Source organism: Escherichia sp. WS547 (assembly GCF_046486065.1).
Taxonomy (GTDB): Bacteria; Pseudomonadota; Gammaproteobacteria; order Enterobacterales; family Enterobacteriaceae; genus Escherichia; species Escherichia coli.
In genome coordinates this window covers 1-57,671 of the sequence record NZ_JBJQMA010000026.1, presented here as the reverse complement: position 1 = coordinate 57,671, position 57,671 = coordinate 1, and the positions used below count along the sequence as shown (strand labels likewise).

The following is a 57,671-nucleotide window of genomic DNA, read 5'->3' as shown; positions in this document are numbered from 1 at the left end:
GGTACGGCAATCCCATGCGCGCGGGCGCGGCGTAAGAGAAAACCATTGATATAGTCGATTTCGGTGTGGCGCAGCGCACGGATATCCTGCAACATCGACGAGATATTTTCCCCTGTGGCATCAATCACCTGCATCACGTAATCACGCAAATCTTCTGCTGAAGTATGATGTCCTTCGCGTTCGATCACTGCCGCGACTTCTTCGCATATCTGCATAATTTCTTGCGGATGATGACGTAATTCACCATTCGGGCAATTCCAGATGGCGGTCAGTGGATTAATCACACAGTTGACTGCCAGCTTGCGCCACAGCTCGGCGCGAATATTGTTATGCCACGCGACGTCAGGTAACACGGTTTGCAAAATATCCGCCAGATAACTGTAATCGCCGTCCTGTTGCCGTGCCGGGCCAATATGCGTGATACCGTTTGCCACATGAATAATGACATTGCCGTCGCGGCGGGCGGCATGGGTGGTGGTGCCCATCAGTAATGGCTGCTGAATGTTTTGCAACTCTTCGATGGTGCCCATGCCGTTGTGAATTAACAGTATTGGCGTGGTTACAGGCAGTGTGGACGCGAGGCTTTTGACGGCATCGGAAACCTGCCATGCTTTCAGCGTCACCAGGAGCAGATCGCTGGTGGCGAGAAAATCGGGATCGTTGGCGGTCAGCGATTCGTTAAATATCGAACCATCTGTCTCAACCAGATTCACACTACAATAAGGTTGCGGTACGCGCAGCCAGCCCTGAACTTCGTGACCCTGTTTACAAAGTGCTGTAAGCCATAATTGCCCTAAGGCACCGCATCCCAATACGGTAATTTTCATTCTTCCTCCTCACCCGCAACCACTCCGGGTGTTCAATAAGGCTATCCCTTAATTGTGCATGCTGTTGCGACTATGCACAATTAAGGGATACGTCCTGGTGCAGGACTGTTGGTTATTTAACTTTGCAGGTATTATGCTTCGCATCAAAAATGAAGGGAGAGGAAAAGATGCCATCTTTCGATATTGTCTCTGAAGTTGATCTTCAGGAAGCACGTAACGCGGTCGATAACGCGAGCCGCGAAGTGGAGTCCCGTTTTGACTTCCGTAACGTTGAAGCCTCATTTGAGCTGAACGACGCCAGCAAAACCATCAAAGTGTTGAGCGAGTCCGATTTCCAGGTCAATCAGTTGCTGGATATTCTGCGTGCCAAGCTGCTGAAGCGCGGCATTGAAGGCAGTTCGCTGGATGTACCGGAAAATATCGTTCATAGCGGTAAAACCTGGTTTGTGGAAGCGAAACTGAAACAGGGCATTGAGAGCGCGACCCAGAAGAAAATCGTCAAGATGATCAAAGACAGCAAACTGAAAGTGCAGGCGCAAATTCAGGGTGATGAGATCCGCGTAACGGGTAAATCTCGTGATGATTTGCAGGCTGTCATGGCGATGGTACGTGGTGGCGATCTCGGTCAGCCGTTCCAGTTCAAAAACTTCCGCGATTAATCGCGACAATGTGCGTTTTGTTCATGCCGAATGCAGCATGAACAGCTAATTCGGCCTACAACGATTTGTAACTCAGGAACTTTGTAGGCCTGGTAAGCGTAGCGCAGCAGGCAATTCGCCTCGTTTTTTATGCCTGACGAATTGCCTGTTCAACCTCAAAGCGATTCGTCACTTTGCTGTCGATTTTCACATAAGCTGAATGTTCTTCTTCTGCAATCAACACTTCTTTGACCCCCGCGGTTTCCAGCAAACGCACTTTTAACGCCTCGTTTGCGGCAATGTCCGCCGGGATTTCAATGCGTAAGCTGCTGACATACGGCGGTTCTTTCATGGTACTGGCGACTGCCAGCCACACTGCGGCCAGCATTGCGCCAGCGAGAAATACGCCCTGACCGTCAAACATGCCGTCAATCCAGCCGCCCAGCGAACCGCCAATCGCCACGCCAAGAAACTGGCTGGTGGAGTAAACACCCATCGCCGTACCTTTGTAACCTGCTGGCGACTCTTTACTGATAAGTGAGGGCAGGAGGGCTTCCATCAAATTAAACGCCACAAAGAAAAGCTGCACGCCGACCACCAGTTGCCAGAACTGCGTTTGTGCGTTCCACAACACAATTTCCGCAACCACGATCAACCCAACGCAGAAGACAAAGACTTGCTTCATTTTGCGCTTAACTTCAGCGTAGATAATGAAAGGCACGACCGAGCCAAAGGCGATTAACATCGTTGCCAAGTAGACCTTCCAGTGTTCAGCCGCCGGGAACCCCGCATCAGCCAGTTGTCCGGGCAGGGCAACAAACGTCGACATCAGCAAAATATGCAGACACATAATGCCAAAGTTGAGTTTCAGCAGCCGCGGTTCCGCCAGCACTTTACTGAAACTGCCTTTCACCATTCCGGACTCACGATTAAGTACGTGAGTGCTACTGTTGGGCACAACCCAAATGGTCAACGCAATGCCGGTTGTTGCCAGAATAGCGATCATCCAAAACAGCGCGTGCAGCCCAAGTTTGTGAGTGATGATCGGGCCAAGCACCATCGCAATGGCAAAGGTAATGCCAAAGCTCACGCCGATAAACGCCATTGCTTTGGTGCGGTTTTGTTCGCGCGTGAGATCGGAAAGCAGCGCCATAACGGCAGCGGCAATCGCACCGGAGCCTTGTAGCGCCCGGCCCAGAATAATTCCCCAGATGGAGTCAGAGAGCGCAGCGATAACGCTACCGGCGGCAAACACTGCCAGCCCACCGACAATTAATGGTTTGCGACCAATGCGGTCGGAAAGCAGGCCAAACGGAATCTGAAAAACGGCCTGAGTCAGACCATAAATACCAATGGCAATACCGATTAATGCTTCGCTGGCACCTTGCAGAGCCATGCCGTACGTGGTCAGAACCGGCAGAACCATGAACATGCCCAGCATGCGCAACGAGAATACGGTCCCTAAACCCCAGGTCGCGCGCCTCTCACCTGGCGTCATTTTATAATCGTTCATTACCACCTCTGTTTTAAATTCGCGACTAGTGTAAAGCGGCAAACGAATGGGGTAAACATGCGGATTTTTTAGTAAATATTTCGAGAGGGATATGATTCTAATGCTAAGAAAAAAGGTGCCGTAGCACCTTTTTAACTGAGAGGTTGTGTTACCACACAGCAGCCAGCAGCGTATGCGAGTCCGGCACCATAAAATCAACGGACATCATCACCGAGAGGGCAGTGATGGCGATGATAGAGAAGCCGAACAGCTTGCGCGCCCAGATTCTGTCATCAGCAACTTTATAACCGCGCAGAGCCATGCCTAACCACCAGACGCTCACCGCCGCGGCGACTACCAGATATTTATACCCAGCGTAACCGCCAAGAGAGAGCATCAGCGTGGCAACGGCAAAGGCGATGATATACAGCGTGATGTGATTCTTCGCCACCGAAATGCCTTTTACCACTGGCAATACCGGAATGTTTGCCGCCTGGTAATCCTTAAAGCGGAAAATGGCGATGGCATAGGAGTGAGGCATCTGCCACAGACTGAAGATAGCAAGCAGGATCGCTGCGCCACTATCGAACTCGCCGGTTACTGCACAGTAGCCGATCACCGGCGGCGCAGCGCCGGAGAGCGAACCAATCAATGTGCCGTAGACTGAGTGGCGTTTCATGTACAGGCTATAAACGCCGACGTAAACCACAAAGCCCATCACCCCCAGCCAGCAGGCCAGCGGATTCGCGCCAAACCACAGCAGCATAAAGCCAGCAATACCCAGCAAGGTGGCGTACACCAGCGAGACAGCAGGAGAGATCAGGCCTTTAACCAGCACCCGATTCTTCGTCCTTTCCATCTTTCTGTCGATATCCCTGTCGATGTAGTTGTTAAACACACAACCCGACGCCACAACCAGTGACACCCCAACCAGCGTGTAGATAAACAGGGGATAATCAATGCGGCCCTTTGAGGCCAGCAGGAATCCCCCAATCACCGAGATCAGGTTGCCAAAGATGATGCCTGGTTTCGTTACTTGCAGGTATTGCTTAAACATCATAACCGCCGCTCTTAGTGCATCATCATGTTGTAGTTAAGGTTCCACATAATCCAGATGGAGCCTACAACCAGGATAGCGATGATTAGCACGGTGAAGACAAACGCCGTCATGTTCCAGCCTTCATCTGATTTGGTATTCATGTGCAGGAAGCACACCAGATGCACCAGAACCTGTACCACTGCCATTGCCAGGATTGTTCCCAGAATTACGGCCGGAGAGGCAGCCCCTGTCATCACCATCCAGAACGGAATCACCGTCAGAATGATCGACAGGATAAAGCCTGTCATGTAGGTTTTTACGCTGCCATGGGACGCGCCGCTGTGATCGGTAGAATGACTCATTACATCGCCCCCATCAGATAAACAACAGTGAACACACAGATCCAAACCACATCCAGGAAGTGCCAGAACAGGCTCAGGCACATGATGCGGGTACGGTTAGTGCTGGTCAGGCCGCGACGGGCGATTTGCACCATCAACACCGCCATCCAGATAAGACCGGAAGTGACGTGCAGACCATGCGTGCCGACCAGAGCAAAGAACGCTGACAGGAAGCCGCTGCGATCCGGACCCATGCCGTTAACAATCAGGTGATGGAATTCATAGATTTCCATCCCGATAAATCCAGCACCAAACAACCAGGTCAACGCCAGCCAGGAGATAACCTGGCTTTTGTTGTTTTTGTACATGGCGATAGCCGCCATGCCGTAGGTGATGGAGCTGAACAACAGCAAGAAAGTTTCAACCAGAACGAACGGCAGTTCGAAAATGTCCTTACCTGTCGGGCCGCCTGCGGTGCCGTTAACCAGAACGGCATAGGTAGCAAACAAGATAGAGAACAGAATGCAGTCGCTCATCAGGTAGATCCAAAATCCGAAGATTTTGGTTCCGCCTGCATCGTGGTGCCCGTGTTCGTGCGCGTGGGCAGTCGCGTGCGTCAAAGTATCAGTTGCCATTTTTCAGCCCTGCCTTAGTAATCTCATCGAAATGCTGGTTTTCCAGTTTTTCGATTTCTGCCACCGGCACGTAGTAATCCACGTCCTCGTCGAAGCTTTTCACGATCCAGGTGATGATCATGCCTGCGAAGCCAACAATCGCCAGCCACCAGATATGCCAGATCATGGCGAAACCGAAGATGGTGGAGAAAGCTGCAATGACGATACCTGCACCGCTGTTTTTCGGCATATGAATTTCTTCATAGTGGTCAGGCTTTTTGTACGCTTCGCCTTTCTCTTTCATTTCCCAGAATGCATCACGCTCGTGAACGTGCGGCACAACGGCAAAGTTATAGAACGGAGGCGGGGAAGAGGTTGCCCACTCCAGCGTACGGCCACCCCACGGGTCGCCAGTCAGGTCACGGTTCTGGTCGCGGTCGCGAATAGAAACGTACATCTGAATAACGAGGCAGAGAATACCCAACGCAATCAGTACTGCACCGCTGGCTGCAATCATCAGCATGGTGTGGAACTGCGGGTCAATCTGCTGGCTCAAACGACGGGTCATGCCCATGAAGCCCAGCGCATACAGCGGCATAAAGGCAACGAAGAAGCCGATGATCCAGAACCAGAACGCGCGTTTACCCCAGGTTTCGTTCAGTTTGAAACCGAACGCTTTAGGCCACCAGTAGGTCATCCCTGCGAAGCAGCCGAAGACCACGCCGCCGATGATCACGTTATGGAAGTGCGCAATCAGGAACAGGCTGTTATGCAGAACGAAGTCCGCGCCCGGTACTGCCAGCAGCACGCCAGTCATCCCGCCCACCGAGAAGGTGACGATAAAACCGATGGTCCACAGCATCGCAGAATGGAACACGATGCGGCCCTGATACATGGTGAACAGCCAGTTGAAGATCTTCACCCCGGTCGGGATGGCGATAATCATGGTGGTGATACCAAAGAAGGCGTTTACGTTCGCGCCCGCACCCATCGTAAAGAAGTGGTGCAGCCAGACGATGAACGACAGCACGGTGATACAGACGGTTGCCCATACCAGCGAGGTATAACCAAACAGACGTTTACGCGAGAAGGTTGCCGCAATTTCGGAGAACACACCGAATACAGGCAGGATCAGGATGTAAACTTCCGGGTGGCCCCAGGCCCAAATCAGGTTGATGTACATCATCATGTTGCCACCCATATCGTTGGTAAAGAAATGGGTGCCCAGATAGCGATCCAGGGTCAACAACGCGACGGTAACCGTCAGAATTGGGAAGGAAGCAATAATCAGAACGTTCGCGCACAGTGATGCCCAGGTAAATACTGGCATCTTGAACATGGTCATGCCCGGTGCGCGCATCTTCAGAATGGTAACGAAGAAGTTGATACCGGTTAGCGTCGTACCTATACCGGATAGCTGGAGACTCCATATCCAGTAATCGACACCGACTCCCGGACTGTACTCTATTCCCGATAGCGGTGGATAGGCCAGCCAGCCGGTCTGCGCAAATTCGCCCACGCCGAGAGAAACGTTAACCAGAATCACACCAACAACGGTAAACCAGAAGCTTAGGTTGTTGAGGAACGGGAACGCAACGTCACGCGCGCCGATCTGCAGCGGAACCACCAGGTTCATCAGACCGATAACGAAAGGCATCGCCACGAAGAAGATCATAATCACGCCGTGCGCGGTGAAGATCTGATCGTAGTGGTGAGGTGGCAGGAAGCCCGCTTCGCCCGCCGAGGCAAGGGCCTGCTGGCTACGCATCATAATGGCGTCAGCAAAACCACGTAGCAACATCACAATCGCCACGATGATATACATGATACCGAGGCGTTTATGGTCGACGGAGGTCAGCCACTCTTTCCACAGGTAGGTCCACTTACCGAAGTAAGTGATCAGGCCAACGAGCGCCAGACCTCCCAAAATAATGCCAGCGATCGTAACCATGACGATAGGTTCATGGAACGGGACTGCATCAAGTGATAATTTTCCGAACATCTTTATTCTTCCTCAACCCCTTTAATGGGCGGATTCCGCGTGGCTCATGTCCATGCCTTCCATACCTTCGTGTGCACTGTGCTCACCTTCTGGCTGGGTCATGTCCATGCTCTTACCGTGAGCCATAAACTTGTTAATCACATCAGCAAACAAGTCTGGTTTCACGTTGGAGAAATATTCCACCTGGTTGTATTCGCTAGGCGCGGCCAGTTTTTCGAACGCTGCCATGTCAGACATGGTGTTCGGCGACTGTTTCGCTTTTGCGACCCACTGGTCGAATGCGGCGCGATCCGGTGTTGCAATAGCTTTGAACTTCATGCCTGAGAAGCCCGGGCCGCTGTAGCTGGCGGAGATACCGTCATAAGTACCGGGTTCGTTGGCGATCAGATGCAGGCGAGTCTGCATACCGGCCATGGCATAAATCTGGCTACCCAGACGCGGAATGAAGAAGGAGTTCATCACGGAGTTGGAGGTCACTTTGAAGTACACCGGAGTGTTCGCCGGGAAAGCGATTTCATTCACGGTAGCAATGCCCTGTTCCGGGTAGATGAAGAACCATTTCCAGTCCATGGAAACCACTTCGATGGTAATGGGCTTCTCGTCGTGTGCCAGCGGCTTGCTAGGCTCAAGAGCGTGAGTGGTTTTCCAGGTCAGTACCGCAAGGAAGATGATGATTAAGATAGGTACCGTCCAGACCACAGCTTCCACTTTATTGGAGTGTGACCAGTTCGGGCTGTACTTAGCATCTTTATTGCTCGCACGGTACTTCCAGGCGAAACCAACAGCCATCAAGATTGCGGGAATAACGACAATCAACATCAGGCCAAATGCCGTCAGTATCAGTGAACGTTGCTCCAGACCAATCTGTCCTTTGGGATCTAACAGCGCAGAATTACAGCCACTGAGCAATACAGTGCCTGCAAATAATGACAACCATCCCAAACTTTTATTGTATTTCCTGAGTCTCATTTAACGACCTCAATTCCACGGGATCTGGTGGCGTTTAAAGTGTGTGGGCATTTTACGGGAAGGTTACATTACTGTAAACATGATTAAATTCCTGTTACTTGGATTTGGCTTCCAGGTCACATATGTTGCAAAACATATCAGGTTGATTTTAAGAAGCTGTTGCAAAAGGGCGTTATAACAAAAGGGGAGTGCAGAAGGAGTCTGGGCGGGCAATTGGTATAACCAATGCGAAATAAAACAATTATTTAACAAATAATTATCATTAAGGTGACAACTGGGTAGTGAGAAAATAAAGACTCATTAGCTGAATCGTGTAAGAAAAATAGAATTCATAAATGGCGTCTATAATTTCCAGACGCTAAGCCGCACAAAAGAACAAATATTAATAAGCGATGCTGATGTTTATTTAGCCGTAATAATTACGGCGAGTGATTACTACAGCTAAATAATATTTACAGATTACGTCAGATGCGTTTTTCGTAGCGCCAGATAATCCAGTAAACCACCAAGCACGACGCCAGAAAGGGCGACTAAAACCCCGACTTCCAGCAGAGCAGGCAGGAAAGAGAAGTGCGTCAAATCCAGCGCGTCCATCGTCAACAGCAGTAACCACACGGCCAACAGGCTGACGCCCGCCGCCAGTGTCCACATAGCAAAGGCATAACCTGCCGGATATTCGGTACGGGAGATAAAGTTGTCATTTACTCGTGTATATTCAAGCGTCTGGCGACAAATCAGCAGCAAAATAAGCCCTGGTACGGCAGCGGCGACGGAGAACAGATAGAATGTCGACCAGCCGTGTGCTTCAACAAACCAACCCGCCACGGGGCCGACATAAACTCGCCCTACAGCAGAAAGCGCTGAGAGCAGGGCAAATTGAGTAGCGGAAAATGACTTATTACACAGCGTCATTAACAGCGCGACAAAGGCTGATGTGCCCATCCCGCCACAGAGGTTTTCGAAAAAGACGGCAGCGCCCATGCTGTAGAGATGCTTATCAGTAATCGACAGCAGCCAGTAACCGGCGTTAGATGCACCTTGTAAAATGCCGAAAATCAGCAGCGCCCGGAACAGCGACAGGCGCTGCATCAAAATCCCACCGTACAATGCGCCAACAATGGTCGCCAGTAAGCCAAGCGTTTTGTTAACCACGCCTACTTCACCCGCATCAAACCCGACGCCGCGAATCAAAAACGTGGTTGTCAGGCTCATAGCGAATGCGTCGCCCAGCTTATACAGCACGATAAGAAGCAAAATAAGCCAGGCATTATTGCGACCAAAGAAATCTCGCAGAGGTGCAACAACCGCTTGTTCCAGCGTTTTGGGCACAGGAATGGTGTCGGTGGGTTCTGGTGCAAGTAACGTCGCGATAATACAGGGGATCAACAGCGCCGCCATCAACCAGTACATGCCCTGCCAGCCCAGCCATTTATCTGCCAGCCACAGGGCTAAGCCGCCGGAAACCAGCATCCCTAAACGGTAACCCAGCACGCTGATTGCCGCGCCCGCACCACGTTCTTCTGCCGGGAGCACATCGGTTTTCCACGCATCGAAGACAATATCCTGGGAGGCAGAGCAAAAAGCGATCACCACTGCCAGTGCCGCCATCCAGCGGAGTTGGGTGCCAGGTTCGAGAAAACCCATCGCCGCAATGGCGACTAATAACAGAATTTGCGTGGCGAGCAGCCAACCGCGCCGCCGCCCAAAAAATGGGGGCGTGTAGCGGTCCATCAGCGGTGACCAGAGGAATTTAAAAACGTAAGCCTGGCCTACCAGCGAGAAGAAACCAATGGTTTTAAGATCGATATTCTCGACCGTCATCCAGGCCTGTAAGGTGCCGGATGTCAGGGCGAGCGGTAGCCCGGAAGCAAAACCCAGAATCAGCAATATGGCTGAACGTGGCTGTTGAAAAATACGTAAATATTGACTGGACATGGGCGTCTACAGGCCCGGCTTGCACCGGGCCAGAGGGCAGAAATTAACGCGCGTTCTGCTTGATGAATTCGTGGATGCTGGTGTCCTGAGACATATCAGCGATGGTATCGGTCAGCACACTGTTAACCGCATCGGCGATATTTTTGTTGGAGGCCTGGAACGCACCTTCAACGTTGTAGCTGGCACGATAGTTCTTGGTCATTTTGTTGCCATTCTGCGCGGTAGCGATGATAGCGATATCCGCTTTGGTCGCGATGTTATAGCGCACGTTGCCCTGGGACACATCAGCATACAGTTGGCTAACGATGATTTGCAGATTAACCGGGCCATTCGGACCAACCATGTAACCACGCGCGGTCATCTGTTTTTCCAGCACTTCTTGCAGCAGGAAACGCAGATCGCGTGAGGCGGTCAGGGTAACGATTTGATTATCGCGGGTGACTTTTGCCAGCGCCTGATCGGTACGCTGATCGGCACCATTAATGCTTACGGTGACGCCCATCAGGCTTGGATCCTGCTGTGGCAGTGTCATCGTCGGGGAAACTTCAATAGTTGTTGGCGGTTTTGCGCATCCTGCAAGCATAAACAGAGCAACTAACGGGAAGAGGATTTTTTTGAACATGTTCGGGCTCTCAGAGACTCTTAAGCGTGTTTGGTAAAAATTCCCGCCATCATAACATTGCCAACGGCGAGGGGAAGTGGGTAAGGCATGTAAATTCATCATGTTGACGAAATAATCGCCCCTGGTAAAAGAAACGCTGATGCGAGGCCTGTGTTTCAATCTTTAAATCAGTAAACTTCATACGCTTGACAGAAAAACCAGGACGAAACCTAAATATTTGTTGTTAAGCTGCAATGGAAACGGTAAAAGCGGCTAGTATTTAAAGGGATGGATGACATCTCAGCGTTGTCGGAGGAGATATTTCATGATGATACGTGAGCGGATAGAAGAAAAATTAAGGGCGGCGTTCCAACCCGTATTCCTCGAAGTAGTGGATGAAAGCTATCGTCACAATGTCCCAGCCGGCTCTGAAAGCCATTTTAAAGTTGTGCTGGTCAGCGATCGTTTTACGGGTGAACGTTTTCTGAATCGTCATCGAATGATTTACAGTACTTTAGCGGAGGAACTCTCTACTACCGTTCATGCGCTGGCTCTGCATACTTACACTATTAAGGAGTGGGAAGGGTTGCAGGACACCGTCTTTGCCTCTCCTCCCTGTCGTGGAGCAGGAAGCATCGCGTAAAAACGCATTTGCAACTGTCGGCGCTTTTCCAGTATGTTGCTAAAGATTTTATGAAAAACGGCCTGCGGGCCGTTTTGTTTTGTCTGGATTTTGCGCTTTTTGCCCAGCATTCAGACGAAAATTGCCCGGGAATTGTGAAAAAATACGCGACAGCGCGCAATAACCGTTCTCGACTCATAAAAGTGATGCCGCTATAATGCCGCGTCCTATTTGAATGCTTTCGGGATGATTCTGGTAACAGGGAATGTGATTGATTATAAGAACATCCCGGTTCCGCGAAGCCAACAACCTGTGCTTGCGGGGTAAGAGTTGACCGAGCACTGTGATTTTTTGAGGTAACAAGATGCAAGTTTCAGTTGAAACCACTCAAGGCCTTGGCCGCCGTGTAACGATTACTATCGCTGCTGACAGCATCGAGACCGCTGTTAAAAGCGAGCTGGTCAACGTTGCGAAAAAAGTACGTATTGACGGCTTCCGCAAAGGCAAAGTGCCAATGAATATCGTTGCTCAGCGTTATGGCGCGTCTGTACGCCAGGACGTTCTGGGTGACCTGATGAGCCGTAACTTCATTGACGCCATCATTAAAGAAAAAATCAATCCGGCTGGCGCACCGACTTATGTTCCGGGCGAATACAAGCTGGGTGAAGACTTCACCTACTCTGTAGAGTTTGAAGTTTATCCGGAAGTTGAACTGCAGGGTCTGGAAGCGATCGAAGTTGAAAAACCGATCGTTGAAGTGACCGACGCTGACGTTGACGGCATGCTGGATACTCTGCGTAAACAGCAGGCGACCTGGAAAGAAAAAGACGGCGCTGTTGAAGCAGAAGACCGCGTAACCATCGACTTCACCGGTTCTGTAGACGGCGAAGAGTTCGAAGGCGGTAAAGCGTCTGATTTCGTACTGGCGATGGGCCAGGGTCGTATGATCCCGGGCTTTGAAGACGGTATCAAAGGCCACAAAGCTGGCGAAGAGTTCACCATCGACGTGACCTTCCCGGAAGAATACCACGCAGAAAACCTGAAAGGTAAAGCAGCGAAATTCGCTATCAACCTGAAGAAAGTTGAAGAGCGTGAACTGCCGGAACTGACTGCAGAATTCATCAAACGTTTCGGCGTTGAAGATGGTTCCGTAGAAGGTCTGCGCGCTGAAGTGCGTAAAAACATGGAGCGCGAGCTGAAGAGCGCCATCCGTAACCGCGTTAAGTCTCAGGCGATCGAAGGTCTGGTAAAAGCTAACGACATCGACGTACCGGCTGCGCTGATCGACAGCGAAATCGACGTTCTGCGTCGCCAGGCTGCACAGCGTTTCGGTGGCAACGAAAAACAAGCTCTGGAACTGCCGCGTGAACTGTTCGAAGAACAGGCTAAACGTCGCGTAGTTGTTGGCCTGCTGCTGGGCGAAGTTATCCGCACCAACGAGCTGAAAGCTGACGAAGAGCGCGTGAAAGGCCTGATCGAAGAGATGGCTTCTGCGTACGAAGATCCGAAAGAAGTTATCGAGTTCTACAGCAAAAACAAAGAACTGATGGACAACATGCGCAATGTTGCTCTGGAAGAACAGGCTGTTGAAGCTGTACTGGCGAAAGCGAAAGTGACTGAAAAAGAAACCACTTTCAACGAGCTGATGAACCAGCAGGCGTAATTTACGCAGCATAACGCGCTAAATTCGCACAAAGGCCCGTCACCGCCAGGTGGTGGGCTTTTTTTTGTCATGAATTTTGCATGGAATCGTGCGAAAAGCCTCTTTCGGTGTTAGCGTAACAACAAAAGATTGTTATGCTTGAAATATGGTGATGCCGTACCCATAACACAGGGACTAGCTGATAATCCGTCCATAAGGTTACAATCGGTACAGCAGGTTTTTTCAATTTTATCCAGGAGACGGAAATGTCATACAGCGGCGAACGAGATAACTTTGCACCCCATATGGCGCTGGTGCCGATGGTCATTGAACAGACCTCACGTGGTGAGCGCTCTTTTGATATCTATTCTCGTCTACTTAAGGAACGCGTCATTTTTCTGACTGGCCAGGTTGAAGACCACATGGCTAACCTGATTGTGGCGCAGATGCTGTTCCTGGAAGCAGAAAACCCAGAAAAAGATATCTATCTGTACATTAACTCCCCAGGCGGGGTGATCACTGCCGGGATGTCTATCTATGACACCATGCAGTTTATCAAGCCTGATGTCAGCACCATCTGTATGGGCCAGGCGGCTTCGATGGGCGCTTTCTTGCTGACTGCAGGGGCAAAAGGTAAACGTTTCTGCCTGCCGAATTCGCGCGTGATGATTCACCAGCCGTTGGGCGGCTACCAGGGCCAGGCGACCGATATCGAAATTCATGCCCGTGAAATTCTGAAAGTTAAAGGGCGCATGAATGAACTTATGGCGCTTCATACGGGTCAATCATTAGAACAGATTGAACGTGATACCGAGCGCGATCGCTTCCTTTCCGCCCCTGAAGCGGTGGAATACGGTCTGGTCGATTCGATTCTGACCCATCGTAATTGATGCCAGAGGCGCAACTGTGCCGCTATACTTATCCAGGGCGGCACAACGCTGTAAGCGGCTTGCGCCTGAGAATGGCATTTGCGTCGTCGTGTGCGGCACAAAGAACAAAGAAGAGGTTTTGACCCATGACAGATAAACGCAAAGATGGCTCAGGCAAATTGCTGTATTGCTCTTTTTGCGGCAAAAGCCAGCATGAAGTGCGCAAGCTGATTGCCGGTCCATCCGTGTATATCTGCGACGAATGTGTTGATTTATGTAACGACATCATTCGCGAAGAGATTAAAGAAGTTGCACCGCATCGTGAACGCAGTGCGCTACCGACGCCGCATGAAATTCGTAACCACCTGGACGATTACGTTATCGGCCAGGAACAGGCGAAAAAAGTGCTGGCGGTCGCGGTATACAACCATTACAAACGTCTGCGCAACGGCGATACCAGCAATGGTGTCGAGTTGGGCAAAAGTAACATTCTGCTGATCGGTCCGACCGGTTCCGGTAAAACGCTGCTGGCTGAAACGCTGGCGCGCCTGCTGGACGTCCCTTTCACCATGGCCGACGCAACCACGCTGACCGAAGCCGGTTATGTGGGCGAAGACGTTGAAAACATCATTCAGAAGCTGTTGCAAAAGTGCGATTACGACGTACAGAAAGCGCAGCGCGGGATTGTCTACATCGATGAAATCGACAAGATTTCTCGTAAGTCAGACAACCCGTCTATTACCCGTGACGTTTCCGGTGAAGGCGTACAGCAGGCACTGTTGAAACTGATCGAAGGTACGGTAGCTGCTGTTCCACCGCAAGGTGGGCGTAAACATCCGCAGCAGGAATTCTTGCAGGTAGATACCTCTAAGATCCTGTTTATTTGTGGTGGTGCGTTCGCTGGTCTGGATAAAGTCATTTCCCATCGTGTAGAAACCGGCTCCGGCATTGGTTTTGGCGCGACGGTAAAAGCGAAGTCCGACAAAGCAAGCGAAGGCGAGCTGCTGGCGCAGGTTGAACCGGAAGATCTGATCAAGTTTGGTCTGATCCCTGAGTTCATTGGTCGTCTGCCGGTTGTCGCAACGTTGAATGAACTGAGCGAAGAAGCTCTGATTCAGATCCTCAAAGAGCCGAAAAACGCCCTGACCAAGCAGTATCAGGCGCTGTTTAATTTGGAAGGCGTGGATCTGGAATTCCGTGACGAGGCGCTGGATGCTATCGCTAAGAAAGCGATGGCGCGTAAAACCGGTGCCCGTGGCCTGCGTTCCATCGTAGAAGCCGCACTGCTCGATACCATGTACGATCTGCCGTCCATGGAAGACGTCGAAAAAGTGGTTATCGACGAATCGGTAATTGATGGTCAAAGCAAGCCGTTGCTGATTTATGGCAAGCCGGAAGCGCAACAGGCATCTGGTGAATAATTAACCATTCCCATACAATTAGTTAACCAAAAAGGGGGGATTTTATCTCCCCTTTAATTTTTCCTCTATTCTCGGCGTTGAATGTGGGGGAAACATCCCCATATACTGACGTACATGTTAATAGATGGCGTGAAGCACAGTCGTGTCATCTGATTACCTGGCGGAAATTAAACTAAGAGAGAGCTCTATGAATCCTGAGCGTTCTGAACGCATTGAAATCCCCGTATTGCCGCTGCGCGATGTGGTGGTTTATCCGCACATGGTCATCCCCTTATTTGTCGGGCGGGAAAAATCTATCCGTTGTCTGGAAGCGGCGATGGACCATGATAAAAAAATTATGCTGGTCGCGCAGAAAGAAGCTTCAACGGATGAGCCGGGTGTAAACGATCTTTTCACCGTCGGGACCGTGGCCTCTATATTGCAGATGCTGAAACTGCCAGACGGCACCGTCAAAGTGCTGGTCGAGGGGTTACAGCGCGCGCGTATTTCTGCGCTCTCTGACAATGGCGAACACTTTTCTGCGAAGGCGGAGTATCTGGAGTCGCCGACCATTGATGAGCGGGAACAGGAAGTGCTGGTGCGTACTGCAATCAGCCAGTTCGAAGGCTACATCAAGCTGAACAAAAAAATCCCACCAGAAGTGCTGACGTCGCTGAATAGCATCGACGACCCGGCGCGTCTGGCGGATACCATTGCTGCACATATGCCGCTGAAACTGGCTGACAAACAGTCCGTTCTGGAGATGTCCGACGTTAACGAACGTCTGGAATATCTGATGGCAATGATGGAATCGGAAATCGATCTGCTGCAGGTTGAGAAACGCATTCGCAACCGCGTTAAAAAGCAGATGGAGAAATCCCAGCGTGAGTACTATCTGAACGAGCAAATGAAAGCTATTCAGAAAGAACTCGGTGAAATGGACGACGCGCCGGACGAAAACGAAGCCCTGAAGCGCAAAATTGACGCGGCGAAAATGCCGAAAGAGGCAAAAGAGAAAGCGGAAGCAGAGTTGCAGAAGCTGAAAATGATGTCTCCGATGTCGGCAGAAGCGACCGTAGTGCGTGGTTATATCGACTGGATGGTACAGGTGCCGTGGAATGCGCGCAGCAAGGTCAAAAAAGACCTGCGTCAGGCGCAGGAAATCCTTGATACCGACCATTATGGTCTGGAGCGCGTGAAAGATCGCATCCTTGAGTATCTTGCGGTTCAAAGCCGTGTCAACAAAATCAAGGGACCGATCCTCTGCCTGGTAGGGCCGCCGGGGGTAGGTAAAACCTCTCTTGGTCAGTCCATTGCCAAAGCCACCGGGCGTAAATATGTCCGTATGGCGCTGGGCGGCGTGCGTGATGAAGCGGAAATCCGTGGCCACCGCCGTACTTACATCGGTTCTATGCCGGGTAAACTGATCCAGAAAATGGCGAAAGTGGGCGTGAAAAACCCGCTGTTCCTGCTCGATGAGATCGACAAAATGTCTTCTGACATGCGTGGCGATCCGGCCTCCGCACTGCTTGAAGTGCTGGATCCAGAGCAGAACGTAGCGTTCAGCGACCACTACCTGGAAGTGGATTACGATCTCAGCGACGTGATGTTTGTCGCGACGTCGAACTCCATGAACATTCCGGCACCGCTGCTGGATCGTATGGAAGTGATTCGCCTCTCCGGTTATACCGAAGATGAAAAACTGAACATCGCCAAACGTCACCTGTTGCCGAAGCAGATTGAACGTAATGCACTGAAAAAAGGTGAGCTGACCGTCGACGATAGCGCCATTATCGGCATTATTCGTTATTACACCCGTGAGGCGGGCGTGCGTGGTCTGGAGCGTGAAATCTCCAAACTGTGTCGCAAAGCGGTTAAGCAGTTACTGCTCGATAAGTCATTAAAACATATCGAAATTAACGGTGATAACCTGCATGACTACCTCGGTGTTCAGCGTTTCGACTATGGACGCGCTGATAACGAAAACCGTGTCGGTCAGGTAACTGGTCTGGCGTGGACGGAAGTGGGCGGTGACTTGCTGACCATTGAAACCGCGTGCGTTCCGGGTAAAGGCAAACTGACCTATACCGGATCGCTTGGCGAAGTGATGCAGGAGTCCATTCAGGCGGCGTTAACGGTGGTTCGTGCGCGTGCGGAAAAACTGGGGATCAACCCTGATTTTTACGAAAAACGCGACATCCACGTCCACGTACCGGAAGGTGCGACGCCGAAAGATGGTCCGAGTGCCGGTATTGCTATGTGCACCGCGCTGGTTTCTTGCCTGACCGGTAACCCGGTTCGTGCCGATGTGGCAATGACCGGTGAGATCACTCTGCGTGGTCAGGTACTGCCGATCGGTGGTTTGAAAGAAAAACTACTGGCAGCGCATCGTGGCGGGATTAAAACAGTGCTAATTCCGTTCGAAAATAAACGCGATCTGGAAGAGATTCCTGACAACGTAATTGCCGATCTGGACATTCATCCTGTGAAGCGCATTGAGGAAGTTCTGACTCTGGCGCTGCAAAATGAACCGTCTGGCATGCAGGTTGTGACTGCAAAATAGTGACCTCGCGCAAAATGCACTAATAAAAACAGGGCTGGCAGGCTAATTCGGGCTTGCCAGCCTTTTTTTGTCTCGCTAAGTTAGATGGCGGATCGGGCTTGCCCTTATTAAGGGGTGTTGTAAGGGGATGGCTGGCCTGATATAACTGCTGCGCGTTCGTACCTTGAAGGATTCAAGTGCGATATAAATTATAAAGAGGAAGAGAAGAGTGAATAAATCTCAATTGATCGACAAGATTGCTGCAGGGGCTGATATCTCTAAAGCTGCGGCTGGCCGTGCGTTAGATGCTATTATTGCTTCCGTAACTGAATCTCTGAAAGAAGGGGATGATGTAGCACTGGTAGGTTTTGGTACTTTTGCCGTTAAAGAGCGTGCTGCCCGTACTGGCCGCAACCCGCAGACCGGTAAAGAGATCACCATCGCTGCTGCTAAAGTACCGAGCTTCCGTGCAGGTAAAGCACTGAAAGACGCGGTAAACTAAGCGTTGTCCCCAGTGGGGATGTGACGAAGTTCAAGGGCGCATCTACTGATGTGCCTTTTTTATTTGTATTCGGTGACTTTCTGCGTCTTGTGGGCTGACAATTGCCCCCGTTTCTTGTCACAATAGGCCTTTGCGCGCATCGATACGTTGCGTGAGGTACACAGTCATCTACAGCGGAGTGTTGTTACACCATGATGGACAGCTTACGCACGGCTGCAAACAGTCTCGTGCTCAAGATTATTTTCGGTATCATTATCGTGTCGTTCATATTGACCGGCGTGAGTGGTTACCTGATTGGCGGAGGCAATAACTACGCCGCAAAAGTGAATGACCAGGAAATCAGCCGTGGGCAATTCGAGAATGCCTTCAACAGCGAGCGTAATCGCATGCAGCAACAGCTGGGCGATCAATACTCTGAGCTTGCAGCGAACGAAGGCTATATGAAAACCCTGCGTCAACAGGTGCTGAATCGTCTGATCGACGAGGCGCTGCTGGATCAGTACGCTCGTGAACTGAAACTGGGTATCAGCGATGAGCAGGTTAAACAGGCGATTTTCGCGACCCCAGCCTTCCAGGTTGACGGCAAATTTGATAACAGCCGCTATAACGGTATCCTCAACCAGATGGGGATGACCGCCGATCAGTACGCCCAGGCGCTGCGTAACCAGCTCACTACCCAACAGCTGATTAACGGCGTTGCCGGTACCGATTTTATGCTGAAAGGTGAAACCGACGAGCTGGCGGCACTGGTAGCTCAACAACGCGTGGTGCGTGAAGCGACTATCGATGTTAACGCGCTGGCGGCGAAGCAGCCTGTGACCGAACAGGAAATTGCCAGCTACTACGAACAAAACAAAAACAATTTCATGACGCCGGAACAATTCCGCGTGAGTTACATCAAGCTGGATGCCGCAACGATGCAGCAACCGGTTAGCGATGCGGATATCCAGAGCTACTACGATCAGCATCAGGATCAATTCACCCAGCCGCAGCGTACCCGTTACAGCATCATCCAGACCAAAACTGAAGATGAAGCGAAAGCGGTACTTGATGAGCTGAATAAGGGCGGTGATTTTGCTGCATTAGCCAAAGAAAAATCTGCCGATATTATCTCTGCCCGTAACGGCGGTGATATGGGTTGGTTAGAAGATGCCACTATCCCGGACGAACTGAAAAATGCGGGTCTGAAAGAAAAAGGCCAACTGTCTGGTGTTATCAAATCTTCGGTCGGTTTCCTGATTGTACGTCTGGACGACATTCAGCCAGCGAAAGTGAAATCGTTAGACGAAGTACGTGACGACATTGCGGCGAAAGTGAAACACGAAAAAGCCCTCGATGCGTACTACGCGCTGCAGCAGAAAGTGAGCGATGCGGCAAGCAACGACACCGAGTCTCTGGCCGGTGCAGAGCAAGCTGCCGGCGTTAAAGCCACTCAGACGGGTTGGTTCAGCAAAGATAACCTGCCGGAAGAGTTGAACTTCAAGCCAGTTGCCGACGCTATCTTCAACGGCGGTCTGGTAGGTGAAAACGGCGCGCCGGGCATCAACTCTGACATCATCACCGTCGATGGCGACCGCGCATTCGTGCTGCGCATCAGCGAGCACAAACCGGAAGCGGTGAAACCGTTGGCAGATGTTCAGGAACAAGTTAAGGCACTGGTTCAGCACAACAAAGCTGAACAACAGGCGAAAGTGGATGCTGAGAAACTGCTGGTTGATTTGAAAGCCGGCAAAGGTGCGGAAGCTATGCAGGCTGCCGGTCTGAAATTTGGCGAGCCGAAAACCTTAAGCCGTTCCGGTCGTGACCCGATTAGCCAGGCGGCGTTTGCACTACCACTGCCAGCGAAAGACAAACCGAGCTACGGTATGGCGACCGATATGCAAGGTAATGTGGTTCTGCTGGCGCTGGATGAAGTGAAACAAGGTTCAATGCCGGAAGATCAGAAAAAAGCGATGGTGCAGGGTATCACCCAGAACAACGCACAAATCGTCTTTGAAGCTCTGATGAGTAACCTGCGTAAAGAGGCGAAAATCAAAATTGGCGATGCGCTGGAACAGCAATAATCCTGAAGCCGCCTCGCAAAAAAATGCTTTGCAGCTGTAACAAGAAAAGGTCGCTTTCGCGGCCTTTTCCATTTCTGAACATTGCCATTTGTTTACTGTTTTCACTGCCGTTAAGGTGATTCCACTGTTAACAAACAAGGAGAAAACAGTATGAAACACGGAATTAAAGCACTGCTCATTACCCTGTCTCTGGCTTGTGCCGGAATGTCTCATAGCGCGCTGGCGGCAGCTCCTGCGACGAAACCGACAACGGTAGAAACCAAAGCGGAAGCTCCTGCAGCACAAAGTAAAGCAGCAGTACCGGCGAAAGCCAGTGACGAAGAAGGCACCCGGGTCAGCATTAATAATGCCAGCGCGGAAGAGTTAGCCCGCGCGATGAATGGCGTTGGCCTGAAGAAAGCGCAGGCGATTGTCAGTTATCGCGAAGAGTACGGTCCGTTTAAAACGGTGGAGGATCTCAAGCAGGTGCCGGGGATGGGCAATTCGCTGGTGGAACGTAATCTGGCGGTATTAACCCTGTAATTAATTTGCATAGTGGCAATTTTTTGCCAGACTGAAGAGGTCATACCAGTTATGACCTCTGTACTTATAACAGTTTTTATAAAAACAACGTAAGGTTATTGCGCTATGCAAACACAAATCAAAGTTCGTGGATATCATCTCGATGTTTACCAGCACGTTAATAACGCCCGCTATCTGGAGTTTCTCGAAGAAGCCCGCTGGGATGGGTTGGAAAATAGCGACAGTTTTCAGTGGATGACGGCCCATAACATCGCCTTCGTCGTGGTCAATATCAATATTAACTATCGTCGCCCGGCGGTATTAAGCGACCTGTTAACCATTACCAGTCAGTTGCAGCAATTAAACGGTAAAAGCGGCATCTTAAGCCAGGTCATTACACTGGAGCCGGAAGGGCAAGTGGTAGCGGATGCGCTTATTACGTTTGTTTGTATTGATCTTAAAACGCAGAAAGCATTAGCTCTGGAAGGGGAATTGCGCGAAAAGCTGGAGCAGATGATTAAGTAAACGTTTTGTGGTGCCGGATGCTCAAGCCGCATCCGGCGACACCCGGAATAATTACTTCAACCCGGTTTTCTGCTTCATCGCTGCCATCACCGTCGGTTTATCGGCCAGATAATGATTCAAACCGTTGGCGCGTAAATTACATGCCGCACAATGACCGCAACCGTCGCCTTTAATGCCGTTATAGCAGGTCAACGTTTCGTTACGGACTAAATCCAGTTTGCCGTAATAATCTGCCAGCGCCCAGGTTTCCGCTTTATCAATCCACATCAGCGGCGTTTCAAAACGAATATCTTTCGCCATGCCCAAACTGACGGCATGGTTTAGTGCTTTCACAAACTCATCGCGGCAATCCGGGTAGCCGGAGAAATCCGTTTCACAGACGCCGGTAATCACCGCTTCTGCTTTTACCTGATACGCATATATTGCCGCCAGCGTCAGGAACAAAATATTACGCCCAGGGACAAACGTATTCGGGATGCCATCAGCTTCAGGTTCATAATCAGGCACCGGAATGCTGTCACGCGTCAGGCTACTGACCGCCAGCTCGTTGAGCAGCGTTACATCAAGAACCTTATGCGCGCGTGCCCCCAGTTTCAGCGCCAGTTCGCGTGCCACGTCGATTTCTGCGCGATGTCGCTGACCGTAATCGAACGTCACGCAATGGACTTCATCATATTGTTGTAATGCCTGCACCAGACAGGTGGTGGAATCCTGGCCTCCACTGAACACAACGACAGCACGTTTCATAGATAATCCTGCTTGAACAATAAAAGCGTTATGGTAACGCCTGCGATTAACCCGGACCAGCTATTCATTGCGACGGCGCGGGAAGCCAGGCTTCGGTAAATTCAAACCAGCCGCGCGGTGTCAGTCGCACACCGTTCACGCCGGGAGGGGCACTAATGCGATAGTGATAGTTGAACAGCGGCGTCAGCGTCGCATCTGTCATTAACTGGCTAAAAACCGCTTTCAGGGCATTAAATCGGTTTTCTTCATCAGGCATTATTTGCACGGCATCCAGTGTCGATTGTAGATGTGCGTATGCTGGAGCGTCGAAAACATGTGGCCACAGCGGATCGCAGCGCAGCCATTGCTCCAGAGTATATTCCGGTGCTTCGCCAATTAATCTGTCGCCCATCATGAGGTCTGCGTGTGCCAGTAGGGTCGTGTCGTCCCAGTTTTTTGCGTTATGAAAAATAATTGTGAGTTCACAGCCTTCCGCTGCCAGTGTCGCCTGTAGGCGTTCTGCCATGGTATGAAGTTCTATCGGTAGGTGATAAACCAGCGTCAAGGTTTTCGGTAGTTTGACTTCATCCGGTACTTGCCAATGCGGAATAGTCCAGCCTGGCAGTAATGCATGACTGGCGGTGATCAGGTTTTCTCCGACTTCTAACGTTTGTAATAAACCGGATTGATGAATAATGGAGATCACTTTTCGCGCCTGCCAGAGGGAGAGTCGGGGACTTTTGCGCAACGTTAAATAGCAAAAACCTAAACTGATGCCACTACTGACCTGGCTGACCCGTTGCAGCTCCTCCGGTTTGCCGATGGTGATTTGCACGGGATGCCGACAACTGGTTCCCAAATCTTTTTCGAAAAGCGGCGGAGTTATCCAGTACTCAACCGCTTTAAGCAGCGGATGACGTAAATGGTAATAATCATGACTCTCCAGGCGCACCAGCTCCGCTGTGAATTGTGTTAAGCGAAAAGGACCCGTGCCGATCAGTGGGAATTGCGGATGCGCCAGATGGCTGCAATAGCTCGCCAGCCGGTGCGCAAGCCAGTAATCAGGGCGATGTAAAAAGAAGGTCAGACACTGCGGATGGGTGACTTCAATACGCTTCACGCTAATAAATAATTGATCCAGTGCTGGCAGTTGTAACAGCATCAATAATCGCTGGTGTAAGTGTGAGGCTTTTACTGCATCGCCGTTATGCCAGTGTAGGGTTGAACGAAGATAAAAGTCCCAGCGTAACCCGTCAGCAGAGGTTTCCCAGTGATGCGCTAAATCGCCAATCGCGCGCTGGGTATTATTATCGAAGCGGGTCAGGCCGGAAAATATCTGTCCGGCGAGATGCTGCTCGGCACGGCCGGGCAAAAAGCCCGGTTGTAGCGGTTCGAGCGGGCGATAGTAGGGAATACGCAACGTGGGCGTATCGTTTTGCCATTGTCCGCCCATAAACGGCTGTAACAGAGTGCGCAGCTCACCTGGGGCCAGTTGCGCCAGCTCCAGCACATCTTGCTGCTTTCCGGTTTCCAGTGCCTTTTCCATCATCGCATTGCGTAGCGATTCTGGCGTGACCAGAAAGCGTAATTGTCCGCGCTTTCCGCGTCCTGACTGCGCCTGCCACTCCAGCCATCCCGCCTCCTGTGCCTGGCGTAACAGCGTACGAACATGGCGTTCGCTGCAAAAACAGCGTTCGGCCAGTTCGCTGACGGTGACGGTTTGCGGCTTTCCGGCGGAAGGTTGCCACAGACGTTGATACTGGTTAAGACGGTTGAGCAGTCGCATATAAACCCGGAACAATATTATTTAACTATTCACTATTACTTCCGTATATATCAGGTGATACTCAATCACCATTAACCGTGTCACAGAGTGGAGAAAGAAATGGCTCGTCTGGCAGCATTTGATATGGATGGCACTTTATTGATGCCTGACCATCATTTAGGTGAGAAAACCCTCTCTACTTTGGCGCGACTGCGTGAACGCGACATTACCCTCACTTTTGCCACGGGGCGTCATGCGCTGGAGATGCAGCATATTCTCGGGGCGCTATCGCTGGATGCATATTTGATTACCGGCAACGGAACGCGCGTGCATTCTCTGGAAGGTGAACTTTTACATCGTGATGATTTACCTGCGGATGTCGCGGAGCTGGTGCTGTATCAGCAATGGGATACCCGAGCCAGCATGCATATCTTCAATGACGATGGTTGGTTTACCGGGAAAGAGATCCCTGCGTTGTTGCAGGCATTTGTCTATAGCGGTTTTCGTTATCAGATAATCGATGTCAAAAAAATGCCACTCGGCAGCGTCACCAAGATCTGCTTCTGTGGCGATCACGACGATCTTACACGCTTGCAGATCCAGCTACACGAAGCATTAGGCGAGCGTGCACATTTATGTTTTTCCGCCACGGATTGCCTCGAAGTGCTGCCGGTGGGCTGCAATAAAGGCGCAGCATTGACGGTGCTGACCCAACATTTAGGTTTATCGTTGCGCGATTGCATGGCCTTTGGTGATGCGATGAACGATCGCGAAATGTTAGGCAGCGTCGGTAGCGGCTTTATTATGGGCAATGCGATGCCGCAACTGCGCGCGGAACTCCCGCATTTACCGGTGATTGGACATTGCCGAAATCAGGCTGTCTCTCACTATTTGACGCACTGGCTGGACTATCCACATCTACCTTATTCCCCCGAATAACGAGATCCCTTCCAGCACCGGGCAATTGCCCGGTTTTTTTTGCGTTGAATTTGTCATTTTGTGCCGTGGTGTTTAAACCGCACAGAATAAATTGTCGCGATTTCACCTTTAAAATAGAATTAAAAGAGAAAAAAATTCTCCGTGGAAGGGCTATGTTAGATAAAATTGACCGTAAGCTGCTGGCCTTACTACAGCAGGATTGCACCCTCTCTTTGCAGGCACTGGCTGAAGCCGTTAATCTGACAACCACCCCGTGCTGGAAGCGTCTGAAACGGCTGGAGGACGACGGTATCCTTATCGGCAAAGTCGCCCTGCTGGATCCGGAAAAAATAGGCCTCGGCCTGACCGCCTTTGTGCTGATAAAAACGCAACATCACAGCAGCGAATGGTATTGCCGCTTTGTCACGGTGGTTACCGAAATGCCAGAAGTGCTGGGGTTCTGGCGCATGGCCGGTGAATACGATTATCTGATGCGCGTCCAGGTTGCCGACATGAAACGCTACGACGAGTTTTATAAGCGTCTGGTAAACAGCGTGCCGGGGCTGTCGGACGTCACTTCCAGCTTCGCGATGGAACAGATTAAATACACCACTTCTTTACCCATCGAATAAATATCCAGAATCAGGTCAGGACACAACGCGTGCGATTATTTGCTCAATTAAGCTGGTATTTCCGTCGGGAATGGCGTCGCTATCTCGGGGCTGTCGCCTTGCTTGTCATTATCGCGATGCTGCAACTGGTTCCGCCAAAAGTGGTTGGTATTGTTGTCGATGGCGTGACAGAACAACACTTTACTACCGGGCAGATCCTGATGTGGATCGCCACCATGGTGCTGATTGCCGTTGTGGTTTATCTCCTGCGTTACGTCTGGCGCGTATTGCTGTTTGGTGCGTCTTATCAACTGGCTGTTGAACTGCGTGAAGATTATTACCGTCAGCTAAGCCGGCAGCATCCTGAGTTTTACCTGCGTCATCGCACGGGTGACCTCATGGCTCGTGCGACCAATGACGTCGATCGCGTCGTGTTTGCCGCCGGAGAAGGGGTGCTGACGCTGGTGGATTCACTGGTGATGGGCTGCGCTGTGTTGATTATGATGTCTACGCAAATTAGCTGGCAGTTGACCTTATTTGCCCTGTTGCCGATGCCAGTGATGGCGATCATGATTAAGCGCAACGGCGATGCCTTGCATGAACGCTTTAAGCTGGCACAGGCGGCGTTTTCCAGTCTTAATGACCGCACCCAGGAAAGCCTCACCAGTATCCGTATGATCAAAGCCTTTGGTCTGGAAGATCGCCAGTCGGCGTTATTTGCCGCGGATGCCGAAGATACCGGCAAAAAAAACATGCGGGTGGCGCGTATTGATGCTCGTTTCGACCCGACCATCTATATCGCGATTGGTATGGCGAACTTGCTGGCGATTGGCGGCGGTAGTTGGATGGTGGTGCAGGGTAGTTTAACGCTGGGCCAGCTCACCAGTTTTATGATGTATTTAGGTCTGATGATTTGGCCAATGCTGGCGCTGGCATGGATGTTTAACATAGTGGAACGTGGTAGTGCTGCGTACAGCCGCATTCGCGCGATGCTGGCGGAAGCGCCGGTGGTGAATGATGGTAGCGAACCCGTGCCGGAAGGTCGTGGCGAACTGGATGTAAATATTCGCCAGTTCACGTATCCGCAGACTGACCATCCTGCGCTGGAAAACGTCAATTTCGCCCTGAAACCCGGTCAGATGCTGGGTATTTGCGGGCCGACTGGTTCCGGCAAAAGTACCCTGTTGTCGCTCATTCAGCGTCATTTCGACGTCAGCGAGGGGGATATCCGCTTTCATGATATTCCTCTGACGAAGTTACAACTCGATAGCTGGCGTAGCCGCCTGGCGGTAGTTAGCCAGACACCGTTCCTTTTTTCCGACACCGTAGCGAACAACATCGCGTTGGGTTGCCCGAATGCCACCCAGCAAGAGATTGAGCATGTCGCGCGGTTAGCCAGCGTGCATGACGATATTTTGCGTTTACCGCAAGGTTACGATACAGAAGTGGGCGAGCGCGGCGTGATGCTTTCCGGTGGGCAAAAACAGCGTATCTCCATTGCTCGTGCGTTATTAGTCAACGCGGAAATCCTCATCCTTGATGATGCGCTTTCGGCGGTGGACGGACGCACAGAGCACCAGATCCTGCATAACCTGCGTCAGTGGGGGCAGGGAAGAACGGTAATCATCAGTGCCCATCGCCATTCGGCACTGACGGAAGCCAGTGAAATTATTGTGATGCAGCACGGACATATCGCTCAGCGTGGCAATCATGATGAGCTGGCGCAACAAAGCGGCTGGTATCGCGATATGTATCGCTATCAACAACTGGAGGCGGCGCTCGACGACGCTCCGGAAATTCGCGAGGAGGCCGTTGATGCGTAGTTTTAGCCAACTGTGGCCGACTCTCAAGCGTCTGTTAGCGTACGGTTCGCCGTGGCGTAAACCGCTGGGGATTGCGGTCCTGATGATGTGGGTTGCGGCAGCGGCAGAAGTCAGTGGGCCGCTGCTTATCAGCTATTTTATCGACAATATGGTAGCGAAAAATAACCTGCCGTTGAAAGTGGTTGCAGGGCTGGCTGCGGCGTATGTTGGGCTGCAACTGTTTGCCGCCGGGCTACATTACGCGCAGTCGCTGCTGTTTAATCGGGCGGCAGTAGGCGTAGTGCAACAGTTGCGTACCGACGTGATGGATGCTGCGTTACGCCAGCCATTAAGCGAGTTTGATACCCAACCCGTCGGGCAGGTGATTTCCCGCGTCACTAATGACACTGAAGTGATCCGCGACCTCTACGTTACCGTAGTGGCAACTGTCCTGCGTAGCGCCGCACTGGTGGGCGCGATGCTGGTGGCGATGTTCAGCCTCGACTGGCGAATGGCGCTGGTGGCGATAATGATTTTCCCGGTGGTGCTGGTGGTAATGGTGATATATCAGCGTTACAGCACGCCGATCGTCCGCCGTGTACGCGCTTATCTGGCAGATATCAACGACGGCTTTAACGAAATCATCAATGGCATGAGCGTTATCCAGCAGTTCCGTCAGCAGTCGCGATTTGGCGAACGTATGGGTGAGGCCAGTCGTTCACACTATATGGCGAGGATGCAAACCCTGCGCCTCGACGGTTTTCTGCTGCGTCCGCTGCTGAGTCTGTTTTCATCGCTCATTCTTTGTGGGTTGTTGATGCTGTTTGGCTTCTCCGCCAGCGGCACCATTGAAGTGGGCGTGTTGTATGCATTTATCAGCTATCTTGGGCGACTTAACGAACCATTAATCGAACTGACCACGCAGCAGGCGATGCTGCAACAGGCTGTAGTTGCTGGTGAGCGTGTGTTTGAACTGATGGACGGACCGCGCCAGCAATATGGCAATGATGATCGCCCGTTACAGAGCGGCACCATCGAAGTCGATAACGTGTCATTTGCTTATCGCGATGACAATCTGGTGCTAAAGAACATTAATCTCTCTGTGCCTTCGCGTAACTTTGTGGCACTGGTCGGGCATACCGGCAGTGGCAAAAGCACCCTCGCCAGTTTATTGATGGGCTATTACCCGCTAACGGAAGGTGAGATTCGCCTTGATGGTCGTCCATTAAGTTCGTTAAGTCACAGCGCGCTGCGTCAGGGCGTGGCGATGGTGCAGCAAGATCCGGTAGTGCTGGCGGATACCTTTCTCGCCAACGTGACGCTGGGACGTGATATCTCCGAAGAACGCGTCTGGCAGGCGCTGGAAACCGTGCAACTGGCGGAGCTGGCGCGCAGCATGAGTGATGGTATTTATACGCCGCTGGGAGAGCAGGGGAATAATCTCTCCGTCGGGCAAAAGCAACTACTGGCACTGGCACGCGTGCTGGTGGAGACGCCGCAAATCCTGATCCTTGATGAGGCAACCGCCAGCATTGACTCCGGTACTGAACAGGCGATTCAACATGCTCTGGCGGCGGTGCGTGAGCATACCACGCTGGTGGTGATTGCTCACCGCTTATCAACTATTGTTGATGCCGACACTATTCTGGTGCTTCATCGTGGGCAAGCCGTGGAGCAGGGCACTCACCAGCAACTGCTAGCGGCCCAGGGACGCTACTGGCAGATGTATCAACTGCAACTTGCGGGCGAAGAGCTGGCAGCCAGCGTGCGTGAAGAGGAATCATTGAGCGCCTGAATAGCGCAATATTTCATCGTTGGTGCAAAAATGTAACGCACTGTGCACTGTCATAGTGCGTTTTCATTTTCAATCTTCTTAACTTCCTGCTCTCTTTCTCGTTTTTCATTTCTGGCACACCGCTTGCAATACCTTCTTCGTGTAGCAGAACCATTACCGAATTCTGACCGGAGGGGATCTATGAAGCTGGTGACCGTGATAATCAAACCATTCAAGCTGGAAGACGTTCGTGAAGCGTTATCTTCCATTGGTATTCAGGGCCTGACCGTCACCGAAGTGAAAGGTTTCGGGCGTCAGAAAGGGCATGCCGAGCTGTACCGGGGAGCGGAATACAGCGTCAACTTCCTGCCAAAAGTAAAAATTGATGTGGCGATTGCTGATGACCAACTCGATGAAGTGATCGATATCGTCAGTAAGGCGGCTTACACCGGAAAAATTGGCGACGGCAAAATCTTCGTCGCTGAATTGCAACGCGTCATTCGTATTCGTACCGGCGAAGCCGACGAAGCGGCGCTGTAATCTCTGGCACACAGCAACAGGAACGAAAAATGAAGATAGCGACGATAAAAACTGGGCTTGCTTCACTGGCGATGCTGCCGGGACTGGTAATGGCTGCACCTGCGGTGGCCGATAAAGCCGACAATGCGTTTATGATGATCTGTACTGCGCTGGTGCTGTTTATGACTATTCCGGGGATTGCCCTGTTTTACGGTGGGTTGATTCGCGGCAAAAACGTGCTGTCGATGCTGACGCAGGTGACGGTGACGTTTGCACTGGTCTGTATTCTCTGGGTGGTTTACGGTTACTCGCTGGCGTTTGGTGAGGGCAACAACTTCTTCGGCAACATTAACTGGCTGATGCTGAAAAACATCGAACTGACGGCGGTGATGGGCAGCATTTATCAGTATATCCACGTAGCGTTTCAGGGATCGTTTGCCTGCATTACCGTAGGCTTGATAGTTGGAGCACTGGCGGAACGAATCCGCTTCTCAGCTGTGTTGATTTTCGTGGTGGTATGGCTGACGCTCTCCTACATTCCGATTGCGCATATGGTCTGGGGCGGCGGTTTGCTGGCTTCTCACGGTGCACTGGATTTCGCGGGTGGCACCGTGGTGCACATTAACGCCGCAATCGCCGGTCTGGTGGGCGCATATCTGATAGGCAAACGCGTGGGCTTCGGCAAAGAGGCGTTTAAACCGCACAACCTGCCGATGGTCTTCACCGGGACTGCCATTCTCTATATCGGTTGGTTTGGCTTTAACGCCGGGTCAGCGGGCACGGCGAATGAAATCGCAGCACTGGCATTTGTGAATACTGTGGTCGCAACGGCGGCGGCAATTCTTGGCTGGATCTTCGGTGAATGGGCGCTGCGTGGTAAGCCTTCACTGCTGGGAGCGTGTTCAGGCGCGATTGCCGGTCTGGTCGGCGTGACGCCAGCCTGTGGCTACATTGGGGTTGGCGGCGCGTTGATTATCGGCGTGGTAGCTGGTCTGGCGGGCTTGTGGGGCGTTACCATGCTCAAACGCTTGCTGCGGGTGGATGATCCCTGCGATGTCTTCGGTGTGCACGGCGTTTGTGGCATTGTCGGCTGTATCATGACCGGGATTTTTGCCGCCAGTTCGCTGGGTGGCGTGGGCTTCGCTGAAGGTGTGACGATGGGCCATCAGTTGCTGGTACAGCTGGAAAGCATCGCCATTACGATCGTCTGGTCCGGTGTGGTGGCATTTATTGGCTACAAACTGGCGGATCTGACGGTTGGCCTGCGTGTGCCGGAAGAACAAGAGCGAGAAGGGCTGGACGTCAACAGCCACGGCGAGAATGCCTATAACGCGTAACAAGCACTGCAAAAAAACAGCCGGACGGTTTTCACCTCCGGCTATTTTTTTAATTGTGATTACGCATCACCCCTTCCTGAACGGTCGAGGCAACCAGCACGCCATCCTGGGTATAAAACTCACCGCGCACAAAGCCGCGAGCGCTGGACGCCGAGGTGCTCTCCACGCTATACAGCAGCCATTCATTCAAATTAAACGGGCGATGGAACCACATGGAATGGTCAATGGTGGCAATCTGAATCCCCGGTTCGAGAAAACCGATGCCGTGCGGCTGTAAAGCTACCGGCAGGAAATTAAGATCAGAAGCGTAACCGAGCAGATACTGATGAACGCGCAGATCATCCGGCACGTTACCATTTGCGCGGATCCACACCTGACGATGCGGTTCTGCGACGTGCCCTTTCAGTGGGTTATGAAACTCCACCGGACGGACTTCAAGCGGACGATCGCAGATGAATTTATCTTTCAGCACTGGCGGCAGCAGGTGCGCCAGCGATTGGGCGATTTGCGTTTCCGAAGGCAGGCCATCAGGCGCTGGCGCGGACGGCATTGTTTTTTGATGTTCGAAACCCGCTTCTGGTGCCTGGAAAGAGGCAGTCATATAAAAAATCGGTTTGCCGTTTTGAATAGCAGCAACCCGGCGGGCGCTGAAGCTGTTACCGTCACGCAGCGTTTCGACATCATAAATAATCGGCTTCTTACTATCGCCTGGGCGAAGAAAGTAGCTGTGAAACGAATGTACCAGCCGCTCTTCAGGGACGGTCTCTTTTGCAGCATACAAGGCCTGACCCACGACCTGGCCGCCAAACACCTGGCGTAAACCTAAATCTTCACTCTGGCCGCGAAAGAGTCCTTCCTCAATTTTTTCCAGATTTAACAATGTCAGTAAATTTTTTAGCGCCTGACTCATATAACTCTCCAGTAACAAAGCTGCCGCAGCAAGCCAAAGTGAGTTGAGTATAACGCAAATTTGCCACTGGTCCGATGGGGGCAATGGTCTGAATTACGGGCTAATTACAGGCAGAAATGCGTGATGTGTGCCACACTTGTTGACGTTACTATTTTGTTAACCACTCTTCCGGCGAGGAAAGTTAGCCCGCTGGTGCATTGATAATAAGGAGAAGTGAATGAAACTCGTGCACATGGCCAGTGGTTTAGCGGTTGCGATTGCGTTGGCGGCTTGCGCAGATAAAAGCGCGGATATTCAGACGCCAGCACCGGCGGCAAATACGTCTATTTCAGCAACACAACAACCTGCTATCCAGCAACCGAATGTCTCCGGTACCGTCTGGATCCGTCAGAAAGTCGCACTGCCGCCTGATGCTGTGCTGACCGTGACACTTTCTGACGCGTCGTTAGCCGATGCACCGTCAAAAGTACTGGCGCAGAAAGCGGTGCGTACCGAAGGCAAACAGTCACCATTCAGCTTTGTTCTGCCATTTAATCCGGCAGATGTTCAGCCGAATGCGCGTATTCTGTTGAGTGCGGCGATTACCGTGAATGACAAACTGGTATTTATTACCGATACCGTTCAGCCGGTGATCAACCAGGGCGGAACTAAAGCCGACCTGACATTGGTGCCGGTGCAGCAAACCGCCGTGCCGGTTCAGGCCAGCGGTGGCGCAACGACTACTGTACCTTCGACTTCACCAACTCAGGTGAATCCGTCTTCGGCAGTTCCAGCTCCTACGCAATATTAAGCGCAGTTAACCCTCTCCGCCCGGAGAGGGTTAGTAGTTCCAGCGATAACGCTGCAAGTCGATTTGCCCGCTTCCCGATACCATCACACCTTCTGCCAGTAATGCCTGTCGTTGACGCTGTAAATCCGGTCCGGTTAGCGAAATTGTGCCGTGGCGATTAACCACCCGATGCCAGGGTAAGGTGCTGCCTTCAGGGAGACGCTTTAACACACCGCCCACCTGGCGCGCGGCGCGGGGCGATCCTGCCAGTTTCGCCACATCACCGTAAGTGGTGACATAGCCTTCGGGAATAGCGGCTACGATTTGCCAGACGCGTTGGGGAAATGAATCTTCTTTTTCCATCTTTTCTTCCTGAGGTAATTTTTCAGCATAATCTGGAAAAACGCCCGAGTGAAGTCGCATTGCGCAAGAAACCAGCATCCGGCACGCAATGGGTTGCAATTAGCCGGGGCAGCAGTGATAATGCGCCTGCGCGTTGGTTCTCAACGCTCTCAATGGGGGCTCTGTTGGTTCTCCCGCAACGCTACTCTGTTTACCAGGTCAGGTCCGGAAGGAAGCAGCCAAGGCAGATGACGCGTGTGCCGGGATGTAGCTGGCAGGGCCCCCACCCATTTCTGCCTCCCCCCGTTTCGTCAAAAAACCCCAACATGGCTAAACTTTAACCACAACTGACGTCGCAAGAATTGTCTGGCTGCGCAGTACGCTTCGGAGGTATGTCTGATGAAGTATGTTGATGGTTTTGTGGTTGCCGTTCCTGCCGATAAAAAGGATGCCTATCGGGAAATGGCTGCTAAGGCTGCGCCATTGTTTAAAGAGTTTGGCGCGCTTCGTATTGTCGAATGCTGGGCCAGCGATGTACCGGATGGCAAAGTGACCGATTTTCGTATGGCGGTAAAAGCTGAAGAGAATGAAGAGGTTGTCTTTAGCTGGATTGAATACCCCTCAAAAGAGGTCCGCGACGCTGCTAATCAAAAGATGATGTCGGACCCACGGATGAAAGAGTTCGGCGAGTCCATGCCGTTTGATGGTAAGCGAATGATTTATGGCGGATTCGAGTCAATCATCGACGAATAGGTAGCGTGACGGGCTGTGCGGCGTGCCGTCAGCCCTACAATTCACAAATGTTGCTCGGCCCAGCGTAAGAAATCTTCTTTCGGTAATGCCTTGCTGTAGAGCCAGCCCTGACCGTAGTGCACGCCATGCTGGCGTAACCACTCTTCTTGCTTACTGGTTTCGATTCCCTCCGCTACCATTTTCAGTTTCAGTGTTTTTGCCATTTCGATGATATGCGGCGTGACATTTTTATATTCCAGCGCATCAACGAAAGATTTATCGATCTTCAGAATGTCGACATCCAGATCCTGTAAATAACTTAAACTTGAATACCCCGTACCAAAATCATCAAGATAAATTTCATGGCCCGCCTCCCGGTAGCGAGAAATTATCGGGGCGCTGGTTTTCGGATCGGCAAACTCGCGTTCAGTGAGTTCAAGCGCGATCTGTCTGGGATTAACCTGATAGTGATTGATCATTTCACGCAGCAATTGCGGGATTTTTTCCGAGGTGAGCACGGTGGATTCAAGATTGATCGAAATATGCTGCTGCGGATGCTGACGCAGCCAGTCGCCCATATCTTCGAAGACGCTTCTTATAATCAGTAGCGTCAATGGCTCAGAAAGGCCCGTTTGCTGTGCCAGCGGAATAAAACTATCTGGTGACAACCAACTACCGTCTGTCTGCGGCCAGCGCGCCAGTGCCTCAGCACCGACAATTTTGCCATTGGCTAAGGAGACAATCGGCTGATAGTGCACGCAAATATCACGATTTTCGATAGCATCCTGCAGCCGATGATGTGGTGACTGGATACGGCGCAAAATACGCAGCACAAACATCGCTGCCAGCAGGCCAATCACCAACCCGAGCGGTAACCAAATAAAGACTTGCCGATGCCAGCCTTTCTGCAACATTTTCGTTGAAGCCCAGGTGATGATCGAAATATTCATTTCCGGGAAGGGCAGGATATCGTAAATGATTCCATTATTTTCGATATGCTCACCGGGTGTTTTTTGTAGTCTGGTAATAATTCCCTGAGCAATTTCATCGCTGCTGGTTATCACAACGTTATGGGCATTGCCAATAATGGCGGCATCAATTTGCCATGAGCTATAGGGAATGACATCAATAAAGGAAGCGGGGTCGATCATGACGACATAATGTGCCGTTCCCATGGCAACCATGTAACGGATAATGCCTAAATCGTTATGCGATGTTAACCAGACACGATAACCATCTTTCGAAATTTTACCTGGCTCGGGGAAGGTATCGGGCGGGCTTTCATGCTCCAGAGACGAACACTGGGGAACGTTGTTATCGATATAAACCACTTCCTGAATATAGCGATAACTGTAAGATACCCGACGCATTTCCATGAGATGGGCTTCGCTACAGGCAGCGCCTTGCCATCTTTCCAGCTCTTGCAGTGCATCTTTCCCTTGTATCGCCACCTTATTGGCCCGAATAGCGACGCGGGAGGAATAGGTATTCAGCTCTTCAATAAATGATGTTTCTACCTGCTGATGGGCCAGCCAGATGCTTAAGCCGACAGGCAGCAATACTGAAAGAATCAGTACTCCCGAAATAAGGCCGACCAGATGTCGTGTTCTCACCAGCATATCCTTATTAACACAGTGTAGAGAAAGTATATCCGATTGTGGAAAAAGGCTGGCAGGAGATAAGGAGGTAGAGCCGGTATTTCATCAAGTGATGGGTGGAAACGAACGTTGTCATTTGACCAGGCGCAGAGCTTTACGCCTGGTATGTAACTCTAACTTAAGATGTTGATTCGGCGCGAGCAAGGGTAAAAATATCGTAAAAAGACAATTCACCTTTACGGACGATCATTTTTTGCAGTTGTTCTTTTTGAACATCCGCGACACGCGGAGAGTTCAAGATGGCTTCAACCAGCGCGGCAGGTACAAAGCGCGTGTTGTACCATTCGCCGTTATAGCAAACGCGGAAATCCAGCACGTCGATATCTTCATAGCGGTAGCGTGGGTAGACATCGAAAAAGAAGAAACCATTAAGCAGGATAAATAATACAACCAGTAGCCAGACAGAGCCTGAAAGCGTTTCGGACTGCAACATCACCGCCAGGGTGGCAAAAAAAGCAACATACATACCGATAAACAGCCCCGGATGTTTACGGATAAAACTGATACTAAAGCGGGGTTTGTTGTCGCGTTTTTCGCGGGTATTTAGAGACTCAATTGTTTCGGTCAACAGGCGTTGTATTTCGGTCATCGTTTGCCTTCGTGGTATCTGCAACTTTCCAGGGAACACCCTATTTTAACGTGGGAATAGTAGAGGGAAAGTAACAGATTTACCACAATTTTGCATAACAGTTGCGAAAAGCTGGTTACAATTTTTTAATGATTCTGGCTGGATTACCGCCCACGACAACGTTGTCCGGGACATCTTTTGTGACAACTGCACCTGAGGCTACCACGACGTTATCACCAATGGTCACACCAGGGTTAATGACCGCGCGTCCGCCAATCCAGACGTTATTACCGATGGTGACGGGTTTCCCCAGTTCAGCACCGCTATTACGTGCTACAGGGTCGATGGGATGTGTTGCCGTGTAGATATGAACGCCTGGTGCCAACATACAGTTATCACCGATGCGAATAGGGCAGACATCAAGCATCACGCAATCGAAGTTGGCGAAAAAATTATTGCCGAGAAAAATGTTATAGCCATAATCACAGCGAAACGTTGACTCAATATAAGCCTCTGTCACCTGACCGAATAAATCAGCGAGAATTTGCTGGCGTAATGTGTGCTCTTCCGCCAGGGAATGATTGTATCGGTGAATAAGCTGACGAGCGCGCAGGCGATCGCGAGATAACGTCTCATCTGCCGAGCGATACAACTCACCAGCAATCATCTTTTCTTTTTCTGTGCTCATTACTGACCTCCGGTTGCTGAAAATGCGGCAACACAGTAAGACGAAAAGTCAGTGAAGAGAACGTTCCCATTACATCTGTGTGATAAAGATCACATAGGGTACGTCTTCATGGCGAAAAAGTATAAAATTCTTAATAAACAGCCGGTTATAGCTCCGAAAGCGAATTATTTATTAGCGAATAAATTTCCATACTGAGGAAGGGATCTTGTCGTACAGTTTATTCATGGTCAATTCGGCGAGGCGGTGATCTGCGGCTGAGTAAAATACCGCCAGTTCATTATCTGATAATTCGTATTTATTTTTCTCGATAACACGCTCCAGCGTGTCAATTGTCTGGCAACGACGTAAACGCATTAAATAATCGGTTTTTGTTAAAGGTTTTTCGGACATACTTCTACCCATGGTTGTAATAATTCTAACAAGATAAACTCGCAGGATTCTCTTTCGTCGCATTGACAAAACAACGGAATAGTCGATTACCTGACTTCCGCCATTTCTGAAGATCCTGCATATTAATACCATAACTGCTGAACAACATAAAGGTGTCATCCAGATATTCGTCGATCTGCTCAATGAGCTTATTGTCTTCATTATACTTAATTTTGTAATTAAGTGCGAAGGTCGCAATATGCTCAATCAGTTCATTCAACTGGAGGTTGATCGCCGAGGTTGGGTCGTTAACCCAGCCATGATTGCTTTCTTCAAGGTTTGCAAGACAGTCATGATACAGGGTTTCACAGAGAAACTTAAGCTGTGCGATATCATGTCTTTTGGGTGAGTATTCATCCATAACGCGTCCCCTTCTTAGTGGTTGAACTAACGGACACCTTTCGGGATGGAAAAAACTTACTGACCTGGACTTGCCCTCTCGTTTGTTAGCTTAACTATAAGCCACTCTTTGCAGGTTTTCATCGCATTATTACGAAAAATTACAATTAGGAAGGAATCGGGACAGGACTCATTTTTTCATACTAGCACTAACCCGCAGCAGGTAAAAGCAGTCTGCTCGAACTATTCATAACATTTCAGGATTATCGCCAGATGAAATTGGTGACACTAATACCAGGATTGCTCTGAATATGACGTAATAACCGAGGAATGAATAAAGAATTACCGCAAATAATTAAGAATAGCCTCTAAATGATTATGGATTATTAAATCTATTAGCGCTACTTAATATAAATTAACTAACAATCAGTATTTTTTATGAATTTTATGCGAGGTTAATACTGGTTTTCGTATGAGATCCTGAGTTGGTGGTTCAATGACTCCTTAATGTTCGTCGGTTATGCATAAAAAAGGCCGCTTGCGCGGCCTTAGTGATTACACGTTGTATCAATGATGATCGACAGTATGGCTGTGCTCGATATCTTCATTCTTGCGGCTAAAGCGGCGGCGAACCACCACAAAGAATACCGGAACGAAGAAGATTGCCAGTACCGTTGCGGTCACCATCCCGCCCATTACACCGGTACCTACTGCGTTCTGCGCGCCGGAACCAGCACCAGTACTGATAACCAGCGGCATAACGCCGAGGATAAACGCCAGCGAGGTCATCAGGATCGGACGTAAACGCATCCGCACCGCATCAAGCGTCGCTTCAATCAGACCTTTACCTTCTTTATCCATCAAGTCTTTGGCGAATTCGACGATAAGTATCGCGTTCTTCGCCGACAACCCAATGGTTGTGAGCAGGCCTACCTGGAAGTAAACGTCATTGGTCAGGCCACGGAAGGTGGCAGCCAGCAACGCACCGATAACCCCCAGCGGAACGACCAGCATAACGGAGAACGGAATCGACCAGCTTTCATACAGCGCCGCCAGACACAGGAACACGACAATCAACGAAATCGCGTACAGTGAAGGTGCCTGGTTGCCGGAGAGACGTTCCTGATAGGACATCCCCGTCCAGTCATAGCCAACACCGGTAGGCAGTTTGCTCGCCAGTTGTTCCATCAGCTCCATTGCTTCACCGGTACTTTTACCCGGTGCCGCCTGGCCTAAGATTTCCATGGATGGCAGGCCGTTGTAACGTTCCAGACGCGGCGAACCGTACTCCCAACGAGAAGAGGAGAACGCCGAGAACGGCACCATCTGACCATCAGCAGCACGAACATACCAGTCGCCGATATCATCCGGCAGCATACGGTATTTCGCTTCTGACATGACGTAAACTTTCTTCACACGACCGCGGTCGATAAAGTCGTTCACATAGCTACCGCCCCATGCAGCGCCCAGAGTGGTGTTAATGTCGTTGATAGAAACACCCAGCGCCTGCGCTTTTTCCTGGTCGATATCAATCTTAAACTGCGGGGTATCTTCCAGACCGTTTGGACGTACGCTGGTCAACATATCAGGGTGCTTCGCTGCTTCTGCAAGCAGCTGGTTACGCGCCTGAGTCAGTTTTTCGTGACCAAGGCCAGCCTGGTCAATCAGCTCAAAGTCAAAGCCGGTTGCAGTACCCAGTTCCACGATTGCGGGCAGGTTAAAGGCGAAAACCATCGCATCTTTGATTTGCGAGAAAGCGCGTGTTGCACGCATGGTAATCGCTTCAACTTTGTTTTCTTCACCCGGACGATCGGCCCAGTCCTTCAAGGAAACGAACGCAATACCGGTATTCTGACCACGTCCCGCAAAGCCGAAGCCGTTAACGGCGAACACCGACTCAACGTTGTTCTTTTCTTTGGTCAGATAGTAATTCGTTACCTCATTGAGCACTTTCTGCGTACGTTCCTGCGTTGCACCTGCTGGCAGCTGAACCATGGTCATAAATACGCCCTGGTCTTCATCTGGCAAGAAGGAGCTTGGCAGACGCACGAACAGATAGGCCATGCCGACCACGATGATCAGATACAGCACCAGGTAACGCCCTGTACTGCGCAGAATACCGCCTACGCTGTCGGTGTAGTGGTGCGTGCTCTTCTCGAACATGCGGTTAAACCAGCCGAAGAAGCCTTTTTTACCTTCCCCGTGATCGCCTTTGGCAATCGGTTTCAGCATGGTGGCACAAAGAGCCGGAGTCAGGATCAACGCCACCAGTACTGACAGCGCCATTGCTGAAACAATGGTAATAGAGAACTGACGATAGATAGCACCAGTAGAACCGCCAAAGAAGGCCATCGGTACGAATACCGCCGACAGTACCATCGCGATACCGACCAGAGCGCCCTGAATCTGCCCCATCGACTTACGGGTAGCTTCTTTTGGCGGCAAACCTTCTTCCGCCATAACACGCTCAACGTTTTCTACCACAACGATGGCGTCATCCACCAACAGGCCGATGGCGAGCACCATCCCGAACATTGTTAGCGTGTTTATCGAGAAGCCAAAGGCGGCAAGGACGGCAAAGGTCCCCAGCAATACCACCGGTACGGCAATGGTCGGAATCAACGTCGCGCGGAAGTTCTGCAAGAACAGATACATAACCAGGAACACGAGGATGATCGCTTCGACCAGCGTTTTAACCACTTCGTGAATAGAGATTTTCACGAACGGCGTGGTGTCGTACGGGTAAACAATTTTCAGACCTGACGGGAAGAACGGTTCCATCTTCGCCAGTTCAGCACGGATTGCCGCAGCGGTATCCAGCGCGTTTGCACCGGTCGCCAGCTTGATCCCCAGACCGGAAGCCGGTTGGCCGTTAAACTCTGCGATGATGTCGTAGTTCTCACCACCCAGCTCAATTTTCGCCACATCACGCAGCAGCACGCGGGAACCATCCTGATTCACTTTCAGCAGGATTTTGCCAAACTCTTCAGTAGAGGTCAGACGCGTCTGAGCAATAATAGAGGCGTTAAGCTGTTGGCCTTTCACCGGCGGCGTACCACCGAGCTGACCCGCCGCAACCTGGGCGTTCTGCGCTTTGATGGCGGTAATGACATCAACCGGTGTTAGTTGGAATTTGTTCAGTTCATTCGGGTTCATCCAGATACGCATCGCGTACTGTGAACCGAACAACTGAACGTCACCCACGCCCGACGTACGGCTGATGGCATCTTTCATATTCGCCGCCACGTAGTCGGAGATATCCTCCTGCGTCATGGTGCCATCGGTGTTGATAACGCCGACAACCATCAGGAAGCTGCTGGATGATTTCTCAACGCTCACCCCTTGCTGCTGTACTTCTTGCGGCAGCAACGGCATCGCCAGCTGCAGTTTGTTCTGCACCTGAACCTGCGCGATATCCGCATCAGTACCAGACTCAAAGGTCAGGGTGATCTGCACGGTACCCGTGGAGTCACTGTTAGAGGACATGTACATCAGGTTATCGATACCGTTCATATTCTGTTCGATAACCTGTGTCACCGTGTCCTGCACTGTTTTCGCATCAGCGCCGGGGTAGGAGGCGGAGATCGTTACTGCCGGCGGAGCAATCGTAGGATATTGCGCCACCGGCAGTTTGAGGATCGCCAGCCCCCCTGCCAACATGATGATAATGGCGATCACCCACGCAAAAATCGGGCGATCGATAAAGAAATTAGGCATGTCTTAACGGCTCCTGTTTAAGTTAAGACTTGGACTGTTCAGGCTGAGCACCGCTTGCGGCTTGCTGGTTATTATCAGCGGTAACTTCTTGTGCTTTTACCTGGACACCAGGACGCACTTTCTGCAGCCCACTTATTACTACGCGATCGCCTGCTTTCAGACCTTCTGTCACCAGCCACTTATCGCCAATAGCCTGGCTTGCAACGATCGGACGGGTTTCCACTTTGTCATCCGCGCCAACCACCAGTACGGTGGCATCGCCACGCGGCGTACGGGTTACGCCCTGTTGCGGGACTAAAATAGCGTTTGGATTAAGCCCTTCTTCCAGACGTGCGCGCACGAACATACCCGGCAGCAGAGTGTGATCCGGGTTCGGGAAGATAGCGCGTAGGGTGATAGACCCGGTGGTCTGATCAACGGTAACGTCAGAGAATTCCAGCGTACCGTCCTGCGGGAACTTAATGCCGTCACTGGTGATCAGCGACACTTTGGCTTTGCCGTTCTCTTGTTTCAGCGTGCCATTCGCCAGTTCCTGTTTCAGGCGCAGGAAGTCGTTGCTGGACTGGGTCACATCAACGTAGATCGGATCAAGTTGCTGCACGGTTGCCAGCGCAGTCGCCTGACCGTTCTGTACCAATGCGCCTTCCGTCACGTTCGACTTACCAATGCGACCGCTAATCGGAGAGGTAACTTTGGTGTAAGCCAGATTGATCCGCGCAGTTTCAACGGCAGCTTTCGCCGCAGTTACCGCAGCATTCGCCTGTTGCGCATCAGCCAGAGCCTGATCGTACTCTTGCTTACTGATGTACTGAGTACCGAGCAATTTCTGATAACGATTCACCGTCAATTGCGCGATATTGGCTGCAGCCTGGGCTTTCGCCAGATCGCCTTTCGCGCTGTCGTATGCCGCCTGATAGGTCGCAGGATCAATCTGATAGAGAGAGACACCTGCTTCGATGTCGCTACCTTCTTTGAAATTACGCTTCAGGATAATCCCGCTAACTTGAGGACGAACTTCTGCGATCCGGTAGGCACTGGTGCGACCCGGAAGCTCGGTTGTGATCTGCAGAGGTTCAGTTTTGACTGTTACTACGCCAACGGCGGGCATCTGCTGGCCACCTTGTTGGGCCTGTTTGTCGTCACATCCTGTTAGGGCTAAGCTGCCTGAGAGCATCAGAACGACCGCCAGAGGCGTAAACCCTCTGTTTTTGTTCATATGTAAACCTCGAGTGTCCGATTTCAAATTGGTCAATGGTCAAAAGTTAATAAACCCATTGCTGCGTTTATATTATCGTCGTGCTATGGTACATACATTCACAAATGTATGTAAATCTAACGCCTGTAAATTCACGAACATATGGCACGAAAAACCAAACAAGAAGCGCAAGAAACGCGCCAACACATCCTCGATGTGGCTCTACGTCTTTTCTCACAGCAGGGGGTATCATCCACCTCGCTGGGCGAGATTGCAAAAGCAGCTGGCGTTACGCGCGGTGCAATCTACTGGCATTTTAAAGACAAGTCGGATTTGTTCAGTGAGATCTGGGAACTGTCAGAATCCAATATTGGTGAACTAGAGCTTGAGTATCAGGCAAAATTCCCTGGCGATCCACTCTCAGTATTAAGAGAGATATTAATTCATGTTCTTGAATCCACGGTGACAGAAGAACGGCGTCGATTATTGATGGAGATTATATTCCACAAATGCGAATTTGTCGGAGAAATGGCTGTTGTGCAACAGGCACAACGTAATCTCTGTCTGGAAAGTTATGACCGTATAGAACAAACGTTAAAACATTGTATTGAAGCGAAAATGTTGCCTGCGGATTTAATGACGCGTCGGGCAGCAATTATTATGCGCGGCTATATTTCCGGCCTGATGGAAAACTGGCTCTTTGCCCCGCAATCTTTTGATCTTAAAAAAGAAGCCCGCGATTACGTCGCCATCTTACTGGAGATGTATCTCCTGTGTCCCACGCTTCGTAACCCTGCCATTACCGAATAACCCTGAATCTGACTCCAGGATTTTTCCTGGACATTTTCGTCGTTGCTATTCTGGTTCACTGCGTCGTGATATTCTTGCGGTTTGACTTTTTCAGGTCGTTCTTCAGGTTCAGAAACCTTCATTCATCATGACTATGTTCCAGTATTACAAACGATCACGGCATTTTGTTTTTTCAGCATTTATTGCTTTTGTTTTTGTCTTGTTATGCCAGAACACGGCGTTTGCGCGGGCGTCATCGAATGGTGATCTGCCGACAAAAGCGGACCTGCAGGCGCAACTTGACTCACTAAATAAACAAAAAGATCTTTCTGCTCAGGACAAACTGGTGCAGCAGGATCTGACAGATACATTAGCCACCCTCGATAAAATCGATCGCGTAAAAGAAGAGACAGTTCAGCTACGGCAAAAAGTCGCTGAAGCGCCGGAAAAAATGCGCCAGGCGACCGCGGCGTTAACAGCACTTAGCGATGTCGATAACGACGAAGAAACGCGCAAAATTCTGAGCACGCTTTCGTTGCGCCAGCTGGAAACTCGCGTTGCCCAGGCGCTGGACGATTTGCAAAACGCACAAAACGATCTGGCGTCTTATAACAGCCAGCTGGTTTCGTTACAGACGCAGCCCGAACGCGTGCAAAATGCGATGTATAACGCTTCGCAGCAGCTGCAACAAATTCGCAGTCGTCTGGATGGGACTGATGTCGGCGAGACTGCCTTACGTCCCAGCCAGAAAGTGTTAATGCAGGCTCAGCAGGCTTTGCTGAATGCCGAGATTGATCAACAGCGTAAAAGCCTGGAAGGGAACACAGTCTTACAGGATACCTTGCAAAAGCAACGGGATTACGTGACGGCGAACAGCGCCCGTCTGGAGCACCAGTTGCAGCTGTTGCAAGAAGCAGTAAACAGCAAGCGCCTGACTTTAACCGAAAAAACGGCGCAGGAAGCCGTCTCCCCGGATGAAGCCGCGCGTATTCAGGCTAATCCGCTGGTGAAGCAGGAACTGGAAATTAACCAGCAGTTAAGTCAGCGTCTGATTACCGCGACTGAAAACGGTAATCAGTTGATGCAGCAAAACATTAAAGTCAAAAACTGGCTGGAGCGGGCGCTGCAATCGGAACGCAATATTAAAGAGCAGATTGCCGTCCTGAAGGGCAGCCTGCTGTTGTCTCGTATCCTTTACCAGCAACAACAAACGCTGCCCTCGGCGGATGAACTGGAAAACATGACCAACCGCATCGCGGATTTGCGTCTCGAACAGTTTGAAGTCAACCAGCAGCGTGATGCACTCTTCCAGAGCGATGCGTTCGTCAACAAACTGGAAGAAGGTCACGCCAACGAAGTCAACAGCGAAGTTCACGATGCGTTATTGCAAGTGGTTGATATGCGTCGCGAATTGCTGGATCAACTCAACAAACAGTTGGGTAATCAGCTGATGATGGCCATTAACCTGCAAATTAACCAGCAGCAGTTAATGAGTGTGTCGAAAAACCTGAAATCCATCCTGACTCAGCAAATCTTTTGGGTGAACAGTAACCGTCCAATGGACTGGGACTGGATCAAAGCGTTCCCGCAAAGCCTGAAAGATGAATTTAAGTCGATGAAAATCACGGTGAACTGGGAAAAAGCCTGGCCTGCCGTTTTTATCGCTTTCCTCGCCGGTTTGCCGCTGCTGTTGATTGCCGGGCTGATCCACTGGCGTCTGGGCTGGCTGAAAGCGTATCAACAAAAACTGGCTTCCGCTGTGGGTTCCCTGCGTAACGACAGCCAGCTCAACACACCAAAAGCGATCCTTATCGACCTGATCCGCGCGCTGCCGGTGTGCCTGATTATTCTCGCGGTTGGTCTGATTCTGTTGACCATGCAACTCAACATCAGCGAACTGCTATGGTCGTTCAGCAAAAAACTGGCGATTTTCTGGCTGGTGTTTGGCCTGTGCTGGAAGGTACTGGAGAAAAATGGCGTTGCCGTGCGTCACTTCGGCATGCCGGAACAGCAGACCAGCCACTGGCGTCGGCAAATTGTCCGCATCAGTCTCGCGTTGCTGCCTATCCATTTCTGGTCTGTGGTGGCAGAACTTTCCCCGCTGCATCTGATGGATGATGTGCTGGGGCAGGCGATGATTTTCTTCAACCTGCTGCTGATTGCCTTCCTGGTATGGCCGATGTGCCGCGAAAGCTGGCGTGATAAAGAGTCGCACACCATGCGACTGGTCACCATTACCGTGCTGTCGATTATCCCGATTGCGTTGATGGTGCTGACCGCCACGGGTTATTTCTACACCACGCTGCGTCTCTCCGGGCGTTGGATTGAAACCGTTTATTTGGTGATCATCTGGAACCTGCTGTACCAGACAGTACTGCGTGGCTTAAGCGTAGCGGCGCGGCGTATCGCCTGGCGTCGTGCGCTGGCGCGTCGGCAGAATCTGGTGAAAGAGGGCGCAGAAGGTGCCGAACCGCCGGAAGAACCCACCATTGCACTGGAGCAAGTTAACCAGCAGACGCTGCGTATTACCATGTTGCTGATGTTTGCGCTGTTCGGTGTCATGTTCTGGGCAATTTGGTCCGATTTGATCACCGTGTTCAGCTATCTCGACAGCATCACGCTCTGGCATTACAACGGCACTGAAGCTGGCGCTGCGGTGGTGAAAAACGTCACCATGGGCAGTCTGTTGTTTGCGATTATCGCCTCAATGGTGGCCTGGGCGTTGATTCGCAACCTGCCTGGTTTGCTGGAAGTGCTGGTGCTCTCGCGACTGAATATGCGCCAGGGCGCGTCGTATGCCATTACTACCATCCTTAACTACATCATTATTGCCGTTGGTGCGATGACGGTGTTCGGATCGCTGGGCGTCTCTTGGGATAAACTCCAGTGGCTGGCGGCAGCATTATCCGTAGGTCTTGGTTTTGGTTTACAAGAAATTTTCGGTAACTTCGTCTCCGGTTTGATCATTCTGTTCGAACGTCCGGTACGCATTGGCGATACGGTAACCATTGGTAGCTTCTCGGGGACGGTAAGTAAGATTCGTATTCGTGCGACAACGATTACCGATTTCGATCGCAAAGAAGTGATCATCCCGAACAAAGCGTTTGTTACCGAGCGTCTGATCAACTGGTCGTTGACTGACACGACTACGCGTCTGGTGATCCGTCTCGGCGTGGCCTATGGCTCCGATCTGGAAAAAGTGCGTAAAGTGTTACTGAAGGCGGCGACTGAGCACCCAAGGGTGATGCACGAACCAATGCCGGAAGTTTTCTTTACGGCGTTTGGTGCCAGCACGTTGGATCATGAGCTGCGTCTGTATGTGCGTGAACTGCGTGACCGTAGCCGTACTGTCGATGAGCTGAACCGTACTATCGATCAGCTGTGCCGTGAAAACGATATCAACATTGCCTTTAACCAGCTTGAAGTGCATCTGCACAACGAGAAGGGCGATGAGGTGACGGAAGTCAAACGCGACTACAAAGGCGACGATCCGACACCAGCGGTAGGGTAAGGACAATAAAGGGCGACAGTGATGCCGCCCTTTATTTTTTACTCGCTTTGCGAAGCCTCATCGCTCTGTAACTTCTTTTCATAATCACGCTTCACAATATCCAGCGCGCGCAGCACGGTGCGGGCTGGGATCTGATTTTCTTCCAGCAGCACAATCAAATCGACAGCCAGTTTGACATCGTCAGGGGCATTTTCCAGTGACATACTCTCTCCATTGCTAGCGGGTTAAGCGCGCTAGCCTGTTTTCGATTTTTTCCAGCGCATGGCGGCAGCGTGCCAGGCGCGCTTCATAGGCTTCCACTTCACGATGCAGCGTTTGCTGTTCCACGAGATCGGTCACCCGCGCCAGGCGGGCTCGACGTTCGGCTACCATCTCACGTAGCCGCCGCTCAAAATCCTGATGCTGAATACGTTTACGCTGCCAGCGGGCAATTTTCGGTGGCGCACTGTCCCACTCGCGTAGCGACCAGGCTGTGGCTTCACGCGCTATAGCCTCCAGTTGCGCCGCCAGATGTTCTGCCAGCCAGGCCACTTGCGGCAGCTGTTGCTGCTCAACCGCATGACGAAGCGCAGCCATGTTATCGCCCGCCTCATCGAGACAAGCCTGCAGTGTTGTCGCACGGGTCTGAAAAAGGTGCCTGTCAAAGCGGGCACTTAGCGTGGCAAATTGCGCTACCGGGGCACAACGCTGGCGCAGCGTGGCGAGCTGTCCTTCCAGTTTTTCCAGCAGCAGGGCGGTTTTCATGATAAGACCTCAATGAAAATGATAATTGTTATGCTAAAGTAGCCACTCTGTAAGCTGACAACACTCAATATGCAACGAATCATTTTAATCATCATTGGCTGGCTGGCGGTAGTGCTGGGTACGCTGGGCGTGGTATTACCGGTATTACCGACGACGCCGTTTATCCTGCTGGCGGCCTGGTGCTTTGCCCGTTCTTCCCCGCGCTTTCACGCCTGGTTGCTGTACCGCTCATGGTTTGGCAGCTATCTACGTTTCTGGCAGAAACATCATGCGATGCCGCGCGGCGTCAAACCGCGGGCGATTTTGCTTATTTTGCTCACGTTTGCAATTTCTCTGTGGTTCGTCCAGATGCCATGGGTGCGCATCATGTTGCTGGTAATTCTCGCCTGTTTGCTTTTTTATATGTGGCGAATTCCGGTGATTGATGAAAAGCAAGAAAAGCACTGAAGCACAACAATCGCAGTTGCAATTATTGCGTACAGCCAGTACATTCTGGCGTTTTCGAGCACAGGCGCAGGCGGTCAAAGGTTAAACAACTGTTACTTTTGATACGTTTAAAACGCGCCGTGAGTACCACCGTAACAAGCAGGCATACACTTATGACCGCGACTGCACAGCAGCTTGAGTATCTCAAAAATAGCATCAAAAGCATTCAGGACTACCCAAAACCCGGCATTCTTTTCCGCGATGTCACCAGCTTACTGGAAGACCCGAAAGCTTACGCTCTCAGCATCGACTTGCTGGTTGAGCGTTACAAAAATGCGGGCATTACCAAAGTTGTCGGCACCGAAGCGCGTGGCTTCTTGTTTGGCGCTCCGGTAGCTCTGGGTCTGGGCGTTGGCTTTGTACCGGTCCGTAAACCGGGCAAACTGCCGCGTGAAACCATCAGTGAAACTTACGATCTGGAATACGGCACCGATCAGCTGGAGATCCACGTTGATGCCATCAAACCGGGCGACAAAGTTCTGGTGGTGGACGATCTGCTGGCAACCGGCGGCACTATCGAAGCGACCGTTAAACTGATCCGTCGTCTGGGTGGTGAAGTGGCTGACGCTGCGTTCATTATCAACCTGTTCGATCTCGGCGGCGAGCAGCGTCTCGAAAAACAGGGCATTACCAGCTACAGCCTTGTTCCGTTCCCGGGCCATTAATTATCGCCAGTCTTGTGCTGCCCACGCTACGGACAGCACAAGATGTGCATTCAGCCTCGCCGTTCTGACGGGGCTGTGTTAGCATTACCCCTTCGTGAATCCACCTTCCAGCGTTTCAGAGCCTGCCAATGAGTTATCAGGTCTTAGCCCGAAAATGGCGCCCACAAACCTTTGCTGACGTCGTCGGCCAGGAACATGTGCTGACCGCACTGGCGAACGGCTTGTCGTTAGGGCGTATTCATCATGCTTATCTTTTTTCCGGCACCCGTGGCGTCGGAAAAACCTCTATCGCCCGACTGCTGGCGAAGGGGCTAAACTGCGAAACCGGCATTACCGCGACGCCGTGCGGCGTGTGCGATAACTGTCGTGAAATCGAGCAGGGGCGCTTTGTCGATCTGATTGAAATCGACGCCGCCTCGCGCACTAAAGTTGAAGACACTCGCGACCTGCTGGATAACGTCCAGTACGCTCCGGCGCGTGGTCGTTTCAAAGTTTATCTGATCGACGAAGTGCATATGCTGTCGCGCCACAGCTTTAATGCACTGTTAAAAACCCTTGAAGAGCCGCCGGAGCACGTTAAGTTTCTGCTGGCGACGACCGATCCGCAGAAATTGCCGGTGACGATTTTGTCACGCTGTCTGCAATTTCATCTCAAGGCGCTGGATGTCGAGCAAATTCGCCATCAGCTTGAGCACATCCTCAACGAAGAACATATCGCTCACGAGCCGCGGGCGCTGCAATTGCTGGCGCGCGCCGCTGAAGGCAGCCTGCGAGATGCCTTAAGTCTGACCGACCAGGCGATTGCCAGCGGTGACGGCCAGGTTTCAACCCAGGCGGTCAGTGCGATGCTGGGTACGCTTGACGACGATCAGGCGCTGTCGCTGGTTGAAGCGATGGTCGAGGCCAACGGCGAGCGCGTAATGGCGCTGATTAATGAAGCCGCTGCCCGTGGTATCGAGTGGGAAGCGTTGCTGGTGGAAATGCTCGGCCTGTTGCATCGTATTGCGATGGTACAACTTTCGCCTGCTGCACTTGGCAACGATATGGCCGCCATCGAGCTGCGGATGCGTGAACTGGCGCGCACCATACCGCCGACGGATATTCAGCTTTACTATCAGACGCTGTTGATTGGTCGCAAAGAATTACCGTATGCGCCGGACCGCCGTATGGGCGTTGAGATGACGCTGCTTCGCGCGCTGGCGTTCCATCCGCGTATGCCACTGCCTGAGCCAGAAGTGCCACGCCAGTCCTTTGCGCCCGTCGCGCCAACGGCAGTAATGACGCCAACCCAGGTGCCGCCGCAACCGCAATCAGCGCCGCAGCAGGCACCGACTGTACCGCTCCCGGAAACCACCAGCCAGGTGCTGGCGGCGCGCCAGCAGTTGCAGCGCGTGCAGGGAGCAACCAAAGCAAAAAAGAGTGAACCGGCAGCCGCTACCCGCGCGCGGCCGGTGAATAACGCTGCGCTGGAAAGACTGGCTTCGGTCACCGATCGCGTTCAGGCGCGTCCGGTGCCATCGGCGCTGGAAAAAGCGCCAGCCAAAAAAGAAGCGTATCGCTGGAAGGCTACCACTCCAGTGATGCAGCAAAAAGAAGTGGTCGCCACGCCGAAGGCGCTAAAAAAAGCGCTGGAACATGAAAAAACGCCGGAACTGGCGGCGAAGCTGGCGGCAGAAGCCATTGAGCGCGACCCGTGGGCGGCTCAGGTGAGTCAACTTTCGCTACCAAAACTGGTCGAACAGGTGGCGTTAAATGCCTGGAAAGAGGAGAACGGCAACACGGTGTGTCTGCATTTGCGCTCCTCTCAGCGTCATCTGAATAACAGCGGCGCACAGCAAAAACTGGCTGAAGCGTTGAGCACGTTAAAAGGTTCAACGGTTGAACTGACTATCGTTGAAGATGATAATCCCGCGGTGCGTACGCCGCTGGAATGGCGTCAGGCGATATACGAAGAAAAACTTGCGCAGGCGCGCGAGTCCATTATTGCGGATAATAATATTCAGACCCTGCGTCGGTTCTTCGATGCGGAGCTGGATGAAGAAAGTATCCGCCCCATTTGATCGTAAGCACAGCTTACGTTCGTCATCCTTAACGTGATTGAGAGAGAAACCTATGTTTGGTAAAGGCGGTCTGGGTAACCTGATGAAGCAAGCCCAGCAGATGCAAGAAAAAATGCAGAAAATGCAGGAAGAGATCGCGCAGCTGGAAGTGACCGGCGAATCTGGCGCAGGTCTGGTAAAAGTGACCATCAACGGTGCACACAACTGCCGTCGCGTAGAGATCGACCCGAGCCTGCTGGAAGACGACAAAGAGATGCTGGAAGACCTGGTGGCTGCAGCATTCAACGACGCGGCACGTCGTATCGAAGAAACGCAGAAAGAAAAAATGGCCTCTGTATCCTCCGGAATGCAGTTGCCGCCTGGCTTTAAGATGCCGTTCTGATGCAAACCAGCCCGCTGTTAACACAGCTTATGGAAGCACTGCGCTGCCTGCCGGGCGTTGGCCCGAAGTCGGCGCAGCGTATGGCGTTCACGCTGCTTCAGCGCGATCGTAGCGGCGGGATGCGTCTGGCGCAGGCGCTCACCCGGGCGATGTCGGAAATCGGCCACTGCGCCGATTGCCGCACTTTCACCGAACAGGAAGTCTGTAACATCTGTTCGAATCCGCGTCGTCAGGAAAACGGTCAAATCTGCGTGGTGGAGAGTCCGGCGGACATCTACGCCATTGAGCAGACGGGGCAGTTTTCAGGCCGTTATTTTGTGTTGATGGGGCACCTGTCACCGCTGGACGGCATCGGTCCGGATGATATCGGGCTTGATCGTCTGGAACAGCGTCTGGCAGAGGAAAAAATCACTGAAGTGATCCTCGCCACCAACCCCACGGTTGAAGGTGAAGCTACCGCTAACTACATTGCCGAGCTTTGCGCGCAATATGACGTGGAAGCCAGCCGAATCGCTCATGGCGTACCGGTTGGCGGCGAACTGGAAATGGTCGATGGCACCACGCTGTCACACTCCCTTGCCGGGCGTCATAAGATTCGTTTTTAAGCAAACGAGAGCAGGATCACCTGCTCTCGCTTGAAATTATTCCCCCTTGTCCCCATCTCTCCCACATCCTGTTTTTAACCTTAAAATGGCATTATTGAGGTAGACCTACATGAAAGGACAAGAAACTCGTGGTTTTCAGTCAGAAGTGAAACAGCTTCTGCACCTGATGATCCATTCTCTCTATTCCAATAAAGAAATCTTCCTGCGTGAGCTTATCTCTAACGCCTCCGATGCGGCGGACAAGCTGCGTTTCCGCGCGCTCTCTAACCCGGACCTGTACGAAGGTGATGGCGAACTGCGCGTTCGTGTCTCTTTCGATAAAGACAAGCGCACGCTGACCATCTCCGATAACGGCGTGGGGATGACCCGCGACGAAGTGATTGACCATCTGGGGACTATCGCTAAATCCGGCACCAAATCATTCCTCGAATCCCTGGGTTCTGACCAGGCGAAAGACAGCCAGCTGATCGGTCAGTTTGGTGTTGGTTTCTACTCTGCTTTTATCGTGGCTGACAAAGTGACCGTGCGTACTCGCGCGGCAGGCGAAAAACCAGAAAACGGCGTCTTCTGGGAATCGGCTGGCGAAGGTGAATACACCGTTGCCGACATCACTAAAGAAGATCGTGGTACTGAAATCACCCTGCATCTGCGTGAAGGCGAAGACGAGTTCCTCGATGACTGGCGTGTGCGTTCCATCATCAGCAAATATTCCGACCATATCGCGCTGCCGGTAGAGATCGAAAAACGTGAAGAGAAAGACGGCGAAACCGTTATCTCCTGGGAGAAAATCAACAAAGCGCAGGCGCTGTGGACTCGTAACAAGTCGGAAATCACCGATGAAGAGTACAAAGAGTTCTACAAACACATCGCCCACGACTTTAACGATCCGCTGACCTGGAGCCACAACCGCGTTGAAGGTAAGCAGGAGTACACCAGCCTGCTGTACATCCCGTCCCAGGCTCCGTGGGATATGTGGAACCGTGATCATAAACACGGCCTGAAACTGTATGTTCAGCGTGTGTTCATCATGGACGACGCAGAACAGTTCATGCCGAACTATCTGCGCTTCGTGCGTGGTCTGATTGACTCCAGCGATCTGCCGCTGAACGTTTCCCGTGAAATCCTCCAGGACAGTACGGTAACGCGTAACCTGCGCAATGCGCTGACCAAGCGTGTGCTGCAAATGCTGGAAAAACTGGCGAAAGACGACGCGGAAAAATACCAGACCTTCTGGCAACAGTTTGGCCTGGTACTGAAAGAAGGTCCGGCGGAAGATTTCGCTAACCAGGAAGCGATCGCCAAACTGCTGCGTTTTGCGTCTACTCATACCGATTCTTCTGCGCAGACCGTGTCTCTGGAAGACTACGTTTCCCGCATGAAAGAAGGGCAGGAGAAAATCTACTACATCACCGCAGACAGCTATGCGGCAGCGAAGAGCAGCCCGCACCTGGAACTGCTGCGTAAGAAAGGCATCGAAGTTCTGCTGCTTTCCGACCGCATCGATGAGTGGATGATGAACTATCTGACTGAGTTCGACGGTAAACCGTTCCAGTCGGTGTCTAAAGTTGACGAGTCGCTGGAAAAACTGGCTGACGAAGTTGATGAGAGCGCGAAAGAAGCGGAGAAAGCACTGACTCCGTTCATCGACCGTGTGAAAGCCCTGCTCGGCGAGCGCGTGAAAGATGTCCGTCTGACTCACCGTCTGACCGATACGCCAGCGATTGTCTCTACCGATGCGGACGAAATGAGCACTCAGATGGCGAAACTGTTTGCCGCAGCGGGCCAGAAAGTGCCGGAAGTGAAATACATCTTCGAACTGAACCCGGATCACGTACTGGTGAAACGTGCGGCAGATACTGAAGATGAAGCGAAGTTCAGCGAGTGGGTAGAACTGCTGCTGGATCAGGCGCTGCTGGCAGAACGCGGCACGCTGGAAGATCCGAACCTGTTTATTCGTCGTATGAACCAGCTGCTGGTTTCCTGATGTAATGCCGGATGACCTTCGTGTCATCCGGCATTTTTCTTTTCATTATCTGCACTTTCCGCAAATTATCTCGCCATTAACCGTTTCAGCCCCTGGTGCCTTTCTTGAGGCAATCGCCTGTTGGTGGTATCGTTTATCGCTTTTTCAAAAAATTCGACACATTTTAAGGGGATTTTCGCAATGCGTATCATTCTGCTTGGCGCTCCGGGCGCGGGGAAAGGGACTCAGGCTCAGTTCATCATGGAGAAATATGGTATTCCGCAAATCTCCACTGGCGATATGCTGCGTGCTGCGGTCAAATCTGGCTCCGAGCTGGGTAAACAAGCAAAAGACATTATGGATGCTGGCAAACTGGTCACTGACGAACTGGTGATCGCGCTGGTTAAAGAGCGCATTGCTCAGGAAGACTGCCGTAATGGTTTCCTGTTGGACGGCTTCCCGCGTACCATTCCGCAGGCAGACGCGATGAAAGAAGCGGGCATCAATGTTGATTACGTTCTGGAATTCGACGTACCGGACGAACTGATCGTTGACCGTATCGTCGGTCGCCGCGTTCACGCGCCGTCTGGTCGTGTTTATCACGTTAAATTCAATCCGCCGAAAGTAGAAGGCAAAGACGACGTTACCGGTGAAGAACTGACTACCCGTAAAGACGATCAGGAAGAAACCGTACGTAAACGTCTGGTTGAATACCATCAGATGACTGCACCGCTGATCGGCTACTACTCCAAAGAAGCGGAAGCGGGTAACACCAAATACGCGAAAGTTGACGGCACCAAGCCGGTTGCTGAAGTTCGCGCTGATCTGGAAAAAATCCTCGGCTAATCAAGCCGCAGCAGATCTGCTTTCGGGCAGGTCTGCTCATCCTCCTCAGGCAATACCTCTCACAGCAATTAGTTCTTCTTCTTCACTTTTCCGCTACAATTATCAACAAGTTGAATCGATAAGAGGCGGTAATGCGTCAGACTAAAACCGGTATCCTGCTAGCAAACCTGGGTACGCCCGATGCCCCCACACCTGAAGCGGTAAAACGCTATCTGAAACAATTTTTAAGCGACAGACGCGTGGTTGATACCTCACGGTTGTTATGGTGGCCATTGCTGCGCGGCGTGATTTTGCCACTGCGCTCGCCGCGTGTGGCGAAGCTGTATGCCTCTGTCTGGATGGAGGGTGGCTCGCCGCTGATGGTTTACAGCCGCCAGCAACAGCAGGCGCTGGCACAACGTTTACCGGAGACGCCCGTAGCGCTGGGAATGAGCTACGGCTCGCCATCACTGGAAAGCGCCGTAGATGAACTCCTGGCAGAGCATGTAGATCATATTGTGGTACTGCCGCTTTATCCGCAATACTCCTGTTCAACGGTCGGTGCGGTATGGGATGAACTGGCACGCATTCTGGCGCGCAAACGTAGCATTCCGGGGATATCGTTTATTCGTGATTACGCCGATAACCACGATTACATTAATGCACTGGCGAACAGCGTACGTGCTTCTTTCGCTAAACATGGCGAACCGGATCTGCTGCTGCTCTCTTATCATGGCATTCCCCAGCGTTATGCAGATGAAGGCGATGATTATCCGCAACGTTGCCGCACAACGACTCGCGAACTGGCTTCCGCACTGGGGATGGCACCGGAAAAAGTGATGATGACCTTTCAGTCGCGCTTTGGGCGGGAACCCTGGCTGATGCCTTATACCGACGAAACGCTGAAAATGCTCGGAGAAAAAGGCGTAGGTCATATTCAGGTGATGTGCCCGGGCTTTGCTGCGGATTGTCTGGAGACGCTGGAAGAGATTGCCGAGCAAAACCGTGAGGTCTTCCTCGGTGCGGGCGGGAAAAAATATGAATATATTCCGGCGCTTAATGCCACGCCGGAACATATCGAGATGATGGCTAATCTTGTTGCCGCGTATCGCTAAAGCTGAGCGGTAAAGAACTGAGCGCCGTCACGAAGAGCCTCGTCGGCGGTTTTCATCATCCGTGAATAATGCAAAAAGGCGTGCAGCGTGCCTGGGTAGAGTTTGAACTCACAGGGCTGCTGATGCGCCGCTAACGTCTGGTAAAGCAGACGGCTGTCATCCAGCAGCGGATCGAACTCCGCCCCGGCAATAAAACAGGGCGGAACTTCGCGAGTGAGATCATTATTAAACAGGCAGTAATACGGCGACTCGCGGTCCGCGTCGTTGCTTAAATACGCCTCTTCATACATCTGTAAATCCTGTTGCGTTAAGCCATCCCAGACACCGCCCAACAGACGACGAGTCACGGAATCCCGTAATCCGTAAAGCCCATACCACAGCAAAACGCCCGCAACTTTACCGCAATCGATCTGTTTATCACGCAACCACAACGCACTGGCGAGCGCCAACATGGCACCTGCGGAATCACCGGCAAAGCCAATGCGGGACATATTGATTTGATAATCTTCCGCCTGCTGGTGGAAATAACAACAGGCAGCCACAATTTCCTCTATCGCTTGCGGAAAACACGCTTCAGGTGAAAGGGTGTAATCAATGCCAATCACCGTACATTGGCTGTAGCTTGCCAGCAGGCGCATGATGCGATCGTGGGTATCAAGATTGCCGAGAATAAAACCGCCGCCATGCAAATAAAATAGCGTCGCCGGGCTATCTGGCTGCGGACAAAAGAGACGTGTTTCCACCTGCCCATATTTTGTTGGAACCATGTAAGCTCTGGTTGCCATTTCTGGAGCGCCCGCATTCCAGAATCGGCGCTCAAGCGTGTAATACTGTCGTTGCTCAGCAATCGTTCCCGTTGCGGGCCAGGGCGGTAAATCCGGCTGAAGAGTATTCACAACGGTCTTCATTTCAGCAGAAATAAGGTCCAGAACGGGTAATTTGTTTTCCGGCTTCATGCAAAAACTCCTTTCAAATTACGTCATTGTAAGGAACCACTGCCATGAAAATGCGATCCCGCCTGCTGATATTGAAACTGGCTGCGTCTCGCGCGCTCCCGTCAGATTGTGTTAACATTCGCCGCTCAGTTAACCACCCGTAAAAACAACCATGAAATTTCCCGGTAAACGTAAATCCAAACATTACTTCCCTGTAAATGCACGCGATCCGCTGCTTCAGCAATTCCAGCCAGAAAACGAAACCAGCGCCGCCTGGGTAGTGGGTATCGATCAAACGCTGGTCGATATTGAAGCGAAAGTGGATGACGAATTCATTGAGCGTTATGGATTAAGCGCCGGGCATTCACTGGTGATTGAGGATGACGTAGCCGAAGCGCTTTATCAGGAACTAAAACAGAAAAACCTGATTACCCATCAATTTGCGGGTGGCACTATTGGTAACACCATGCACAACTACTCGGTGCTCGCGGATGACCGTTCGGTGCTGCTGGGTGTGATGTGCAGCAATATTGAAATTGGCAGCTATGCCTATCGTTACCTGTGTAACACCTCCAGCCGTACCGATCTTAACTATCTACAAGGCGTGGATGGCCCGATTGGTCGTTGCTTTACGCTGATTGGCGAGTCCGGGGAACGTACCTTTGCTATCAGTCCTGGCCACATGAACCAGCTGCGGGCTGAAAGCATTCCGGAAGATGTGATTGCCGGAGCCTCGGCACTGGTTCTCACCTCTTATCTGGTGCGTTGCAAGCCGGGTGAACCCATGCCGGAAGCAACCATGAAAGCCATTGAGTACGCGAAGAAATATAACGTACCGGTGGTGCTGACGCTGGGCACCAAGTTTGTCATTGCAGAGAATCCGCAGTGGTGGCAGCAATTCCTCAAAGACCACGTTTCTATCCTTGCGATGAACGAAGATGAAGCCGAAGCGTTGACCGGAGAAAGCGATCCGTTGTTAGCATCTGACAAGGCGCTGGACTGGGTTGATCTGGTGCTGTGCACCGCAGGGCCAATCGGCTTGTATATGGCGGGCTTTACCGAAGACGAAGCGAAACGTAAAACCCAGCATCCGCTGCTGCCGGGCGCTATAGCGGAATTTAACCAGTATGAGTTTAGCCGCGCCATGCGCCACAAGGATTGCCAGAATCCGCTGCGTGTCTATTCACACATTGCGCCGTACATGGGCGGGCCGGAAAAAATCATGAACACTAACGGAGCAGGGGATGGCGCATTGGCAGCGTTGCTGCATGACATTACCGCCAACAGCTACCACCGTAGCAACGTACCAAACTCCAGCAAACATAAATTCACCTGGTTAACTTATTCATCGTTAGCGCAGGTGTGTAAATATGCTAACCGTGTGAGCTATCAGGTACTGAACCAGCATTCACCTCGTTTAACGCGCGGCTTGCCGGAGCGTGAAGACAGCCTGGAAGAGTCTTACTGGGATCGTTAAGTTATCGTCGGTTCGTAGGCCAGATAAGGCGTTCACGCCGCATCTGGCATTTTGCTCTCAATGCCTGATGCGACGCTGGCTGAACTGAACCCCAAAACCTGGACAGTTTCAGTTAACCGGCTTTTTGATACTCAGTCCGGTATTCTACCGGGCTGAGTCCCCCAAGACTGAGTTTTATTCTTTTTTGATTC

The 57,671-nt window shown here is 51.5% G+C and carries 53 protein-coding genes, 1 other RNA gene and 1 other annotated feature (1 of these 55 running past the window's edge); of the genes, 30 read left to right on the top strand and 24 right to left on the bottom strand.

Annotated elements, in window-relative coordinates; genetic code table 11:
- Positions 1–827, bottom strand: the 5' portion of a protein-coding gene (gene panE, locus ACJHWK_RS19870; protein ID WP_001522015.1) for a 2-dehydropantoate 2-reductase. The gene continues 85 nt to the left of window position 1, outside the view; the window shows 827 of its 912 coding nt (coding positions 1–827); its start codon is at positions 825–827; its stop codon lies off the left edge, out of view.
- 167 nt (positions 828–994) lie between these two features.
- Between panE and yajQ the strand changes: the two genes are divergently transcribed.
- Positions 995–1,486, top strand: coding sequence for a nucleotide binding protein YajQ (yajQ, locus tag ACJHWK_RS19865; RefSeq protein WP_001138904.1), 492 nt, complete (start codon positions 995–997; stop codon positions 1,484–1,486).
- A 127-nt stretch (positions 1,487–1,613) separates the two neighbouring features.
- Here the strand turns inward: yajQ and ACJHWK_RS19860 are convergent, their stop codons facing one another.
- From ACJHWK_RS19860 to ACJHWK_RS19825, 8 genes are all read right to left on the bottom strand, one after another.
- The gene (locus ACJHWK_RS19860; protein ID WP_001000953.1) at positions 1,614–2,978 is read right to left on the bottom strand and encodes an MFS transporter; all 1,365 of its coding nucleotides are present in this window, start codon (positions 2,976–2,978) and stop codon (positions 1,614–1,616) included.
- A 148-nt stretch (positions 2,979–3,126) separates the two neighbouring features.
- Positions 3,127–4,017, bottom strand: a complete 891-nt coding sequence (gene cyoE / locus ACJHWK_RS19855) for a heme o synthase (protein WP_000971326.1) — start codon at positions 4,015–4,017, stop codon at positions 3,127–3,129.
- Between the two features lie 11 nt (positions 4,018–4,028).
- The gene (locus ACJHWK_RS19850) at positions 4,029–4,358 is read right to left on the bottom strand and encodes a cytochrome o ubiquinol oxidase subunit IV (RefSeq protein ID WP_000019869.1); all 330 of its coding nucleotides are present in this window, start codon (positions 4,356–4,358) and stop codon (positions 4,029–4,031) included.
- Positions 4,358–4,972 carry a cytochrome o ubiquinol oxidase subunit III gene (locus ACJHWK_RS19845; RefSeq protein ID WP_000179819.1) on the bottom strand — a complete coding sequence of 205 codons (615 nt, stop codon included), beginning with the start codon at positions 4,970–4,972 and terminating at the stop codon, positions 4,358–4,360. Before ACJHWK_RS19845 ends, ACJHWK_RS19850 begins: the two co-directional genes overlap by 1 nt.
- Positions 4,962–6,953: a cytochrome o ubiquinol oxidase subunit I gene (cyoB, locus tag ACJHWK_RS19840; protein ID WP_000467180.1), complete on the bottom strand. Its 1,992-nt coding sequence runs from the start codon at positions 6,951–6,953 to the stop codon at positions 4,962–4,964. The genes ACJHWK_RS19845 and cyoB overlap by 11 nt, the downstream gene beginning before the upstream one ends.
- Positions 6,954–6,974: 21 nt before the next feature.
- Positions 6,975–7,922 carry a cytochrome o ubiquinol oxidase subunit II gene (cyoA, locus tag ACJHWK_RS19835; RefSeq protein ID WP_001239436.1) on the bottom strand — a complete coding sequence of 316 codons (948 nt, stop codon included), beginning with the start codon at positions 7,920–7,922 and terminating at the stop codon, positions 6,975–6,977.
- Between the two features lie 459 nt (positions 7,923–8,381).
- Positions 8,382–9,857 (bottom strand): muropeptide MFS transporter AmpG, encoded by a 1,476-nt coding sequence (gene ampG, locus ACJHWK_RS19830; protein WP_000098423.1) that lies wholly within the window; start codon positions 9,855–9,857, stop codon positions 8,382–8,384.
- Positions 9,858–9,900: 43 nt separating this feature from the next.
- Complete coding sequence (locus ACJHWK_RS19825; protein ID WP_000473501.1) at positions 9,901–10,479, bottom strand: lipoprotein; 579 nt, start codon at positions 10,477–10,479, stop codon at positions 9,901–9,903.
- A 304-nt stretch (positions 10,480–10,783) separates the two neighbouring features.
- On the opposite strand from ACJHWK_RS19825, the gene bolA reads away from it, so the two are divergent.
- The 9 genes from bolA (at position 10,784) to fadM (ending at position 21,124) form a co-directional block, all read left to right on the top strand.
- Positions 10,784–11,101, top strand: coding sequence for a transcriptional regulator BolA (gene bolA, locus ACJHWK_RS19820; RefSeq protein ID WP_000973448.1), 318 nt, complete (start codon positions 10,784–10,786; stop codon positions 11,099–11,101).
- A 343-nt stretch (positions 11,102–11,444) separates the two neighbouring features.
- Complete coding sequence (gene tig, locus ACJHWK_RS19815; RefSeq protein ID WP_001198386.1) at positions 11,445–12,743, top strand: trigger factor; 1,299 nt, start codon at positions 11,445–11,447, stop codon at positions 12,741–12,743.
- A 245-nt stretch (positions 12,744–12,988) separates the two neighbouring features.
- Entirely contained in the window at positions 12,989–13,612 is a 624-nt protein-coding gene (clpP, locus tag ACJHWK_RS19810; protein WP_000122253.1) for an ATP-dependent Clp endopeptidase proteolytic subunit ClpP, read from the top strand.
- Positions 13,613–13,737: 125 nt separating this feature from the next.
- A complete protein-coding gene (gene clpX / locus ACJHWK_RS19805; RefSeq protein WP_000130305.1) occupies positions 13,738–15,012 on the top strand; it encodes an ATP-dependent protease ATP-binding subunit ClpX in 1,275 nt (424 codons plus the stop codon).
- Between the two features lie 187 nt (positions 15,013–15,199).
- On the top strand, positions 15,200–17,554 hold the full coding sequence (lon, locus tag ACJHWK_RS19800; RefSeq protein WP_001295325.1) for an endopeptidase La: 2,355 nt from the start codon (positions 15,200–15,202) through the stop codon (positions 17,552–17,554).
- Between the two features lie 190 nt (positions 17,555–17,744).
- A complete protein-coding gene (gene hupB / locus ACJHWK_RS19795) occupies positions 17,745–18,035 on the top strand; it encodes a nucleoid-associated protein HU-beta (RefSeq protein ID WP_254892905.1) in 291 nt (96 codons plus the stop codon).
- Between the two features lie 191 nt (positions 18,036–18,226).
- Positions 18,227–20,098 carry a peptidylprolyl isomerase gene (gene ppiD, locus ACJHWK_RS19790; protein WP_000969372.1) on the top strand — a complete coding sequence of 624 codons (1,872 nt, stop codon included), beginning with the start codon at positions 18,227–18,229 and terminating at the stop codon, positions 20,096–20,098.
- A 150-nt stretch (positions 20,099–20,248) separates the two neighbouring features.
- On the top strand, positions 20,249–20,620 hold the full coding sequence (locus tag ACJHWK_RS19785; protein ID WP_170886196.1) for a helix-hairpin-helix domain-containing protein: 372 nt from the start codon (positions 20,249–20,251) through the stop codon (positions 20,618–20,620).
- A 105-nt stretch (positions 20,621–20,725) separates the two neighbouring features.
- Positions 20,726–21,124: a long-chain acyl-CoA thioesterase FadM gene (gene fadM / locus ACJHWK_RS19780; RefSeq protein ID WP_001522020.1), complete on the top strand. Its 399-nt coding sequence runs from the start codon at positions 20,726–20,728 to the stop codon at positions 21,122–21,124.
- Between the two features lie 51 nt (positions 21,125–21,175).
- Here fadM and queC read toward each other — a convergent pair whose 3' ends face one another.
- Both queC and ACJHWK_RS19770 read right to left on the bottom strand, forming a co-directional pair.
- The gene (gene queC, locus ACJHWK_RS19775; RefSeq protein ID WP_000817227.1) at positions 21,176–21,871 is read right to left on the bottom strand and encodes a 7-cyano-7-deazaguanine synthase QueC; all 696 of its coding nucleotides are present in this window, start codon (positions 21,869–21,871) and stop codon (positions 21,176–21,178) included.
- A 64-nt stretch (positions 21,872–21,935) separates the two neighbouring features.
- Positions 21,936–23,636 carry an SgrR family transcriptional regulator gene (locus ACJHWK_RS19770; protein ID WP_001522022.1) on the bottom strand — a complete coding sequence of 567 codons (1,701 nt, stop codon included), beginning with the start codon at positions 23,634–23,636 and terminating at the stop codon, positions 21,936–21,938.
- A 99-nt stretch (positions 23,637–23,735) separates the two neighbouring features.
- Between ACJHWK_RS19770 and cof the strand changes: the two genes are divergently transcribed.
- The 6 genes from cof (at position 23,736) to amtB (ending at position 30,576) form a co-directional block, all read left to right on the top strand.
- On the top strand, positions 23,736–24,554 hold the full coding sequence (cof, locus tag ACJHWK_RS19765) for an HMP-PP phosphatase (RefSeq protein WP_001305489.1): 819 nt from the start codon (positions 23,736–23,738) through the stop codon (positions 24,552–24,554).
- A 152-nt stretch (positions 24,555–24,706) separates the two neighbouring features.
- Complete coding sequence (decR, locus tag ACJHWK_RS19760; protein ID WP_000884589.1) at positions 24,707–25,165, top strand: DNA-binding transcriptional regulator DecR; 459 nt, start codon at positions 24,707–24,709, stop codon at positions 25,163–25,165.
- A gap of 29 nt (positions 25,166–25,194) precedes the next feature.
- Positions 25,195–26,967 carry a SmdA family multidrug ABC transporter permease/ATP-binding protein gene (locus tag ACJHWK_RS19755; protein WP_021516960.1) on the top strand — a complete coding sequence of 591 codons (1,773 nt, stop codon included), beginning with the start codon at positions 25,195–25,197 and terminating at the stop codon, positions 26,965–26,967.
- A complete protein-coding gene (locus tag ACJHWK_RS19750; protein WP_001256221.1) occupies positions 26,960–28,741 on the top strand; it encodes a SmdB family multidrug efflux ABC transporter permease/ATP-binding protein in 1,782 nt (593 codons plus the stop codon). The genes ACJHWK_RS19755 and ACJHWK_RS19750 overlap by 8 nt, the downstream gene beginning before the upstream one ends.
- Positions 28,742–28,921: 180 nt before the next feature.
- Positions 28,922–29,260 (top strand): P-II family nitrogen regulator, encoded by a 339-nt coding sequence (gene glnK, locus ACJHWK_RS19745; protein WP_000780338.1) that lies wholly within the window; start codon positions 28,922–28,924, stop codon positions 29,258–29,260.
- 29 nt (positions 29,261–29,289) lie between these two features.
- A complete protein-coding gene (gene amtB / locus ACJHWK_RS19740) occupies positions 29,290–30,576 on the top strand; it encodes an ammonium transporter AmtB (RefSeq protein WP_000685029.1) in 1,287 nt (428 codons plus the stop codon).
- A gap of 49 nt (positions 30,577–30,625) precedes the next feature.
- Here amtB and tesB read toward each other — a convergent pair whose 3' ends face one another.
- Positions 30,626–31,486, bottom strand: coding sequence for an acyl-CoA thioesterase II (gene tesB / locus ACJHWK_RS19735; protein ID WP_001522030.1), 861 nt, complete (start codon positions 31,484–31,486; stop codon positions 30,626–30,628).
- 217 nt (positions 31,487–31,703) lie between these two features.
- Between tesB and ACJHWK_RS19730 the strand changes: the two genes are divergently transcribed.
- The gene (locus ACJHWK_RS19730; RefSeq protein WP_000779831.1) at positions 31,704–32,276 is read left to right on the top strand and encodes a YbaY family lipoprotein; all 573 of its coding nucleotides are present in this window, start codon (positions 31,704–31,706) and stop codon (positions 32,274–32,276) included.
- Between the two features lie 30 nt (positions 32,277–32,306).
- On the opposite strand, the gene ACJHWK_RS19725 is transcribed toward ACJHWK_RS19730, so the two are convergent.
- The gene (locus ACJHWK_RS19725; protein WP_000409911.1) at positions 32,307–32,618 is read right to left on the bottom strand and encodes an MGMT family protein; all 312 of its coding nucleotides are present in this window, start codon (positions 32,616–32,618) and stop codon (positions 32,307–32,309) included.
- Between the two features lie 162 nt (positions 32,619–32,780).
- On the opposite strand from ACJHWK_RS19725, the gene ffs reads away from it, so the two are divergent.
- An RNA gene (ffs, locus tag ACJHWK_RS19720) (signal recognition particle sRNA small type) lies at positions 32,781–32,877 on the top strand.
- A gap of 119 nt (positions 32,878–32,996) precedes the next feature.
- Positions 32,997–33,350, top strand: a complete 354-nt coding sequence (locus ACJHWK_RS19715) for a DUF1428 domain-containing protein (RefSeq protein WP_000878140.1) — start codon at positions 32,997–32,999, stop codon at positions 33,348–33,350.
- A gap of 41 nt (positions 33,351–33,391) precedes the next feature.
- On the opposite strand, the gene pdeB is transcribed toward ACJHWK_RS19715, so the two are convergent.
- The 7 genes from pdeB to acrA form a co-directional block, all read right to left on the bottom strand.
- Positions 33,392–34,942 (bottom strand): cyclic-guanylate-specific phosphodiesterase PdeB, encoded by a 1,551-nt coding sequence (pdeB, locus tag ACJHWK_RS19710; protein WP_001577872.1) that lies wholly within the window; start codon positions 34,940–34,942, stop codon positions 33,392–33,394.
- Between the two features lie 163 nt (positions 34,943–35,105).
- Positions 35,106–35,576, bottom strand: coding sequence for a YlaC family protein (locus tag ACJHWK_RS19705; protein WP_001490888.1), 471 nt, complete (start codon positions 35,574–35,576; stop codon positions 35,106–35,108).
- A gap of 115 nt (positions 35,577–35,691) precedes the next feature.
- Entirely contained in the window at positions 35,692–36,243 is a 552-nt protein-coding gene (gene maa / locus ACJHWK_RS19700) for a maltose O-acetyltransferase (protein ID WP_001522034.1), read from the bottom strand.
- A gap of 171 nt (positions 36,244–36,414) precedes the next feature.
- Complete coding sequence (locus ACJHWK_RS19695; protein ID WP_001291435.1) at positions 36,415–36,633, bottom strand: HHA domain-containing protein; 219 nt, start codon at positions 36,631–36,633, stop codon at positions 36,415–36,417.
- A gap of 25 nt (positions 36,634–36,658) precedes the next feature.
- Entirely contained in the window at positions 36,659–37,033 is a 375-nt protein-coding gene (gene tomB / locus ACJHWK_RS19690; RefSeq protein WP_000344800.1) for an Hha toxicity modulator TomB, read from the bottom strand.
- 545 nt (positions 37,034–37,578) lie between these two features.
- Positions 37,579–40,728 (bottom strand): efflux RND transporter permease AcrB, encoded by a 3,150-nt coding sequence (gene acrB, locus ACJHWK_RS19685; protein ID WP_001132480.1) that lies wholly within the window; start codon positions 40,726–40,728, stop codon positions 37,579–37,581.
- A gap of 22 nt (positions 40,729–40,750) precedes the next feature.
- Positions 40,751–41,944 (bottom strand): multidrug efflux RND transporter periplasmic adaptor subunit AcrA, encoded by a 1,194-nt coding sequence (acrA, locus tag ACJHWK_RS19680; RefSeq protein WP_001295833.1) that lies wholly within the window; start codon positions 41,942–41,944, stop codon positions 40,751–40,753.
- Positions 41,945–42,085: 141 nt separating this feature from the next.
- On the opposite strand from acrA, the gene acrR reads away from it, so the two are divergent.
- Positions 42,086–42,733, top strand: coding sequence for a multidrug efflux transporter transcriptional repressor AcrR (acrR, locus tag ACJHWK_RS19675; protein ID WP_000101736.1), 648 nt, complete (start codon positions 42,086–42,088; stop codon positions 42,731–42,733).
- A gap of 127 nt (positions 42,734–42,860) precedes the next feature.
- Positions 42,861–46,223, top strand: coding sequence for a mechanosensitive channel MscK (mscK, locus tag ACJHWK_RS19670; RefSeq protein WP_000177742.1), 3,363 nt, complete (start codon positions 42,861–42,863; stop codon positions 46,221–46,223).
- Between the two features lie 38 nt (positions 46,224–46,261).
- On the opposite strand, the gene rsmS is transcribed toward mscK, so the two are convergent.
- Together rsmS and priC are read right to left on the bottom strand one after the other, a co-directional pair.
- Positions 46,262–46,426, bottom strand: coding sequence for a pleiotropic regulatory protein RsmS (rsmS, locus tag ACJHWK_RS19665; protein WP_000051143.1), 165 nt, complete (start codon positions 46,424–46,426; stop codon positions 46,262–46,264).
- A gap of 13 nt (positions 46,427–46,439) precedes the next feature.
- On the bottom strand, positions 46,440–46,967 hold the full coding sequence (gene priC / locus ACJHWK_RS19660) for a primosomal replication protein N'' (protein WP_001522038.1): 528 nt from the start codon (positions 46,965–46,967) through the stop codon (positions 46,440–46,442).
- A gap of 69 nt (positions 46,968–47,036) precedes the next feature.
- On the opposite strand from priC, the gene ACJHWK_RS19655 reads away from it, so the two are divergent.
- The 8 genes from ACJHWK_RS19655 to hemH all read left to right on the top strand — a co-directional run bounded on the left by ACJHWK_RS19655 (position 47,037) and on the right by hemH (position 55,068).
- Positions 47,037–47,414: a DUF454 family protein gene (locus ACJHWK_RS19655; RefSeq protein ID WP_001188905.1), complete on the top strand. Its 378-nt coding sequence runs from the start codon at positions 47,037–47,039 to the stop codon at positions 47,412–47,414.
- 152 nt (positions 47,415–47,566) lie between these two features.
- Positions 47,567–48,118 carry an adenine phosphoribosyltransferase gene (apt, locus tag ACJHWK_RS19650; protein WP_000127356.1) on the top strand — a complete coding sequence of 184 codons (552 nt, stop codon included), beginning with the start codon at positions 47,567–47,569 and terminating at the stop codon, positions 48,116–48,118.
- A gap of 128 nt (positions 48,119–48,246) precedes the next feature.
- Positions 48,247–50,178 carry a DNA polymerase III subunit gamma/tau gene (dnaX, locus tag ACJHWK_RS19645; RefSeq protein WP_000122011.1) on the top strand — a complete coding sequence of 644 codons (1,932 nt, stop codon included), beginning with the start codon at positions 48,247–48,249 and terminating at the stop codon, positions 50,176–50,178.
- Positions 49,511–49,575, top strand: a sequence feature (DnaX frameshifting element). It overlaps the preceding gene by 65 nt.
- A 52-nt stretch (positions 50,179–50,230) precedes the next feature.
- Positions 50,231–50,560 carry a YbaB/EbfC family nucleoid-associated protein gene (locus tag ACJHWK_RS19640; protein ID WP_000467098.1) on the top strand — a complete coding sequence of 110 codons (330 nt, stop codon included), beginning with the start codon at positions 50,231–50,233 and terminating at the stop codon, positions 50,558–50,560.
- A complete protein-coding gene (gene recR, locus ACJHWK_RS19635) occupies positions 50,560–51,165 on the top strand; it encodes a recombination mediator RecR (RefSeq protein ID WP_001195025.1) in 606 nt (201 codons plus the stop codon). Before ACJHWK_RS19640 ends, recR begins: the two co-directional genes overlap by 1 nt.
- Positions 51,166–51,274: 109 nt before the next feature.
- Positions 51,275–53,149 carry a molecular chaperone HtpG gene (gene htpG / locus ACJHWK_RS19630; RefSeq protein WP_000678201.1) on the top strand — a complete coding sequence of 625 codons (1,875 nt, stop codon included), beginning with the start codon at positions 51,275–51,277 and terminating at the stop codon, positions 53,147–53,149.
- Positions 53,150–53,329: 180 nt separating this feature from the next.
- Positions 53,330–53,974 carry an adenylate kinase gene (gene adk / locus ACJHWK_RS19625; protein WP_001220233.1) on the top strand — a complete coding sequence of 215 codons (645 nt, stop codon included), beginning with the start codon at positions 53,330–53,332 and terminating at the stop codon, positions 53,972–53,974.
- A gap of 131 nt (positions 53,975–54,105) precedes the next feature.
- On the top strand, positions 54,106–55,068 hold the full coding sequence (gene hemH / locus ACJHWK_RS19620; protein WP_001250117.1) for a ferrochelatase: 963 nt from the start codon (positions 54,106–54,108) through the stop codon (positions 55,066–55,068).
- Here the strand turns inward: hemH and aes are convergent.
- A complete protein-coding gene (aes, locus tag ACJHWK_RS19615; protein ID WP_000801805.1) occupies positions 55,065–56,024 on the bottom strand; it encodes an acetyl esterase in 960 nt (319 codons plus the stop codon). The two genes, hemH and aes, sit on opposite strands and share 4 nt — an antisense overlap.
- A gap of 151 nt (positions 56,025–56,175) precedes the next feature.
- Between aes and gsk the strand changes: the two genes are divergently transcribed.
- Positions 56,176–57,480 (top strand): inosine/guanosine kinase, encoded by a 1,305-nt coding sequence (gene gsk / locus ACJHWK_RS19610; RefSeq protein ID WP_000671574.1) that lies wholly within the window; start codon positions 56,176–56,178, stop codon positions 57,478–57,480.
- 112 nt (positions 57,481–57,592) lie between these two features.
- On the opposite strand, the gene ACJHWK_RS19605 is transcribed toward gsk, so the two are convergent.
- Positions 57,593–57,671 (bottom strand): IS3 family transposase (locus ACJHWK_RS19605; RefSeq protein ID WP_322967685.1); only part of this gene is annotated, 79 nt, incomplete at its 5' end.

Coding starts and splice junctions, on each gene's coding strand:
- yajQ (WP_001138904.1), top strand. CDS start 995: ATGCCATCTTTCGATATTGTCTCTGAAGTTGATCTTCAGGAAGCACGT.
- ACJHWK_RS19860 (WP_001000953.1), bottom strand. CDS start 2,978: ATGAACGATTATAAAATGACGCCAGGTGAGAGGCGCGCGACCTGGGGT.
- cyoE (WP_000971326.1), bottom strand. CDS start 4,017: ATGATGTTTAAGCAATACCTGCAAGTAACGAAACCAGGCATCATCTTT.
- ACJHWK_RS19850 (WP_000019869.1), bottom strand. CDS start 4,358: ATGAGTCATTCTACCGATCACAGCGGCGCGTCCCATGGCAGCGTAAAA.
- ACJHWK_RS19845 (WP_000179819.1), bottom strand. CDS start 4,972: ATGGCAACTGATACTTTGACGCACGCGACTGCCCACGCGCACGAACAC.
- cyoB (WP_000467180.1), bottom strand. CDS start 6,953: ATGTTCGGAAAATTATCACTTGATGCAGTCCCGTTCCATGAACCTATC.
- cyoA (WP_001239436.1), bottom strand. CDS start 7,922: ATGAGACTCAGGAAATACAATAAAAGTTTGGGATGGTTGTCATTATTT.
- ampG (WP_000098423.1), bottom strand. CDS start 9,857: ATGTCCAGTCAATATTTACGTATTTTTCAACAGCCACGTTCAGCCATA.
- ACJHWK_RS19825 (WP_000473501.1), bottom strand. CDS start 10,479: ATGTTCAAAAAAATCCTCTTCCCGTTAGTTGCTCTGTTTATGCTTGCA.
- bolA (WP_000973448.1), top strand. CDS start 10,784: ATGATGATACGTGAGCGGATAGAAGAAAAATTAAGGGCGGCGTTCCAA.
- tig (WP_001198386.1), top strand. CDS start 11,445: ATGCAAGTTTCAGTTGAAACCACTCAAGGCCTTGGCCGCCGTGTAACG.
- clpP (WP_000122253.1), top strand. CDS start 12,989: ATGTCATACAGCGGCGAACGAGATAACTTTGCACCCCATATGGCGCTG.
- clpX (WP_000130305.1), top strand. CDS start 13,738: ATGACAGATAAACGCAAAGATGGCTCAGGCAAATTGCTGTATTGCTCT.
- lon (WP_001295325.1), top strand. CDS start 15,200: ATGAATCCTGAGCGTTCTGAACGCATTGAAATCCCCGTATTGCCGCTG.
- ppiD (WP_000969372.1), top strand. CDS start 18,227: ATGATGGACAGCTTACGCACGGCTGCAAACAGTCTCGTGCTCAAGATT.
- ACJHWK_RS19785 (WP_170886196.1), top strand. CDS start 20,249: ATGAAACACGGAATTAAAGCACTGCTCATTACCCTGTCTCTGGCTTGT.
- fadM (WP_001522020.1), top strand. CDS start 20,726: ATGCAAACACAAATCAAAGTTCGTGGATATCATCTCGATGTTTACCAG.
- queC (WP_000817227.1), bottom strand. CDS start 21,871: ATGAAACGTGCTGTCGTTGTGTTCAGTGGAGGCCAGGATTCCACCACC.
- ACJHWK_RS19770 (WP_001522022.1), bottom strand. CDS start 23,636: ATGCGACTGCTCAACCGTCTTAACCAGTATCAACGTCTGTGGCAACCT.
- cof (WP_001305489.1), top strand. CDS start 23,736: ATGGCTCGTCTGGCAGCATTTGATATGGATGGCACTTTATTGATGCCT.
- decR (WP_000884589.1), top strand. CDS start 24,707: ATGTTAGATAAAATTGACCGTAAGCTGCTGGCCTTACTACAGCAGGAT.
- ACJHWK_RS19750 (WP_001256221.1), top strand. CDS start 26,960: ATGCGTAGTTTTAGCCAACTGTGGCCGACTCTCAAGCGTCTGTTAGCG.
- glnK (WP_000780338.1), top strand. CDS start 28,922: ATGAAGCTGGTGACCGTGATAATCAAACCATTCAAGCTGGAAGACGTT.
- amtB (WP_000685029.1), top strand. CDS start 29,290: ATGAAGATAGCGACGATAAAAACTGGGCTTGCTTCACTGGCGATGCTG.
- tesB (WP_001522030.1), bottom strand. CDS start 31,486: ATGAGTCAGGCGCTAAAAAATTTACTGACATTGTTAAATCTGGAAAAA.
- ACJHWK_RS19730 (WP_000779831.1), top strand. CDS start 31,704: ATGAAACTCGTGCACATGGCCAGTGGTTTAGCGGTTGCGATTGCGTTG.
- ACJHWK_RS19725 (WP_000409911.1), bottom strand. CDS start 32,618: ATGGAAAAAGAAGATTCATTTCCCCAACGCGTCTGGCAAATCGTAGCC.
- ACJHWK_RS19715 (WP_000878140.1), top strand. CDS start 32,997: ATGAAGTATGTTGATGGTTTTGTGGTTGCCGTTCCTGCCGATAAAAAG.
- ACJHWK_RS19705 (WP_001490888.1), bottom strand. CDS start 35,576: ATGACCGAAATACAACGCCTGTTGACCGAAACAATTGAGTCTCTAAAT.
- maa (WP_001522034.1), bottom strand. CDS start 36,243: ATGAGCACAGAAAAAGAAAAGATGATTGCTGGTGAGTTGTATCGCTCG.
- ACJHWK_RS19695 (WP_001291435.1), bottom strand. CDS start 36,633: ATGTCCGAAAAACCTTTAACAAAAACCGATTATTTAATGCGTTTACGT.
- tomB (WP_000344800.1), bottom strand. CDS start 37,033: ATGGATGAATACTCACCCAAAAGACATGATATCGCACAGCTTAAGTTT.
- acrB (WP_001132480.1), bottom strand. CDS start 40,728: ATGCCTAATTTCTTTATCGATCGCCCGATTTTTGCGTGGGTGATCGCC.
- acrA (WP_001295833.1), bottom strand. CDS start 41,944: ATGAACAAAAACAGAGGGTTTACGCCTCTGGCGGTCGTTCTGATGCTC.
- acrR (WP_000101736.1), top strand. CDS start 42,086: ATGGCACGAAAAACCAAACAAGAAGCGCAAGAAACGCGCCAACACATC.
- mscK (WP_000177742.1), top strand. CDS start 42,861: ATGACTATGTTCCAGTATTACAAACGATCACGGCATTTTGTTTTTTCA.
- rsmS (WP_000051143.1), bottom strand. CDS start 46,426: ATGTCACTGGAAAATGCCCCTGACGATGTCAAACTGGCTGTCGATTTG.
- priC (WP_001522038.1), bottom strand. CDS start 46,967: ATGAAAACCGCCCTGCTGCTGGAAAAACTGGAAGGACAGCTCGCCACG.
- ACJHWK_RS19655 (WP_001188905.1), top strand. CDS start 47,037: ATGCAACGAATCATTTTAATCATCATTGGCTGGCTGGCGGTAGTGCTG.
- apt (WP_000127356.1), top strand. CDS start 47,567: ATGACCGCGACTGCACAGCAGCTTGAGTATCTCAAAAATAGCATCAAA.
- dnaX (WP_000122011.1), top strand. CDS start 48,247: ATGAGTTATCAGGTCTTAGCCCGAAAATGGCGCCCACAAACCTTTGCT.
- ACJHWK_RS19640 (WP_000467098.1), top strand. CDS start 50,231: ATGTTTGGTAAAGGCGGTCTGGGTAACCTGATGAAGCAAGCCCAGCAG.
- recR (WP_001195025.1), top strand. CDS start 50,560: ATGCAAACCAGCCCGCTGTTAACACAGCTTATGGAAGCACTGCGCTGC.
- htpG (WP_000678201.1), top strand. CDS start 51,275: ATGAAAGGACAAGAAACTCGTGGTTTTCAGTCAGAAGTGAAACAGCTT.
- adk (WP_001220233.1), top strand. CDS start 53,330: ATGCGTATCATTCTGCTTGGCGCTCCGGGCGCGGGGAAAGGGACTCAG.
- hemH (WP_001250117.1), top strand. CDS start 54,106: ATGCGTCAGACTAAAACCGGTATCCTGCTAGCAAACCTGGGTACGCCC.
- aes (WP_000801805.1), bottom strand. CDS start 56,024: ATGAAGCCGGAAAACAAATTACCCGTTCTGGACCTTATTTCTGCTGAA.
- gsk (WP_000671574.1), top strand. CDS start 56,176: ATGAAATTTCCCGGTAAACGTAAATCCAAACATTACTTCCCTGTAAAT.